Source organism: Mycobacterium sp. MMS18-G62, from assembly GCF_053877835.1.
Window position 1 is genome coordinate 1,192,904 of record NZ_CM132662.1, and the last position, 57,671, is coordinate 1,250,574.

At 64.9% G+C, this 57,671-nt stretch carries 58 protein-coding genes (2 of these 58 running past the window's edge); 35 read left to right on the forward strand and 23 right to left on the reverse strand.

The window, feature by feature from the left end; all coding sequences use genetic code 11:
• The 16 genes from ACWW36_RS05900 to ACWW36_RS05975 all read left to right on the forward strand — a co-directional run.
• A protein-coding gene (locus ACWW36_RS05900; RefSeq protein WP_456140657.1) for a hypothetical protein crosses the window boundary here: on the forward strand, window positions 1–471 show its 3' end. Its footprint begins 792 nt before the window's first position; the window shows 471 of its 1,263 coding nt (coding positions 793–1,263); the start codon falls outside the window, past its left edge; it ends in the stop codon at window positions 469–471.
• Complete coding sequence (locus ACWW36_RS05905; protein ID WP_456140658.1) at window positions 468–1,445, forward strand: glutamate ABC transporter substrate-binding protein; 978 nt, start codon at window positions 468–470, stop codon at window positions 1,443–1,445. Before ACWW36_RS05900 ends, ACWW36_RS05905 begins: the two co-directional genes overlap by 4 nt.
• Window positions 1,433–2,578, forward strand: coding sequence for a hypothetical protein (locus ACWW36_RS05910; protein ID WP_456140659.1), 1,146 nt, complete (start codon window positions 1,433–1,435; stop codon window positions 2,576–2,578). The genes ACWW36_RS05905 and ACWW36_RS05910 overlap by 13 nt, the downstream gene beginning before the upstream one ends.
• Window positions 2,575–4,773 carry a tetratricopeptide repeat protein gene (locus ACWW36_RS05915; protein ID WP_456140660.1) on the forward strand — a complete coding sequence of 733 codons (2,199 nt, stop codon included), beginning with the start codon at window positions 2,575–2,577 and terminating at the stop codon, window positions 4,771–4,773. Before ACWW36_RS05910 ends, ACWW36_RS05915 begins: the two co-directional genes overlap by 4 nt.
• Before the next feature lie 38 nt (window positions 4,774–4,811).
• Window positions 4,812–5,795: a PP2C family protein-serine/threonine phosphatase gene (locus ACWW36_RS05920; RefSeq protein WP_456140661.1), complete on the forward strand. Its 984-nt coding sequence runs from the start codon at window positions 4,812–4,814 to the stop codon at window positions 5,793–5,795.
• On the forward strand, window positions 5,782–7,071 hold the full coding sequence (locus ACWW36_RS05925) for a hypothetical protein (RefSeq protein WP_456140662.1): 1,290 nt from the start codon (window positions 5,782–5,784) through the stop codon (window positions 7,069–7,071). The genes ACWW36_RS05920 and ACWW36_RS05925 overlap by 14 nt, the downstream gene beginning before the upstream one ends.
• On the forward strand, window positions 7,071–7,694 hold the full coding sequence (locus ACWW36_RS05930) for an FHA domain-containing protein (RefSeq protein WP_456140663.1): 624 nt from the start codon (window positions 7,071–7,073) through the stop codon (window positions 7,692–7,694). The genes ACWW36_RS05925 and ACWW36_RS05930 overlap by 1 nt, the downstream gene beginning before the upstream one ends.
• Window positions 7,695–7,696: 2 nt before the next feature.
• Window positions 7,697–10,321 (forward strand): LuxR C-terminal-related transcriptional regulator, encoded by a 2,625-nt coding sequence (locus ACWW36_RS05935; RefSeq protein WP_456142375.1) that lies wholly within the window; start codon window positions 7,697–7,699, stop codon window positions 10,319–10,321.
• Between the two features lie 138 nt (window positions 10,322–10,459).
• Window positions 10,460–10,768, forward strand: coding sequence for a hypothetical protein (locus ACWW36_RS05940; RefSeq protein WP_456140664.1), 309 nt, complete (start codon window positions 10,460–10,462; stop codon window positions 10,766–10,768).
• Window positions 10,769–10,857: 89 nt separating this feature from the next.
• Entirely contained in the window at window positions 10,858–13,098 is a 2,241-nt protein-coding gene (locus tag ACWW36_RS05945) for a GAF domain-containing protein (protein ID WP_456140665.1), read from the forward strand.
• On the forward strand, window positions 13,095–13,475 hold the full coding sequence (locus ACWW36_RS05950) for a response regulator (RefSeq protein WP_456140666.1): 381 nt from the start codon (window positions 13,095–13,097) through the stop codon (window positions 13,473–13,475). Before ACWW36_RS05945 ends, ACWW36_RS05950 begins: the two co-directional genes overlap by 4 nt.
• Window positions 13,475–14,584 carry an adenylate/guanylate cyclase domain-containing protein gene (locus ACWW36_RS05955; protein ID WP_456140667.1) on the forward strand — a complete coding sequence of 370 codons (1,110 nt, stop codon included), beginning with the start codon at window positions 13,475–13,477 and terminating at the stop codon, window positions 14,582–14,584. The genes ACWW36_RS05950 and ACWW36_RS05955 overlap by 1 nt, the downstream gene beginning before the upstream one ends.
• 9 nt (window positions 14,585–14,593) lie before the next feature.
• Window positions 14,594–16,183: a peptide ligase PGM1-related protein gene (locus ACWW36_RS05960; RefSeq protein ID WP_456140668.1), complete on the forward strand. Its 1,590-nt coding sequence runs from the start codon at window positions 14,594–14,596 to the stop codon at window positions 16,181–16,183.
• Between the two features lie 8 nt (window positions 16,184–16,191).
• Window positions 16,192–16,806, forward strand: coding sequence for a histone deacetylase (locus ACWW36_RS05965; protein ID WP_456140669.1), 615 nt, complete (start codon window positions 16,192–16,194; stop codon window positions 16,804–16,806).
• Between the two features lie 83 nt (window positions 16,807–16,889).
• Window positions 16,890–17,063, forward strand: a complete 174-nt coding sequence (locus ACWW36_RS05970) for a CsbD family protein (RefSeq protein WP_456140670.1) — start codon at window positions 16,890–16,892, stop codon at window positions 17,061–17,063.
• Between the two features lie 119 nt (window positions 17,064–17,182).
• Window positions 17,183–17,551, forward strand: coding sequence for a hypothetical protein (locus ACWW36_RS05975; RefSeq protein ID WP_456140671.1), 369 nt, complete (start codon window positions 17,183–17,185; stop codon window positions 17,549–17,551).
• Between the two features lie 141 nt (window positions 17,552–17,692).
• Here the strand turns inward: ACWW36_RS05975 and ACWW36_RS05980 are convergent, their stop codons facing one another.
• Together ACWW36_RS05980 and ACWW36_RS05985 are read right to left on the reverse strand one after the other, a co-directional pair.
• On the reverse strand, window positions 17,693–18,169 hold the full coding sequence (locus ACWW36_RS05980; protein ID WP_456140672.1) for a hypothetical protein: 477 nt from the start codon (window positions 18,167–18,169) through the stop codon (window positions 17,693–17,695).
• Window positions 18,170–18,307, reverse strand: a complete 138-nt coding sequence (locus ACWW36_RS05985) for a hypothetical protein (protein WP_456140673.1) — start codon at window positions 18,305–18,307, stop codon at window positions 18,170–18,172.
• Between the two features lie 34 nt (window positions 18,308–18,341).
• On the opposite strand from ACWW36_RS05985, the gene ACWW36_RS05990 reads away from it, so the two are divergent.
• A complete protein-coding gene (locus ACWW36_RS05990) occupies window positions 18,342–19,886 on the forward strand; it encodes a DUF4185 domain-containing protein (protein ID WP_456140674.1) in 1,545 nt (514 codons plus the stop codon).
• A gap of 4 nt (window positions 19,887–19,890) precedes the next feature.
• A complete protein-coding gene (locus tag ACWW36_RS05995; RefSeq protein WP_456140675.1) occupies window positions 19,891–20,364 on the forward strand; it encodes a hypothetical protein in 474 nt (157 codons plus the stop codon).
• Between the two features lie 174 nt (window positions 20,365–20,538).
• Here the strand turns inward: ACWW36_RS05995 and ACWW36_RS06000 are convergent, their stop codons facing one another.
• Together ACWW36_RS06000 and ACWW36_RS06005 are read right to left on the reverse strand one after the other, a co-directional pair.
• Complete coding sequence (locus ACWW36_RS06000; protein WP_456140676.1) at window positions 20,539–21,378, reverse strand: DKNYY domain-containing protein; 840 nt, start codon at window positions 21,376–21,378, stop codon at window positions 20,539–20,541.
• 39 nt (window positions 21,379–21,417) lie between these two features.
• Entirely contained in the window at window positions 21,418–22,038 is a 621-nt protein-coding gene (locus tag ACWW36_RS06005; protein ID WP_456142376.1) for a M15 family metallopeptidase, read from the reverse strand.
• 128 nt (window positions 22,039–22,166) lie between these two features.
• Between ACWW36_RS06005 and ACWW36_RS06010 the strand changes: the two genes are divergently transcribed.
• The 7 genes from ACWW36_RS06010 (at window position 22,167) to ACWW36_RS06040 (ending at window position 29,196) form a co-directional block, all read left to right on the forward strand.
• A complete protein-coding gene (locus ACWW36_RS06010; RefSeq protein ID WP_456140677.1) occupies window positions 22,167–23,285 on the forward strand; it encodes an XdhC family protein in 1,119 nt (372 codons plus the stop codon).
• 80 nt (window positions 23,286–23,365) lie between these two features.
• On the forward strand, window positions 23,366–25,702 hold the full coding sequence (locus ACWW36_RS06015) for a xanthine dehydrogenase family protein molybdopterin-binding subunit (protein WP_456140678.1): 2,337 nt from the start codon (window positions 23,366–23,368) through the stop codon (window positions 25,700–25,702).
• A gap of 2 nt (window positions 25,703–25,704) precedes the next feature.
• On the forward strand, window positions 25,705–26,394 hold the full coding sequence (locus ACWW36_RS06020) for an SRPBCC family protein (protein ID WP_456140679.1): 690 nt from the start codon (window positions 25,705–25,707) through the stop codon (window positions 26,392–26,394).
• A complete protein-coding gene (locus tag ACWW36_RS06025) occupies window positions 26,391–27,266 on the forward strand; it encodes an FAD binding domain-containing protein (protein ID WP_456140680.1) in 876 nt (291 codons plus the stop codon). Before ACWW36_RS06020 ends, ACWW36_RS06025 begins: the two co-directional genes overlap by 4 nt.
• The gene (locus tag ACWW36_RS06030; protein ID WP_456140681.1) at window positions 27,259–27,735 is read left to right on the forward strand and encodes a (2Fe-2S)-binding protein; all 477 of its coding nucleotides are present in this window, start codon (window positions 27,259–27,261) and stop codon (window positions 27,733–27,735) included. Before ACWW36_RS06025 ends, ACWW36_RS06030 begins: the two co-directional genes overlap by 8 nt.
• A gap of 72 nt (window positions 27,736–27,807) precedes the next feature.
• Complete coding sequence (locus tag ACWW36_RS06035; RefSeq protein ID WP_456140682.1) at window positions 27,808–28,122, forward strand: DUF732 domain-containing protein; 315 nt, start codon at window positions 27,808–27,810, stop codon at window positions 28,120–28,122.
• A gap of 129 nt (window positions 28,123–28,251) precedes the next feature.
• On the forward strand, window positions 28,252–29,196 hold the full coding sequence (locus ACWW36_RS06040) for an NAD(P)-dependent oxidoreductase (protein WP_456140683.1): 945 nt from the start codon (window positions 28,252–28,254) through the stop codon (window positions 29,194–29,196).
• Here ACWW36_RS06040 and ACWW36_RS06045 read toward each other — a convergent pair.
• A complete protein-coding gene (locus ACWW36_RS06045) occupies window positions 29,193–30,029 on the reverse strand; it encodes an SDR family oxidoreductase (protein ID WP_456140684.1) in 837 nt (278 codons plus the stop codon). The genes ACWW36_RS06040 and ACWW36_RS06045 overlap by 4 nt on opposite strands.
• Window positions 30,030–30,073: 44 nt before the next feature.
• Window positions 30,074–31,009, reverse strand: coding sequence for an enoyl-CoA hydratase (locus ACWW36_RS06050; protein WP_456140685.1), 936 nt, complete (start codon window positions 31,007–31,009; stop codon window positions 30,074–30,076).
• Window positions 31,010–31,217: 208 nt separating this feature from the next.
• Here ACWW36_RS06050 and ACWW36_RS06055 point away from each other — a divergent pair, with 208 nt between their 5' ends.
• The 4 genes from ACWW36_RS06055 (at window position 31,218) to ACWW36_RS06070 (ending at window position 34,222) form a co-directional block, all read left to right on the forward strand.
• Window positions 31,218–31,565 carry an intersectin-EH binding protein Ibp1 gene (locus ACWW36_RS06055; RefSeq protein ID WP_456142377.1) on the forward strand — a complete coding sequence of 116 codons (348 nt, stop codon included), beginning with the start codon at window positions 31,218–31,220 and terminating at the stop codon, window positions 31,563–31,565.
• A 633-nt stretch (window positions 31,566–32,198) separates the two neighbouring features.
• On the forward strand, window positions 32,199–32,558 hold the full coding sequence (locus ACWW36_RS06060; protein WP_456140686.1) for an intersectin-EH binding protein Ibp1: 360 nt from the start codon (window positions 32,199–32,201) through the stop codon (window positions 32,556–32,558).
• Window positions 32,559–32,605: 47 nt separating this feature from the next.
• On the forward strand, window positions 32,606–32,770 hold the full coding sequence (locus tag ACWW36_RS06065) for a hypothetical protein (RefSeq protein ID WP_456140687.1): 165 nt from the start codon (window positions 32,606–32,608) through the stop codon (window positions 32,768–32,770).
• Window positions 32,771–34,222, forward strand: a complete 1,452-nt coding sequence (locus ACWW36_RS06070) for an alpha,alpha-trehalose-phosphate synthase (UDP-forming) (protein WP_456140688.1) — start codon at window positions 32,771–32,773, stop codon at window positions 34,220–34,222.
• Here ACWW36_RS06070 and ACWW36_RS06075 read toward each other — a convergent pair.
• The 12 genes from ACWW36_RS06075 to ACWW36_RS06130 form a co-directional block, all read right to left on the reverse strand.
• A complete protein-coding gene (locus ACWW36_RS06075) occupies window positions 34,219–34,707 on the reverse strand; it encodes a mammalian cell entry protein (protein ID WP_456140689.1) in 489 nt (162 codons plus the stop codon). The two genes, ACWW36_RS06070 and ACWW36_RS06075, sit on opposite strands and share 4 nt — an antisense overlap.
• Window positions 34,707–35,399, reverse strand: a complete 693-nt coding sequence (locus ACWW36_RS06080; RefSeq protein ID WP_456140690.1) for a mammalian cell entry protein — start codon at window positions 35,397–35,399, stop codon at window positions 34,707–34,709. The genes ACWW36_RS06075 and ACWW36_RS06080 overlap by 1 nt, the downstream gene beginning before the upstream one ends.
• A complete protein-coding gene (locus ACWW36_RS06085; RefSeq protein WP_456140691.1) occupies window positions 35,399–37,147 on the reverse strand; it encodes an MCE family protein in 1,749 nt (582 codons plus the stop codon). Before ACWW36_RS06085 ends, ACWW36_RS06080 begins: the two co-directional genes overlap by 1 nt.
• Window positions 37,147–38,346: an MCE family protein gene (locus ACWW36_RS06090; RefSeq protein WP_456140692.1), complete on the reverse strand. Its 1,200-nt coding sequence runs from the start codon at window positions 38,344–38,346 to the stop codon at window positions 37,147–37,149. Before ACWW36_RS06090 ends, ACWW36_RS06085 begins: the two co-directional genes overlap by 1 nt.
• Window positions 38,343–39,788 (reverse strand): virulence factor Mce family protein, encoded by a 1,446-nt coding sequence (locus tag ACWW36_RS06095; protein ID WP_456140693.1) that lies wholly within the window; start codon window positions 39,786–39,788, stop codon window positions 38,343–38,345. Before ACWW36_RS06095 ends, ACWW36_RS06090 begins: the two co-directional genes overlap by 4 nt.
• Entirely contained in the window at window positions 39,785–40,831 is a 1,047-nt protein-coding gene (locus ACWW36_RS06100; RefSeq protein ID WP_456140694.1) for an MCE family protein, read from the reverse strand. The genes ACWW36_RS06095 and ACWW36_RS06100 overlap by 4 nt, the downstream gene beginning before the upstream one ends.
• Window positions 40,824–41,858, reverse strand: coding sequence for an MCE family protein (locus tag ACWW36_RS06105; RefSeq protein WP_456140695.1), 1,035 nt, complete (start codon window positions 41,856–41,858; stop codon window positions 40,824–40,826). The genes ACWW36_RS06100 and ACWW36_RS06105 overlap by 8 nt, the downstream gene beginning before the upstream one ends.
• A gap of 31 nt (window positions 41,859–41,889) precedes the next feature.
• Window positions 41,890–43,080, reverse strand: coding sequence for an MCE family protein (locus ACWW36_RS06110; protein WP_456140696.1), 1,191 nt, complete (start codon window positions 43,078–43,080; stop codon window positions 41,890–41,892).
• Between the two features lie 11 nt (window positions 43,081–43,091).
• Window positions 43,092–43,946, reverse strand: a complete 855-nt coding sequence (locus ACWW36_RS06115; RefSeq protein WP_456140697.1) for an MlaE family ABC transporter permease — start codon at window positions 43,944–43,946, stop codon at window positions 43,092–43,094.
• Window positions 43,943–44,707, reverse strand: coding sequence for an MlaE family ABC transporter permease (locus ACWW36_RS06120; protein ID WP_456140698.1), 765 nt, complete (start codon window positions 44,705–44,707; stop codon window positions 43,943–43,945). Before ACWW36_RS06120 ends, ACWW36_RS06115 begins: the two co-directional genes overlap by 4 nt.
• 260 nt (window positions 44,708–44,967) lie before the next feature.
• Window positions 44,968–45,885: a 3-oxoacyl-ACP reductase gene (locus tag ACWW36_RS06125; RefSeq protein WP_456140699.1), complete on the reverse strand. Its 918-nt coding sequence runs from the start codon at window positions 45,883–45,885 to the stop codon at window positions 44,968–44,970.
• Between the two features lie 25 nt (window positions 45,886–45,910).
• On the reverse strand, window positions 45,911–46,102 hold the full coding sequence (locus ACWW36_RS06130; RefSeq protein WP_456140700.1) for a ferredoxin: 192 nt from the start codon (window positions 46,100–46,102) through the stop codon (window positions 45,911–45,913).
• Window positions 46,103–46,238: 136 nt separating this feature from the next.
• On the opposite strand from ACWW36_RS06130, the gene ACWW36_RS06135 reads away from it, so the two are divergent.
• Genes ACWW36_RS06135 through ACWW36_RS06150 form a run of 4 tightly spaced genes read left to right on the forward strand, consistent with a single transcriptional unit; the run spans window position 46,239 to window position 50,819 of the window.
• The gene (locus ACWW36_RS06135; protein WP_456140701.1) at window positions 46,239–47,423 is read left to right on the forward strand and encodes an acyl-CoA dehydrogenase family protein; all 1,185 of its coding nucleotides are present in this window, start codon (window positions 46,239–46,241) and stop codon (window positions 47,421–47,423) included.
• Window positions 47,424–47,431: 8 nt separating this feature from the next.
• A complete protein-coding gene (locus ACWW36_RS06140; protein ID WP_456140702.1) occupies window positions 47,432–48,523 on the forward strand; it encodes an acyl-CoA dehydrogenase family protein in 1,092 nt (363 codons plus the stop codon).
• A 3-nt stretch (window positions 48,524–48,526) separates the two neighbouring features.
• Window positions 48,527–50,044, forward strand: a complete 1,518-nt coding sequence (gene fadD17 / locus ACWW36_RS06145; protein ID WP_456140703.1) for a long-chain-fatty-acid--CoA ligase FadD17 — start codon at window positions 48,527–48,529, stop codon at window positions 50,042–50,044.
• A 55-nt stretch (window positions 50,045–50,099) separates the two neighbouring features.
• Entirely contained in the window at window positions 50,100–50,819 is a 720-nt protein-coding gene (locus ACWW36_RS06150) for a DUF6597 domain-containing transcriptional factor (RefSeq protein WP_456140704.1), read from the forward strand.
• On the opposite strand, the gene ACWW36_RS06155 is transcribed toward ACWW36_RS06150, so the two are convergent.
• Window positions 50,756–51,154: a VOC family protein gene (locus tag ACWW36_RS06155; RefSeq protein WP_456140705.1), complete on the reverse strand. Its 399-nt coding sequence runs from the start codon at window positions 51,152–51,154 to the stop codon at window positions 50,756–50,758. The two genes, ACWW36_RS06150 and ACWW36_RS06155, sit on opposite strands and share 64 nt — an antisense overlap.
• Window positions 51,155–51,381: 227 nt before the next feature.
• On the opposite strand from ACWW36_RS06155, the gene ACWW36_RS06160 reads away from it, so the two are divergent.
• The gene (locus tag ACWW36_RS06160; RefSeq protein WP_456140706.1) at window positions 51,382–52,101 is read left to right on the forward strand and encodes an LpqN/LpqT family lipoprotein; all 720 of its coding nucleotides are present in this window, start codon (window positions 51,382–51,384) and stop codon (window positions 52,099–52,101) included.
• A gap of 7 nt (window positions 52,102–52,108) precedes the next feature.
• Here ACWW36_RS06160 and ACWW36_RS06165 read toward each other — a convergent pair whose 3' ends face one another.
• Window positions 52,109–53,230 carry an NAD(P)H-dependent flavin oxidoreductase gene (locus ACWW36_RS06165; protein WP_456140707.1) on the reverse strand — a complete coding sequence of 374 codons (1,122 nt, stop codon included), beginning with the start codon at window positions 53,228–53,230 and terminating at the stop codon, window positions 52,109–52,111.
• Complete coding sequence (locus ACWW36_RS06170) at window positions 53,230–54,882, reverse strand: acyl-CoA synthetase (RefSeq protein WP_456140708.1); 1,653 nt, start codon at window positions 54,880–54,882, stop codon at window positions 53,230–53,232. The genes ACWW36_RS06165 and ACWW36_RS06170 overlap by 1 nt, the downstream gene beginning before the upstream one ends.
• Window positions 54,883–54,951: 69 nt before the next feature.
• Here ACWW36_RS06170 and ACWW36_RS06175 point away from each other — a divergent pair, with 69 nt between their 5' ends.
• The gene (locus ACWW36_RS06175; protein ID WP_456140709.1) at window positions 54,952–55,752 is read left to right on the forward strand and encodes a crotonase/enoyl-CoA hydratase family protein; all 801 of its coding nucleotides are present in this window, start codon (window positions 54,952–54,954) and stop codon (window positions 55,750–55,752) included.
• Window positions 55,753–55,827: 75 nt separating this feature from the next.
• Here ACWW36_RS06175 and ACWW36_RS06180 read toward each other — a convergent pair whose 3' ends face one another.
• Both ACWW36_RS06180 and ACWW36_RS06185 read right to left on the reverse strand, forming a co-directional pair.
• Window positions 55,828–57,612 carry a fatty acyl-AMP ligase gene (locus ACWW36_RS06180; protein WP_456140710.1) on the reverse strand — a complete coding sequence of 595 codons (1,785 nt, stop codon included), beginning with the start codon at window positions 57,610–57,612 and terminating at the stop codon, window positions 55,828–55,830.
• Window positions 57,613–57,669: 57 nt separating this feature from the next.
• Window positions 57,670–57,671 carry a 2-nt sliver of a cytochrome P450 gene (locus ACWW36_RS06185; protein WP_456140711.1) on the reverse strand. Its footprint extends 1,195 nt past the window's final position, so a 2-nt sliver of its 1,197-nt coding sequence is all that appears in the window; its start codon lies off the right edge, out of view — the gene reads right to left on this strand; its stop codon straddles the right edge of the window (only 2 of its three bases are visible, at window positions 57,670–57,671).

Genomic DNA, 57,671 nt, shown 5'->3' on the forward strand with positions numbered 1-57,671 from the left:
GCGAAATTCGAGCACCTTGCGAAGGCTCGCATCCTCGCCCAGCAGGCCCGGACCGACGAAACCCTGGAACTGATCGCGCGTAGCGACATCACAGGCCGCGAAAAATCATTCGACAGCCGCATGGACGAACTGACCGCACTGCTCGCTGGGGGCCCGCGGACCGCAGCCGACGCCGTCGCGAAATGGACTGCCAGCCACCGCAAGCAGGTAGAGGCCTACGAGGGCGGCGACTACCCCGCCGCTGTGGCGCAGGCAATCGGTCCCGAACCAGACGGATCCGCAGCGCAATTCACCGCCGTCGAAGCGAGCCTTCGTAATGAGATCCAACAAACGCGTGCCATGTTGCGCGACCGGGTTGCCTCAGCGGGCGCGCAACTGGCGTGGAGCCCCACGGGGACCCTGGCTCTGATGGTGGCCGCCGCGGTGGTCGCTGTCGTCGGTTTGTGGCCACGGCTCAAGGAGTTCTTGTGAACGCCCGGGTTGCGACGGCGCTGCTGGCCGTCGCCTTCGCCGCCGCCGGATGTGAGTCGTCGACGGCGCCGGCGCCGGTGACAGTCGCGCCGGTCGAGGCGTGGCCAGCCGGCGCGCAGCGAGTGACCACCGCACCGACCGCCGGAAATGCCGAGTGCGACCGGGAGGCCAGCCTGCGCCCCGGTCCCTTGCCCACCCCTGGTGCGATGCCACCGGGTTCGACGATGGCGGCCATCGCCGAACGCGGCCGGCTCATCGCCGGCGTCGACCAGAACACGGACCTGTTCGGTTCCCGCAACCCTGCTACCGGGCAGCTTGAAGGCTTCGATATCGACATCGCCCGCGAGATCGCCCGCGCCATCTTCGGCGACCCTGACCGCATCCAGTTTCGAGTGGTCGACGCGAACCAACGCGAATCAGCATTGCAGTCGGGGCTGGTGGACCTGGTGGTCCGGACGTACTCGATCACGTGTGCCCGCAAGCAGCTCGTCGATTTCTCCACGGTGTACTACGAAGCCAACCAAAAAATCCTGTCCGTGAAAGGTTCGGGAATCGATTCTGCCGCAGCACTTTCGGGCAAACGTGTGTGTGCGGTGGCGGGCACGACCTCGCTGTCTGCATTGTTCGCGCTGAACCCGAGTCCGATGCTGTTCAGCGCGACCACCTGGACCGACTGCCTCGTGATGTTGCAACAAGGTCAGGTCGACGCGATCAGCACCGACGACGCGGTGCTCAAAGGTCTTGCCAGGCAGGACCCGAAAGTGGACGTGGCCGGCGACAGCATCGCCGTCGAGCCCTACGGCATCGGCGTCAAGGCAGAAAACAGCGACCTGGTTCGCTTCGTCAACGGAGTCCTCGAGCAGATGCGTAACGACGGAACATGGAAGCGGCTCTACGACGCCCATCTGCGAAGCCTCGGACCGTCACCCGTTCCGCCGACAGCGAAGTACCGGGAATGCCCATGGCCCTGCTGACCACCGACGAGATCGACCGCGAACTCGCTTCGCGCGGCAAGGAAGTCGCGTCGATGTCGGCGACGATGGTGGAACTGGACAACCACGCCGGCCTGCTGCATGTGCGTCGCTATCCGCCGACCGGCGTCACCGCACAGCGGTGGAAGGTGATCGAGACGTCACTCGCGCAACTGTGGGATGACTTGGGGCGGATGACGTCGATCCTCGAGTCCGCGCAGACATTGCGAGCACGCCGCTCGAAGCCCGACGACGACGAACGCGCTGAGTTGACCCGGTTGCTGCGGGATCGTCCGATCGAGGTGTCCCGCGCCCGAATCCCGTTGGGGCAGCGCCAAATCAGTGGTCCCGGGGAAGTGGTCGAATGCGTCGGGCTGGCCGATACTGCGGAACGGATGCGCTCCACCTACCCGGTGGTGATCGAGTTCCTCGACGCCGTCGACGGGATCAACTCGCTGATCGCGGAACAACTCGGGCCGTCCCAACGACGACTCGAAGAAGCCGGGATGGCCGCCCCGAACGAGATGAAAGAGCTGCTGGCCGTGTCCGCGACCGATCCGCTCTCTTTGACGGAAAGCGATGTCGAGAAGCGCATCGGTGCTATTGCCGACAGTGTCGAACGGCAATCGCGTGACCTTGCTGAACTCGCTGGACTGCAAGCTAATTGGACCGGTGCCCTCGCACGGGCGGCGTCGCAGCTGGACGCCTTGCGCGACGCGACACGCCACGCCGCGCAGGTGCGCACACACGCCCAGGAAGTGGTGCTGGCCGGTCCGATCCCAGTGCTCACCGACTCCGAGCCGGCCCTGCGCACGGAGTTGCAGTCGATCACCGATGTAGATCCCGCGGCATTGATGGCGCTGCAGCGCCGAATCGAAGCGGCATTGCAGGTTGTGCGCGAGAACGAGGAGCTTTCGCAGGGCCTTCTTGACCGCCGAAGCGAACTCAAGGGTCGGCTGACGGCGTACCAGGCAAAGTCGGCCCGACTCGGGCTTGGCGAGGATCCAGACCTGTTGGCATCCAACAGGATCGCTACCGGACTGCTGTCACGACGGCCGTGCGACCTGCGGGCCGTGACCCGCGCGATCGCGGACTACCAGCAGCTGATCGCCAAGAAGCAGGACAAGAAGACATGAGGTGCGCCGAACCGGGATGCACGGGTAGCGTCATCGACGGCTACTGCGACGTCTGCGGCACCGCACCCGCACCCACTGCGCCGCAAGTGCCAACGGCTGCTACAGCGCCCAGCACTCCAACAGCTCGCTCGGCGCACACGGCCCGCACCGGCTCATCCAGCTCGACCAGTTCTCGCGGCCGACTCGGCGCTGGGATTGTCGCGATACCGCGGATTCCGAAGGTCGATCCACCCACCGCGATCCTGACCGACCCGCAGGTGCCCGAGAGTCATCGCTTCTGCGGCAACACCGAATGCCACAAGCCTGTCGGGCGTGGAAAAGACGGGCAACACGGGCGCCGGGAAGGCTTCTGCACCCATTGCGGAACGCCATACTCGTTCGTTCCCAAGCTTTCTCGGGGCGACCTGGTCGGCGGGCAGTACGAAGTCCAGGGCTGCATCGCCCACGGTGGCCTCGGCTGGATATACCTGGCGATCGACCGCAACGTGCGCAACCGCTGGGTGGTACTCAAGGGGCTGATCAACTCCAGCGATGCCGACGCGATGGCCGCCGCCGCAGCCGAAGTCCTGGCCCTGGCCAAGGTGGAACACCCCAACATCGTCCGCATCTACAACTTCGTCGAACATGTCGACTCCGCCGGGGTCCCGGTCGGCTACATCGTCATGGAGTATGTCGGCGGACAGTCGCTGAAGCAGATACGCAAAGCGCGAAACGGTCCGCTCCCCCCGGATCAGGCCGTCGCCTACATCATCGAGATCGCGCCGGCACTCGACTACCTCCACTCGGAGGGTCTCGCATACTGCGATTTCAAGCCGGACAACGTGATACAGGCCGATGAACAGCTCAAGCTGATCGACCTCGGAGCGGTCATCTCGATGGACGACATGGAAAGTTCGCTCTACGGCACTATGGGCTACCAGGCGCCTGAGATCGCTCACACCGGCCCGACCGTCGCCAGCGATGTGCACACAGTCGGTCGGACGCTCGCCGTCCTCGTCATGGATGTTCCGCAGGAGCACGGACGATTCGTCGAGCAACTGCCAGGACCCGAGTCCGTACCGGTGTTGGCCAAACACGAATCGCTGTACCGCGCGATCGTGCGTGCCACCGATCCCGAACCCGAGCGGCGATTCTCGTCCATGGCGGAGATGGCTGACCAGCTGACCGGCGTACTGCACGAGATCGCGGCCGCCGAGGATGGTACCGAACATCCCCGGATGTCGACATACTTCAGCCCGCAGCGCGCGGTTTATGGCACAGGGCGGGACGTGCCGACGGACCCGGCCGCGGTGATTGCGGCATTGCCTGTGCCCGTGGTCAATTCCAACGACCCCGGTGCCGCCGTGCTCGCCACCACCAGTGGCACACCGATCGCCCAGCTCGAGCACGTCCTCTACCGAGGCGGGGGCGATGAACTCAGGGGCCATAGTTCTTCCATCGAGGTCCCGCTGCGACTTGTCCGTGCGTCGCTCGAGATCGGCGCCCCCGAGAACGCCCGTAACCGGATTGCCGACCTGGATTCGGTGGTGCCCGGGGACTGGCGACTGAAATGGTACAGCGGACAATGCGCGCTACTCGAAGGCGAATTCGACAAGGCCGCAGTCGATTTCACCGCCGTGCTGGCTATGCTGCCCGGTGAGCTGCCGCCGAAGCTGGCGATCGCGGCCACGGCCGAGATGCGCGGCGAGCGCAATGACGCCGCCCGTTACTACGAAACGGTTTGGCGAACCGACCACAATTACGTCAGTGCCGCATTCGGTCTCGCGAGGCAGCGTGCGCGCGCGGGAGACCGGGCCGGAGCTGTCGCGGCACTTGACGAGGTCCCGGCCGCGTCAGCGCATTTCACCGCTGCGGCGACGACCGCAATCGAAATACTGCTCGACGGCAGGACCCCCGAGACCCTCGATGAGCAGACGCTGCTCGATGCCGGCAAGCGAGCCGCGTCACTGACACTGGAATCGACTACCAAGCGGGCGCGGATTCAGCTGATGGTGCTCAGCGCCGCATTGGGCTGGCTGCAGGCAGGGAACGAACCCAAGGCCACCCGGCTGCTCGGCACCACTTTCGACGAGCCAGGCATTCGGACCGGGATGGAACGCTGCTACCGGGATCTTGCGCATGAGACGACCGAGATGTGGGAGCGCATCACGTTGGTAGAGAAGGCAAATGCGGTTCGGCCGAGGACGCGACTATGACCAGTCAGCAGACGGCATGCCCTCAGTGCGCAGGTGTCGTGGATGGCACTGACCGGTTCTGTGAGAACTGCGGCGCAGCGTTGGCCGAGGTCCGGCGTGTCGCGGTACCGCGAGCCGGAAGGTCGGAAAAGGCGCCGTGCGCCGACTGTGGGAACGAGACGGACGCCGACGGATACTGCACGGTGTGCGGCCATCGTCGCACCGACCCAGACCGCGACGAGGCGGATATCGACGGCGTCGCGGTGATCACCGACCGCGGGCTTGAGCACTCCCGCAACGAAGACGCCGCCGCAGCGGGGATCGTGGTCGACAAAGACACCGGCCGGCCGTACGCGATAGCCGTTGCCGTGTGTGACGGTGTGTCGACATCCGATGATGCGCACATAGCGTCGGCCGCCGCCGCAAACGCCGGTGTGGCGGCGATGCTCACCACGCTCGCCGCTTCCCGCAAGGCGCGCCCGGCCGTGTTGGCCGGGCTGGCCGACGCGGCGAAGGCTGCGGCCGCCGCAAAGACCGGCAACGATCGATCCGTCGCACCGTCGTGCACCTATACCGCTGCGGCAGTGGTCCCTTCCGACGGCGGACACGTGCAGATCACAATCGGCAATGTTGGTGACGGCAGGGCATATTGGCTCCCCCGGCCTCCTGCGCAGGCGCAACAGCTCACCGTCGACGACTCCCTGGCGCAGGAGCTGATCACCGCAGGCGCCTCCGCTGACTCTGATGCCGTTCAGCGCGGCGCACACACATTGACCCGCTGGCTCGGCGCTGACAGCGATGCGAAGCCGTGGTCGGACTCGAGTGTGCAGACGATCACGCCCGAGGACGCGGGCTGGCTGTTGGTGTGCAGCGACGGCCTCTGGAACTACCTGCCCGACGCCGCCGATATCGCCCAGCTCTGCACCGGTCTCGACGCACACGCGGCCGCGCGTGCGCTGGTCGAACATGCATTGAATGCCGGCGGTCAGGACAACATCACCGTCGCAATTGTCCCGATCGGAGGACTTCATGAGTTCGGTTGAACAGCAAGCCATTTCCGTTGATGTCGACCACAATCCCTATCTTGCCGATGGCGCGGGTACCGTCGACGCGATCGTCAGCATCACCGCCGGAAACAACCTCGCCGCCTCGGCGGTACCGACGGACCGAGTCGAGGCCATCATCGTCGACTGCTCGACATCGATGCAGGCACCGATCGAGAAGTTCGATGCAGCCAAACGCGCTACCGCAGCCGCCATCGACGAACTCGTCGACGGCACCTATTTCACGATCGTCGCCGGCACCGAAAAGGCCGCGGCCGTCTACCCCGAAGACGGATGGCCAACCCCGGCGAGCCCCGCGACCAAGGCGGCGGCGAAGCGGGCGGTCGACGGGCTGCGGCCGCACGGCGGAACCGCAATGGGCACCTGGCTTGCGCACGTGCGTGGAATCGCGGTGGCACACCCGGGAGCGCTGATCCACGCAATCCTGCTCACCGACGGCAAGGACGAGCACGAAACGCCCGAGGATTTGGGCGAGGAAATCGGGCTCAGCGAAGGCGAATTCACCTGTGACTGCCGAGGAGTGGGAACCGACTGGCACGTCGAGGAGCTGCGCGCAATCGCGTCGGCGCTGCTGGGCACCGTGGACATCGTCGCCGACCCTGCAGATCTCGCAGAGGATTTCGCGGCGATGATGCGCACGTCGATGAGCAAGTCGATCGCCGGCGTGACCTTGCGGCTCTGGACCCCCGCGGGCGCGCGCGTCGTGTTCGTCAAACAGGTGGCGCCGACCGTCGAAGACCTTTCCCACCGTCGTGCCGACGCAGGGAATCAGATCGGCGAATACCCGCTGGGCGCTTGGGGCGCCGAGGACCGCGACTACCACATTCAAGTCGAGGTCGAACCCGCCGCGGTCGGACGCGAGAAGCTCGCCGCGCGAGTGAGTGTGGTTGCGGGCGAACAGGTTCTGGGTGAGGGCCTGGTGAAGGCGGTATGGACCGCCGACACGGCGTTGTCGGCCCAGATCAGCCGCCGGGTGGCGCACTACACCGGCCAGGCCGAGTTGGCGCAGGCAGTCCAGGAGGGGTTGAGCGCACGCAAGGCGGGCGACGTGAAGACCGCGACCGCCAAGTTGCAGCGCGCGATGGAACTGGCCCTGGAATCGGGCAACGCCGGAACGGCCAAACTCCTCAGAGGAGTGGTCGAGGTCGACGAGCGTACCGGGACGGTTCAACTGCGGCGCGACGTCGCAGCCGCCGACGAGATGGCCCTCGACGCGAGGTCGACCAAGACGGCGCGAGTGCGGAAGGACACCTGATGCCTACGTGCGCCGAAGGCCACGATTCAGCGGCCGCGGACTACTGCGACGTGTGTGGCGCGCCAATCGCGACATCCCCGGCGCAACCCACCGCGGTGCCTGCACTACAAGTGCAGGCGTGCCCTGTGTGCGAGGCGCCGATGAGCGGCCGTTTCTGCGAAGCGTGCGGACACGACTCGGCACTGCCCGAACCGGCGCCGCCTGCGGAAGCGGCTGCAGCACCGATTGGATGGACCGCGGTCGTCACTGCCGACCGGGAGTTCCATCAACGCATGCTCGCTCGCGGCGGCCCCGACACAGTCCAGTTCCCGCAGTACTTCCCCGAACGCCGGATCCGCTTGGACAAACCCACCACACTGATCGGAAGGCACAACCGCGACCAAGGCGTGGAACCCGAGATCGACCTCGGCATCCACCCGGTCGACCGCGGGGTGTCGACGCAACACGCAGTGCTGCGGATCCGCGAATCCGGCCTTACCGTCACCGACTTGGGATCGACCAACGGAACCAGTCTCAACGACAGCGACCAATTTCTGCCGAACGGCGAAGAAACGCCGCTCTCCGACGGAGATCGCATACACGTCGGCGCATGGACGACGATCACGATCATGTTGGGCCAGTGAGGATGCGGTTGTCGTGGCCGTTGACCGGCCGTGCGGAAGAATTGGGTGCTATCGAGTCCGCAATCGCGGCTTCCGACGCTTCCGGGATCGTCATTTGGGGCGCGGCGGGTGTTGGGAAGAGCCGGATCGCGCGCGAGGCGATGGCGGCTGCCGCGTCGCGGGGATGCGAAGGCCGTTGGGCGGTCGGAACCACGTCGGCGCGGTCAATTCCGCTTGGTGCTTTCACCGCATGGGCACCGTCGGGGGTCACCGACACGGTTCAGTTGGTCCGCGGCGTGATCGAGTCGCTGACGGCCGCGCCTGCAGACACCACCGTGGTGATCTGTGTCGATGACGTGCATCTGCTCGACGACCTGTCGACATTCGTAGTGGAGCAGATAGTGCAGCGCGACGCGGCGAAACTGGTGCTCACCGTGCGCGACCGTGAACCGGTCCCGCCAGTGGTGCAGGAGATTTGGCGGGGTGACCAGTTCGAGCGACTCGATTTGCAGCCGCTGTCGCAGGACGAGACCGCCGCGTTGCTGTCGTCCACTTTGGGCGGCGCGGTGGATCCGGAAGCCGCTCAGCGGCTTTGGACGCTGACACGTGGCAACCCCTTGTATCTCCGCAACATCGTCGAGCAGGAGGTTGCCGACGGCAGGCTTGCAACGAAGCACGGGTACTGGCGATGGACCGGTGATCCGATCGTGGCGCCCGGCCTCGTCGAGCTGGTCGAATCCCGCATCGGGGACCTGCCCGCACCGGTGGCCGATGTAATAGATGCGCTGGCTATCGGGGAGCCGATCGAGCTGGCGGCTCTGACGCGGATCACCGGTCCGGCGGCGCTCGAGGAAGCGGACACGCGCGGCCTCATTGCCGTCGAGCCTGTCGATGGCGGTGTCGAGGTACGCGTGGCGCATCCCGTTTACGGTGAGGTGCGCAGGGAACGCGCGGCACCAATCCGGCTGCGGCGGCTGCGCGGACTGGTCGCCGCCGAACTGGCTGCCTCCGATGACCGCGACGACGTTCAGGTTGTGGTCCGACGTGCCTCATTGATTCTCGATTCAGACGTCACACCCGATGCGGAGCTGCTCGTCAGGGCGGCCCACGGCGCGGTGGGGCTGGCGGATCTGCCGCTAGCCGACCGGCTCGCGGAGGCGGCAATCCGCGCCGGCGCGGGGTCAGAAGCGAACTTCGTTCGTGCACACGCACTTTCGTGGCTCAGTCGGGGCGAGGAAGCAGACGCGGTGCTCGCCGAGATCGTCGAGAGCCAGCTGACGGACGTCGACCACGCAAGGTCCGCGTTCCTACGAGCCAGCAATATGCTGTGGGTGCTTGCCGACCCCGCGCGGGCCAAACAGCTCGTCGACGACGCGTCGCGCGCCACCTCGCCGGAGGCCCGCAACTACATCGACGCCTTCCTCACGGTGTACTGGTTTGCGATGGATCAGCCGGAGTCGGCGGTGCAGGCGTCGAAAGACCTTGCGTTGGAAGACCTTCCCGCCGTCGTGGGCGCAGAGATAGCCTGGGCGCTCACCGCAATATCAGCAGATGCGGGACGCACAACGGAATCGGTGACAATCGCCGACGCGGGATACACCGTTGCGACGCGGTCTTTCGACGCTCCGCAGATGCGATTCAACATCGCGGACGCACACGTCAGCGCACTGCTTCTATCCGGCCGGATCGGCGACGCCGGTGAGGTGGCCGAGCGGATGCGACACGAGGCATCCGACCTGCCGGGGACGGCGCAATTGCTCGGCGCTGCAGTGGCCGGACGGGCCGCGCTTGGTGCGGGCAGATTGGCCACGGCATGTTTCTTACTGGAACAGGCAGCAGTTGGGCTGTCCGACTCTGGCCACGCCATTGGGTGGGGATACCGTTATCGCGTCCCCCACGCGACTGCCCTCGCTGTACGGGGTTTGATTGACGACGCAGCCGCCGCCCTTGCCGCACTCGACCAGTTGGGGCGTCCTTTCCGGTCGCTGAACTACGAGCGCAGCCTGGCCAGCGCGTGGGTGGCGGCAGGCGAGGGCGCCGTCAGTGAGGCGATCACCACTTCGTTGTCGGCGGCCCAAAGGGCCGGGGCCAAAGGGGAATTCGCAGCAGAAGTGATCTGTCTGCAGACCGCCACCCAGTTCGGGGACCGTTCTGGTGCCGCGCGGTTGCGCGAGCTCGAGGCGATCGTGGAGGGGCCACGCGTCGGCCTTGCTGTCCGGTTCGCCCAAGCACTGCACATCGGCGACGCCGACGAATTGGCCGCGGTGTCGGACGATTTCGAGCGGATGGGCGACCTCCTCGCGGCCGTGGATGCGGCAGCGCACGCGGCCATCGCGTATCGCCGCCATGACAAGCGCGGATCGGCGTTGAGTTGCTCGACACGTGCGGATGCGCTGGCTCAACAATGCGGCGGCGCCAGCACCCCAGCGCTTCGTCAGGCCAGCGAACGGTTACCACTGACTGATCGTGAACTCGAGATCGTCATGCTGCTCGCCGACGGAGCAACGAACCGCGCCATCGCCGAGCGACTGACGCTCTCGGGGCGCACCGTCGAAAGCCATATCTACCGAGCCATGCGAAAGACCGGAACCCGCACTCGCGAGGAACTCGCCGCGCTGCTCAGGCGCCGCAAGCCGGAGTCAGAGTAACTACCTGCGTCGTTTACGTACTACTGCATCCAGACCGAGCGGAATTGCAGTGGCGCGCTACTGCGCTCGTCGCGGCGAACGCGAGTGACGATTCCAGTGCGGAGCAAATCCGCACAGGAACTCACGAAAGACGGAACGATGAAGACCTTCCTCACTTCCCTAGCGGCCGGCTCGCTAGCCGCCGCGCTCGGCCTGACCGCCACCGCCAACGCCGCCCCGGCCGGCCCATCGTCCGTCGACGCCGTGATCGATCAGCTGAGTGCACGCGGCTATGACGTCGTCGTGAACCGGATCGGCACTGGTCCGTCGGCGCAGTGCACGATCAGCTCGGTTCGCCCCGGGCAGACGTTCTCGCGCAGCGACACCGGCTCCGGTCTACCCGGGTCCGCCTACGACATCGTCACCACGGTGACAAGCAACACCGTCTACGTCGACGTCGTCTGCTGATCCCACAGCGCTATCGCAGTGAATCCACAGTTTTCATGCCCCGACCAGCAACAAGGGCACAGACTGTGATGAGGCACGAAAGGGGAACTGTGGCCGATCCGAGCGAACCCTCGTCGCGCACGACACGGATCACGAGAGCCTCGGTCCGCCAGCATCGGGAGTTACGGGACGCCCGTCATCAGTCCGCGGCGAGCCGCTCGATCCTGGTGGCGCTCGGGCGTGCTGCCGCCAACCCCGAGGACGTCCTGGACACGATCGTCGAATATGCGGCTCGCCTGTGCGGCGCAGAGGCGGCGAACCTGTACCTCCCCGACGGCGACGCGTTCCGCCTCTCCCGCTTCTCAGGGGAAATCCCGGAAGTGTTTCGCAAGTACCTCGAGGATCACCCGCTTGCCAAGAACCGTTCGACGACGGTCGGGCGCGCAGCGGTGGACAAGTGCACGGTTCAGAATCCCGACGTACTCAGCGACGCCGACTACGGTCGCCCCGACCTGCAAGAGCTCGCCGGTTACCGGACCCTGCTCTCGACGCCGATGATGCTGCAGGACGAGGTCGTCGGTGTGCTGTCCATGTGGCGGACCGACGTCGCGCCTTTCGACGATCGCGAACGGGAGTTACTCGAGGAATTCGCCGCGCAAGGTGCGATCGCGTTGCGGCAGGTCGACTTGTTGCAGGCACTCGAGTCCAAGGGCGTCCAGCTCGAAAACAAGGTCGCGCAGCTGAAGGCTCTGCGGCAGCTCGACGAAGTCGTCGGATCGAGCCTCGACCTCGACGAAGTCCTGGACAGGATCGTCAGCAATGCCGTGCGGCTCACCGGAACCGACGGCGGATCGATCATGGAGTACGACGAGTCGGCCGACTCCTTCCGCGTCCGTGCCGCGTTTGGAAGCAGCCCCGAGCTACTGGAGCAGCTGCGGGCGATCACAATCCACCGGGAGTCGACCCTGGTGGGTCAGACCGCGCTCACCCAACGGCCCGTCGAAGTCCCCGACCTCGCCAAGGCCGAGCTCGACCCCCATCTCGAGATCCTGTTCCGGGACGGATGGCGTTCAGTGCTCGCGGTTCCCATGCTGCGGGGCGACAAAATCGTGGGTGTCCTTGTGATCCGGCGCAGGGCCACGGGCACGTTCGGGGCCGATATGACCGAGCTGCTGCAGACCTTCGCCAGTCAGTCGGCACTGGCCATCGTCAACGCACGCCTTTACCGGGAGTTGCAGACCAAGACCAAAGAGCTGGAGATCGCCAGCCGCCACAAGTCGGAGTTTCTGGCGAGCATGTCCCACGAACTGCGGACCCCGCTCAACGCGGTGATCGGTTTCTCCGAGGTGCTGCTGGATCGCATGTTCGGGGAGATCAACGAGCGCCAGGACGAATATCTGCGCGACATCTTGAGTTCGGGCAGGCACCTCTTGGAGCTACTCAACGACATCCTGGATTTGTCCAAAGTCGAAGCGGGTCAAGAGGTTATCGAGCCGAGCACGTTCGTGGTCAGCAGCGCCCTGCAATGGGCGACGGGATTGCAGCGTGGGCGCGCGGACACGCATGCCATCACGATCACGTGCGAGGTACCGGACGATGTAGCGACGATCGAGACGGACGAACGAAAATTCAGACAGGTGGTACTCAACCTGGTCGCGAACGCCGTGAAGTTCACTCCCGATGGCGGCAGCGTTTCGGTACGCGCCGTGCGCGATGGGTCTGAGCTCATTGTCACGGTCACCGACACCGGCATCGGAGTGCCTGCCGAGGACCAGGAGCGGATCTTCGAGTCCTTCCAACAGGGCCGCCGCGGGGCTCCGAAGGAAGAGGGCACCGGTCTCGGGCTGACGTTGTCACGCCGCCTCGTCGGACTGCTCGGCGGGCGGTTGTGGCTCGAAAGCAGTCCAGGCGACGGAAGCACGTTCGGCTTCTCGGTGCCTCTCACTACGGTTCGGGACGACGCCGCCTCTCCGGGGAGCGACGAGTTTCCGGCGATCGTCCTCGTCGACGACGATCGCGCGTCGCTCGATCTGCTCGCGGCCTATCTGGACGGGTCACCGACCCAGGTGTTGCGTGCCCGTGACGGCGCGGAGGCTCTGGATTTGGTACGCAAGGTGCAGCCGGCCGCGGTCGTGCTCGACATCAAGCTGCCGAGGGTGGACGGCTGGCAGGTCTTGACCGAGCTGAAGGCGGACCCCGCCACCACCGCGATCCCGGTGGTGATCGCCTCGGTCGTCGACGATCGACCACGCGGCCTTGCCCTCGGTGCGGATGCTTACCTCCTCAAACCAGTTCGTCGCGACGACTTCGTCGATTCGCTTCGACGCGTTGGCGCCCTGGAGTCGCCGTGACGCCGCGCAGAATCCTTGTGGTCGAGGACAATCCGTTGAACCTCAAACTGGTGCGCGACGTCCTCGAGTTCGCAGGCTACCGGGTCATCGCAGCCAATTCGGGCGAGGAAGGTATTCGCGCCGCCGACGACGATCCCCCCGATCTGGTGCTGATGGACCTCCAACTGCCCGGCATCGACGGAACCGAGACACTGCGAAAGTTGAGGCAGGGCAACCTCGGACGCGATGTGCCCGTCGTCGCTGTTACGGCGTTCGCAATGGCCGCGGATCGGGAGCGCGCAGCTCTGGCCGGTTTCGACGGATACATCGAGAAGCCGATCAGCGTGCGAGATCTACCCGGCCGGATCGAGGCGTTCCTCGACAGGAGGCCGAACTGATGGACACGCCGGTCACCGTGTTGGCCGTCGATGACGAGCCTGCCAACGTGAGGCTTCTCGACGCAGTGCTCACGCCTCGCGGATACCGGGTTCTCAGCGCGGCGACGGGGGCAGAAGCGCTCGCGTTTCTGGAGACCGAAGCTGTGGACATCGTCCTGCTCGACATCGTGATGCCGGGGATGGACGGTCACGAAGTCTGTCGAAAGATCCGGTCTGCGCCATCGACGGAATTCCTTCCCGTTGTGATGATCACCGCCAGCGGAAGTCAGCAGCGTCTGGCCGCCCTCGAGTCGGGTGCCGACGACTTCGTCACCAAGCCTTTTGACCAGAGCGAGTTGCTGGCCCGCGTGGCATCGCTGGCGCGAATCAAGCGATACCACGACACGATCCGTCGGCAGGCCGATGAGCTGGCAAAGTGGAACACCGAGCTCGAGACCCGCGTGGCCCGGCAGGTTGCCGAGTTGGAGCGCACCAATCGGCTGCGCCGCTTCCTGTCGCCGCAACTGGCCGATCTGGTCGTCGGCGACGAGACCCTGCTGGGGAGCCATCGCCGCGAAATAACCGTGGTATTCACCGATCTCAGAAATTTCACCCCGTTCGCCGAAACCAGCGAGCCCGAGGAAGTGATGGGCGTACTTGCCGATTACCACCGGGTCATCGGCACACTCGTTCATGAATACGGAGGCACGCTCGAGCGGTTCACCGGCGACGGCGTGATGGTGTTCTTCAATGACCCAATCCCGTGCGACGACTACACCGAACGCGCGGTCCGGATGGCCCTGGACATCCGCGATGCCGTGAAAGAACTTGCCGCGCAATGGCTTCGCAGCGGCCATGACCTCGCTATGGGAATCGGAATTGCCCAGAACTTTGCAACGCTCGGCAGGATCGGGTTCGAGGGCCGGTTCGACTACGCCGCGATCGGCAGCGTCACGAATCTCGCCGCCCGGCTGTGTTCGGATGCCGGTCCATGGCAAATCTTGGTGACCGACAAGGTCCTCGCACGCACCGAGCACCTGGTCGATTCGGAAATGGTTGGCGACGTGCAGCCCAAGGGATTCAGCCGCTCGGTGCGGGTCCACAACATCAACGCGCTAAACGACAAGTAGGAGACTCCTATGACACAACTACAGGTTCCCGATCAACGAGCCTCGGGCCGCCAACTATCAAGCCTCGACGAGACGGAGCGGTACCGCTGCTTCGATGATCTGCAACTGGCGATGCCGACCGTCTGGGAGTCGATGAAACTCGACCTGGAGGACGAATCCGTCGTCGTGATCCCGTCGATCAGCATCGAACGGACCACGCAGGGAAGCGGCACCGTCACTCAGGCGTTGGAAGAGCGGGCCCTGTTCTTACTGCTGCTGCTCCGCCAACCGCGGCTGCGCATGATCTACGTGACCTCACAACCGGTGTCGGAGTCGATCATCGAGTACTACCTCGGGTTGCTTCCCGGGGTGATTCCCAGTCATGCCCGTGCCCGGCTCACCCTGGTCCCGGTCGGTGATGCGTCAGAGGTGTCGCTGAGTGCGAAATTGCTTGCGAGACCGCGACTCCTGCGGGAGATCCGGTCGCTGATTCCCAACCCCGCCCGCAGTCACCTGATCCCGTACAACACCACGCCCCTCGAGCGTGATGTTGCGCTCTCCCTTGGTATCCCGATGTACGGTTCGGATCCCCGGCTCGCGGACCTCGGCAGCAAGACCGGCTGCCGCAGAATGTTCGACGAGCTTGGCGTGCCGTGCCCGGTCGGGGCCGAGGATCTCCACACGGTCGACGACATCGTGGCGGGCGTGCAGAGCATGCGCGCGCGGCGGCCGTCGCTCACTCAAGCGATCGTGAAGCTCAACGAGGGTGTTTCTGGCGCAGGCAACGCCTCGCTGGACCTACAGGGGCTGCCGGCTCCTGGCTCAGCGGACGAAGCGGCCGCAATCAAAGAACGCGTCCTGGGGGTGCAGCCGGAAAGCGAAAAGCTTTCTGTCGACGTCTATTTGGCCGCCTTCGAGAAGCACGGCGGCATCGTCGAGGAGCGGATCACCGGGGTAGCCCTGACCAGTCCGAGCGTGCAGATGCGGGCTCTGCCCGACGGCACGGTCGAACTGCTGTCGACCCACGACCAGCTCCTCGGCGGTGCGAGCGGTCAGAAATACCTCGGCTGCGTGTTCCCGGCCGATCCCGGATACGCCGCGGCGATCGCGGAGCCTGCAATGGTGATCGGCCGCCACCTCGCGAAACTCGGAGTGCTCGGCCGGTTCGCGGTGGATTTCGTTGTCGTACAGGACGAAAGCTGTAAGTGGACGCCCTATGCGATCGAACTGAATCTGCGCAAAGGTGGAACCACCCATCCCTTCCTCACCCTGCAATTCCTCACCGACGGCACCTACGACGGCGCCCGAGGAGTCTTCCTCACGCCAAGCGGCAGCAGGAAGTATCTCGTCGCGACCGACCACTTCGAAGACGAACGGCTCAAGGCATTGACCGTCAGAGAGCTGTTCGACCTCGTCGTCCGCCACGGTCTGCATTTCGACCAGGCCCGGCGCACGGGAATCGTCTTCCACATGATCAGCTGCCTGACCGAATGCGGCCGGGTCGGCCTGACCGCCGTCGGAGACACCCCCGAGGACGCATGGCAGATCTACCAGGAGGCGCAAGCCGTGGTCCTCACAGAAGCGGAACTGGCGCTAGAGGAAGGCTGCGTCGTCGGTTGAATCTGCGCTTGGCGAGCAAGGATCGCGTCTGGTATGTGGCGTACGGATCCAACCTCCACGCGGCCCGTCTGAACTGCTACATCGCGGGTGGAAGACCACCCGGCGCCCGCCGCACCTACGTGGGATGCCGCGATCAGTCGCCACCCCGACGAGACATCGGGATCCGTCTGGCCGGTCGCCTCACCTTTGCAGGTAACTCGCGGGTGTGGGGCGGGGGCATGGCCTTCTACCGCCCGCATGCCCATGGCGAGGTCGCGGCGCGGGCTTACCTGCTGACATTCGGACAGCTCAGCGATGTGGTCGCCCAGGAAGTCCGGCGCCCAGTCGGTCGCGAGCTGTCGCTGGATGGTGCAGCAGGCCCACAGTGGTCAACGAATTCGCATACATACGAGACCCTGCTGCGTCTGCAGGATCGCGACGGTTTACCGACATTCACCCTCACGTCTCTGCAGAAGACCGAGGCCACGACGCCGTCGGCGTCCTACCTTCGCGTCATGCTCGACGGGCTTGGCGAGGCGTTCGGCTGGACCGCACATATGCGGGCGCGATATCTGTTGCGCGCGTCGGGCGTCGCGCCGGCATGGAACGCCAACCGGCTCGTCGCACTCTGCGACGGCGGTTAGACGTTTGGCGATGCGCTGGCGAGGTACCCCGCTTCGGGATAGTCGGCCACCCGGACGATTCCCGCGAAGTAGGAGCAGACACAGTGAGCGCAACGGACAAGGCCAAGAACAAGGCGCAGGAGCTCGGCGGTAAGGCCAAAGAAGCGGTAGGCAGGGCCACCGGCGACCGGACCACTGAAGCCAGAGGCAAGGACGACCAGACGAAGTCTCACCTCAAAGGTGCCGGCGAGAAGATCAAGGACGCTTTCAAGAAGTAGTCACATAGCTCCTCTTGGAGTCCGACGGCGTGGGGCTACGGCCACCACTGTGTGCGCGTGCCGCGACCCGAGGACGACGCGATCATCTAGCTTCAATGCATCGACGAAGGAGGGGCTCGGTGGCTGAAGCCGGATTGTGGGTTGCCTGGGGACTGCCGACCAGCGGGCGCGAAACGAAGGCGCTCGATCTGCTCAAAGAAACGACGACCGACTACCTCAAGCGGCTCGTCGAAGACGGCCGTATCGAGCGTTTCGACACCGCGATTCTGAAACCTCAAACCATCGAGCTGGGCGGCTTCATCCTCATCCAGGGCAGCCAGCCGCAGATCGACACACTCCGTCGCGATGACGATTTCCAGGTCTGGGTCAACCAGGTACAGCTCGTCGCCGACCGGGTCGGAATGGTAGACGCGTGGGTCGACGAGGGACTTTCCGAGGCGACCGACCTCTATGAGCAAGCCCTTCGAAAAGCCGGCCTGACGCCGTAGCTCGTTTTCTGGATAGTTCGCTAAAAGCCCAACAAGATCATCACCACAGCGACGGCTGTTGTTTATGGGACTTTTCTCCGTTTTGCTGTGAGGCCCTGTAAGGTCGCTTTGACAGCTAAGTATTGACGTCGGGGGAAACGTCTAGGGGAGAACCATGCCCGCATCAGCTTTCATCGGCCGCGTCGGCAGTTTGGCCGTCGTCCTCGGCGTCGGCACCGCTGTCGCCACGGGATACGGGGTGGCCTCGGCCGACACCACCGACTCGACATCCTCGTCCAATTCGTCGACGACCGATTCGACGTCGACGGGATCGACCGGCACCTCCAACCCGGAGCCCGCGACCACCGGCTCGACGACGCAGTCCACCACCCAACCGTCCGCGACCACGACGACATCCGGTACAGCGGGCGCCACGTCCACCTCGACCGAGGTCGCGCCCGGCGTCACGGTGAGCGCACAGACCAACACCTCGACCTCAACCGGTGCGTCGACGACCGCAACACCGAGCGCGACCGCAACGGCAACCCCGTCGACACAAACCGCGACGCCCACGCCGACAGCCACCGCGACCGCCACACCCACCGCTGAGCCCGAACCGAGCACCGAACCCACGGCCACTCAAACCGCCGACGACACCTCCAAGCACTCATCGAGTTCGACGGCCACAGCGACCGCCACGAATACCGGATCCAATTCCACCGCGGCATCGAGCGCCCCGACGGCCACCAACAGCCCCTCGGCGACCGCCTCCGCCACGGCTCAGTCCAACAACACCGCGACGCCGCGCATCGTGTCGTTCTCCGCCGCCGCGATCGACTCCACGGACCTCGCCCGAATCGCATCGACTCAGCCGGTGGCACCCGTGGCCGAGGTGCCGCCGAACCCGCTGACCGCCGTGGCGAACCTGGTGTCGAGCTTCGTCAACATGGTGCTCAACCCGTTCACCGCGGGCACGAGCCCGGCCGCACCCGCCGGGGCGCCGGTGTTGTGGAGCCTGCTCGCGTTCGCCCGACGCGAATTCGAGAACTTCTTCAACGCGCTCGGCGGCGGCTCATCGCAGACGAGCACGCTGGCGGCCCCGGCAACCACAAGCCTCGCGCTGGCAGCCGCCGCGACGACGGTGGTCACCAACCCGCCGCCGGCCTTCCCGGCACCCGGTCAGCAGCTGAGTGCGTCAACACAATTCGTCAGGTGGGTCACCGGCAACTACCAATACACCGGGGACCCCAACGACCCGAAGTGGCTGCTCGCCAACACGTCCACGCGTTACTCGGTGTGGGGCACGGACGTCGGGACCATGTGGGACAACGGCATTCCCGATGATCCCAATACGCCCAACATCAATGAGCACCAAGTTCTCATCGCGGTCGGCGACACGTTCAGCGGTCCAGGTATGACAGGCCTGTGGCGCTCGAACACCCTGTTCCGCAGCTCCGACACCACCCTCGCCGACGGAATGACCATTCCGAATGGCCAGTGGTTCAACGGCAACATGTTCGGCGGAGCCCCGCTGGGTCCGAATTCGACCACCGCGAGGCAGATCATCTTCGCCGAGGGATTGCCCGCAGGCGTCACCCTCATCCCGACGGCAGGCATCTCCGTGCCCACCCCGGGCACCCAGTTCGGCGCCACCCAGTACGTCAGCTTCATGTCGGTGTCGCAGTGGGGCTCGCCCGGTCAATGGACGACGAACTACTCGGCGATCGCGTACTCGACGGACAACGGCGAGAACTGGAAGGTCGCTCCGACGTCCGTGCGCTACAACAACCCGTGGACCGGTAACCAGAATTTCCAGCAGTCCGCCTTCGTTCGTCCGGGGGACGGTTATGTCTACATGTACGGCACCCCCAATGGGCGGCAGGGCGCCGCGTATCTGTCCCGCGTCGCGGAGAAGGACATCCTCGACGTGACCAAGTACGACTACTACAGCGCCGGCCAGCAGGGCTGGTTCTCGAGCACACCGGCGGGCTGGTATCGCAACAACCCGAGCGCGGCGACCGCCGTCTTCGGAGTGGACCAAGGCGCATGTGGGGTCGCCAATCCGGGCAATCAAGTCAGCGAAATGTCGGTGCAGTACAACAAGCAGCTGAAGAAGTACGTCGTGCTCTACGGCGACCAGTTCAACAACATCGTGATGCGCACGTCCGATACGCCGCAGGGCAGCTGGGGTAGCGCAAAAGTGTTGTTACAGCAGCAGAACGGCGGAATCTACGCGCCGATGATGCATCCCTGGTCGCCGTCCACGCTGGGGCAGGGCACCGACCTGTACTGGAACCTGTCTCTGTGGTCGGAGTACAACGTGATGTTGATGAAGACCGACCTGACGAAGGTGTGAGCCCGTGCACGCAAAGGCGATCGCCATCGGTGTGCTCGCCATCGGGCTGCCCTCGGCGCCCATAGCGTCCGCAGATCCTGTTGTCCCGCAAACGGATTCACCGTGTACCGCGGATCTCTCGGGCGTCATGACGTGGCCCCAGGGGGCCAAGATGCCGTTGGTGTGCGCCGATCAGCAATGGCAGGACGTGACGACTCCGCAGCCACCCAACGACCGATGGTTGAGCTTCGGCCCGCCGATGTTGTTGCACGGTGAAGGAATGCGAAATCCCAGCGTCAAGTCGGGTGACTGGGTCGCGGCTCCGCAAGATCCCAACGCACAGTGCCGCGCCGAACAACAAGCGGTTGTCGGCCCGGGAGTCGTCGGGCCTTCGCAAGTCGCGGAAGGGAATACCGGCCAACCGCTTCAGGTTCAGGTGCTGCCCAGGTTGTTCACAATTCAACTAAGCGGTTACTGCGAGTGGACCCGACAGGATTGATTCGCGACAAATGGGGTATTTCTCGCGAATGCCAACGGCGGACCAGCCACCAGATGTCCGTGTGTGCGCCGGATGTGGATACCCGACGTTGGGACACGCCATGTGCGCCTTCTGCGCGCAGGTAACAGTGCTGACCGGCGGCAACCTCTCAGTGGGAGAACATCCGCCGGCTGCTTAGTCCGTGAACGAGATTGACGTCTCGGTGCAGCCCGTGACGTCGCGCCCCGGCGGAAACGAATGCGGATCGGCATTCGGAATGACGGACTGCCGGTAGTACGCATGCGCGGCGTCGGCCGAACACTCGAACGCGGCGTTCAACACGTGGAACGAAGAAGGGTTGGCGCCCGGGATCGCCTTGCCCATCCAGTAGGCGCGCCGGGCGTCGACCGCGTACGGCCCGTCGAGCGCGTGAAACGACGCCGCATCGACGTCGGCGACCGGATCGGTGAAGTAGTAGATGCGTTGGCGGTCTTGGGAATAGGCGCCGGCAACCATTCGGAATGTCGCCGGATCCGCGCCCGCGATCGGATTGCCGTTGACGTGAACGGTTCGACTGTCCTTGGTGAACAGGTAATGCTCGGTGTTCGAGACGATGACGAAGTGCGCAGGATCATCGGACAGCACCGTGCCGTCGGACCAGTAGATGTGGGTGGTGTCCTTGGACAAGGATCCTTCGACCACTTCGAAGTGAGCGGGATCGTCACTGATCGCCCGGTCGAGTTGATAGACGTGGCGGCGGTCCTTCGCGAATCCGGGCCGCGCCAGCACCTGGAAACTTGAAGCGTCGGCATCGGGAATCGAATGGCCATCGAAGTAGACGGTCGACTTGTCCCGTGCGTAGGTCTCATCGAACGCATGGAACGACGCCGCATCGGCGCCCTGGATTTCGAATGCCTGACCGGGAAACGCGTTCAGGTAATAGACCTTGTCTCCGCGAACGTGATAGCCGGCGGCGTCGAACAGCGAGTTGGGTGGCTTGTTCCGGCTACAGGCCGGGATCAGTGCCACAACCACCACACAGAGTGCAGCGATACATCTCCGCATCGACCGAACCTAATTCACAGGCACATTCAGGATCGGCCGTTTGGCGTAGGCGTCGTCGGTGTCGAAGTGCCACCACTCGCCTTGGTAGACCGTCAACCCGCCGGCCTTCATGGCGTCGCGCAGCCGAGCCCTGTTCGCCTGCTCGGCTGCGCTGACACCGTCGGTGGCGAAAGCAAGTGCCCGTGGCGTGAAGTCGTCGAAATCGGTGCCCATATCGACCAGTGACCCGCCGCGCGCGATCGTGACGTCCACCGATCGGCCCGCCTCGTGGCTGCGCGAATACGGTCCCGGCCGCGCCACCCAATTCGGATCGGGCACCGCCTCGAACATCCTCACCTGTACGTCGTGGGGCCGGTAGCAGTCCCAGAAGACCAGCGCCTCACCCTGGTTCCGCAACACATCGGCGGCCGTGGCCAGGCCCTGCGCCATCGATTCGTGCACCAGGCAGCGGGCGTCGGGAGGGTACAGCGGCGTGCCGACGAAGTTGTTCGGCGTCGCGTATCGCAGATCGATGATCGCGTCCGGAACGACCGTCCGGACGTCGACCAAGCCCGCTGTGCGCGCGGCATCCGACACGGGCGGCACGGCTGGAGGTGCCGCGGAGGCCATCGCACACGAAAGGCTGCACATCGCGACCAAGACCGCCATCACGACATGTCGCACGAGAGTATCTTCGCGGAGATCGTCGATGGGTGTTCGCGAACGACTCCATTACGCTTGGATGCTGAGCAGCCGCACAGCGGAAGGGATGCAGCCACGTGCGTGACGTACTCGACGAGTTGCTGACGGTCTGGCAGGCCGGCGGCACAGCGGGCGTCGCCACCGTCGTGCGCACGATCAAGTCGGCGCCCCGCCCCGCGGGCGCCACCATGGTGGTCTGCCCGGACGGAACGGTCGCCGGTTCGGTTTCCGGAGGCTGCGTCGAGGCAGCGGTTTACGAGCTCGCCAACGAGGTCGTGCAAACAGGTCGGCCCGAACTGCAGCGCTACGGGTTCAGCGACGACGATGCGTTCGCCGTCGGGCTCACGTGCGGCGGGATCATCGACATCTTCGCCGAGCCGATATCGCGGGACACGTTCCCGCAGTTGCAGGCGGTCGCCGACGACATCGCCGCGCACCGCCCCACGGCGATCGCGACAGTCATCTCTCATCCCGATTCGCGGTGGGTCGGACGCAGACTCGTCATCGGGCCGCAATCCGTCGCGGGGTCGCTCGGATCGGATCGGGCCGACGACGCCGTCGCCGACGACGCCCGCGGCCTGCTCGGCGCCGGTCGGACCGCCGTGCTGACCTACGGGCCCGACGGGCAGCGGCAGGAAGCCGGCATGGAGGTCTTTGTGGCCAGCCACGCGCCACGGCCGCGGATGCTCATCTTCGGCGCGATCGACTTCGCTGCGGCCCTGGTCCGGCAGGGCGCGTTCCTCGGATACCGCGTGACAGTGTGCGATGCGCGGCCCGTCTTCGCGACCGGCGCCCGCTTCCCCGGCGCCGACGAGGTCGTCGTCGAATGGCCCGACCGCTACCTCACGGCGCAGGCCGAACAGGGTGCGATCGACTCTCGCACCGCGATCTGCGTGCTGACCCACGACCCCAAGTTCGACGTGCCGGTCCTTCAGGTCGCACTGCAACTCCCCCAGGTCGACTACATCGGCGTGATGGGTTCACGCCGCACGCACGACGACCGGATGAAACGCCTGCAGGAGGCGGGGCTGACCGACGCCGAGTTGAGCCGGCTCGCTAGCCCGATCGGCCTCGACCTCGGCGCCCGCACCCCGGAGGAGACCGCGGTGTCGATCGCCGCGGAGATCATCGCCCGCCGCTGGGGCGGTGGCGGTCGGCCGTTGACCGAGGTAAACGGCCGAATCCACCATGATTAGTTATATGAGACAAATAGGGTGGAAATGTCGCTCTCATATACGATAACGTCACTCTTCAATCGTTCGATGGGGGTGATTGCGTGACGGAGACCGTTGCAACGCGCTACGCAGGCGCCCGGGTCCCTCGCATCGAGGACAACCGCCTGCTCACCGGCCGTGGCACCTTCGTCGACGACATCACCCGGCCCGGCATGCTGCACGCCTGCTTCGTGCGCAGCCCATTCGCCCGCGCGAAGATCAACGGCATCGACTCCGCCGCCGCCCTCGCGCTGCCCGGGGTGCGCGCGGTGTTCACGGCCTCCGACCTCAACCCGGACGTCAAGGAGGCGTGGCACGCGGTCGCAGGGAAGGACATCCCGGACACGCCGCGTCCCCCGTTGGCCGAGGGCGAGGTGAAGTTCGTCGGCGACCCGGTCGCCCTCGTCGTCGCCGAGAGTCGTTACATCGCCGAGGATGCGATCGAGCTGGTGGACGTCGACTACGAGCCGCTGCCCGCGATCGCCGACTTCACCCAGGCTATTCGGCTGGCCGCCGACTCCGACGTGGTCGTGCACGATGCCTACCCCGACAACGTCGCGGGCGGCATGGGCGGCGCGCCGCCGGACGAGGAGACGTTCTCGTCGGCCGCGCATGTCGCGGAAGCGCATGTCTACCAACAGATCTACGCGCCGGTGCCGATGGAAACGCGCGGCATGGTCGTCGAGTGGGACGCGTCGTCGGAGGAACTGACGGTGTGGGCGTCCACCCAGACCCCGCACGAGCTGCGGGCGTTCGCCGCGCGACTGCTCGGCATCCCGGCGCAGGGCGTGCGGGTCATCATGCGCGATACCGGCGGCGGCTTCGGCCAGAAGGTCGTCCCGATGCGCGAGGACATGTGCATCCTGCTCGCCGCACGCAAGGTGCCCTTCGCGTTGAAGTGGATCGAGGACCGTCGCGAAAACCTGATGTCGGCGGGGCAGGCGCGCCACGTCGACGGCAAAGCCAGGATGGCATTCGACGACGAAGGAAACATCCTCGCCGCAGACGTCGACTTCACGTACGACATCGGTGCGTATCCGACCCCCTACCCGGTGCTCACCACCGCCGCGGTCGGCATGTTCTTCCCGGGCCCGTATCGCGTGCCGAAGGCCAGCTTCAACTACAAGACGGTGTTCTCCAACACCGCGGGCCTGGCGGCGTACCGCGGCCCGTGGCAGTACGAAACGCTGGCGCGCGAAATACTTCTCGACATCGCCGCTCGCGAGATGGGCATGGACCCTGTCGAGCTGCGGCGGCGCAACATCCTGCGCGGCGACGAGATGCCGTACTTCAACGCGAACGGCATGCCCTACGAGCACGTCGCCCCGGCGGACACCTTCGACCAGGCCGTGAAGATCCTCGACCACGAAGGTTTCCGTCGCGAACAACGAGAAGCCTTGGAGCAGGGGCGCTACCTCGGTCTTGGCTTCTCTGCCTACATCGAGCCGACGGGCGCCGCGACCGGTCACCTGGCCACTGAAGGCGCGACCATCCGCATGGAGCCGACGGGCAAGATCAACGTATATGTGAACGGCGGATCGTCCGGCAACAGCATCGAGACCACGGTCGTGCAACTGACCGCCGACGTGCTCGGCGCCGACATCGACGACGTGTCGACCATCCAGGGCGACACCGCGGTGACACCGTACGGTGCCGGCACCCAGGGCAGCCGTTCTGGTCCGATGACGGCGGGCGCGGTCAGCGAGGCGGGGACGATTCTGCGCAAACAGATCGTGGCGATGGCCGCTGCCCGCCTCGGCGTCGGTGAAGACGAGATCGAATTGGGCGGCTCGAAAGCCGTTGTGCGCGACGATCCTTCGAAGAGTGTGACGTTCGCCGACCTCGCGTACCGCTCGTACTACGAGCCGCAGCAGCTGCCGCCAGGAATGGCTGCCACCCTGGAGGCGACGGCACGCTTCACGTCGCAGGCGATGATCCACTGGGCCAACGCAACGCACGCATGCACGTGCGAGGTCGACGTGGAGACCGGACACGTCACGCTGACGCGCTACATCGTCAGCGAGGACGTCGGCGCGATGATCAACCCCAACGTGGTCGAGGGCCAGATCGCGGGCGGCACCGTCCAGGGTATCGGCGGCGCGCTGCTGGAGAAGATGGTCTACGACGACGACGGAAACCCTTTGTCCTCAACGTTTGTCGACTATCTACTGCCGACGGCGACCGAGGTTCCGCCCATCGAGTACGGGCACGTCGAGATCCCCGGTCCCGGCATCGGCGGCTACAAGGGTGTCGGCGAGGGCGGCGCGATCGGCTCGACGCCCGCGGTGATCAACGCGATCAACGACGCGCTGGCCCCTCTGGGGGTGACGCTCACACGATTGCCCGCAAGCCCTGCCGCGATCGTCGAACTGATCGAGCAAGCACGAAAGGACCACTAGCCGTGGAACTGAACAACGAATTTCGTGTCGCGGTGCCGGCGGCCAAGACGTGGGAGGTGCTCACCGACGTCGAGCGTGTCGCCCCGTGCCTGCCCGGCGCCACGCTGCTGTCCGTCGACGGTGATGAGTTCACCGGCGCCGTCAAGGTCAAGGTCGGCCCGATCACCGTGTCCTATAACGGGAACGCGGCTTTTGTGGAAAAGGACGCCGCAGCACAACGCGTCGTTCTGAAGGCGACCGGCAAGGAGACCCGCGGCAGCGGCAACGCGTCCGCCGTCGTCACCGCCCAGCTCAAGGACGAAGGCGACGCCACGAGCGTGGTGATCACCACCGATCTGACCATCTCCGGCAAGGCGGCCCAGTTCGGCCGCGGTGTGCTCGCCGACGTCGCAGGCAATCTGATCGGGCAGTTCGCCAGGGCGCTTGAAGCCGACCTTCTCGGTGCCTCGTCGGCTGCGACGACTGCACCGACCGCCGAAACCATCGCTGCGGCAAGCCAACCCGCGGCTGGCGATTCCGTCGACCTGCTCAAGGTCGTCGCGGTGCCGATGGCCAAGCGTGCCGCGCCGGCGATCGCCGCGCTGGCTGCCGGCGCCCTGATCGGATTCCTGTTGGGCCGTCGCAGCCGCCGGTCGCGGACACAGCAGCTGCCCGAGGAGCTGCTGGCCGCCCTGTCGCGGCTCGTGTCATGAAAGCCGCGCCGTTCGCCTACCACCGTCCTGACTCGGTCAAGGAGGCCGTCGACCTGCTCGCCGAGTTCGGTGAGGACGCGAAGATCCTCGCCGGTGGTCAGAGCCTGGTGCCGATGCTCGCGATGCGGCTCACGCATTTCGACAATCTCATCGATATCTCGCGGATCGACGAACTCATCGGCATCGACCCGTGCGACGGCGAAGTCCGCATCGCGGCGGCGACCCCGCACGTGTTCGTCGGGATGGACGACGAGGTGGCCGATTCGGTGCCGCTGTTGACCCTGGCGACTCCCTACATCGGCCACTTCCAGATCCGCACTCGCGGCACGCTCGGAGGCGCGATCGCCCACGCCGATCCTGCCGCCGAATACGCCGCCGTGGCACTGGCTCTCGACGCGCAGATGGAAGCCGTATCGCCCCGCGGTGCCCGGGATATCCCAGCGAGCGACTTCTTCACCGGGCTGTGGGAGAACTCCATGGCGTCAGACGAGATCCTGACCGCCGTGCGCTTCCCGCGGTGGGGCACTCGTTCGGGGTTCGCCATCGAGGAGTTCGCCCGCCGGCACGGGGACTTCGCCATCGCAGGCGCCGCCGTCGCGGTCGAACTCGACGAGCAGGCACGCGTAAACCGCTGCGGCATTGGGCTTTTGGGTCTGGGATCCACACCGCTGCGCGGATCGGCCGCCGAGGAGGCCGTTCTCGGCCGTCCGGTGGATGACATCATGGGCGAGGAAATCGGCCACCTTGCCGTCAATGCGCTCGACGACATACCGGCCGACCTGCAGGGGTCTTCCGCCTACCGAGCCAAGGTCGGCGCCACCATGGTGGCCCGTGCGTGGGAAGCTGCGACAGCGGAGGCAAGCAATGCATGAGTGGCCTGTCCAGGTGTCCGTGAACGGACAGCACACCGAGGCAACCGTGGAACCCCGGCTGACTCTGGCCGACTACCTGCGCGAGAGGTGCGGCCTCACCGGCACGCATCTCGGTTGCGAGCATGGCGCGTGCGGAGCGTGCACGGTGCTGCTGGACGGTCAGGCGGTGCGGTCCTGCTTGATCTTCGCTGTGCAGGCCGACGGCACGGAGGTCACGACGGTCGAGGGCATCGCCACCGCGGACGGTGAGCTGTCGCCGGTGCAGGCGGCATTGAAGGAGTGCCACGGGCTGCAATGCGGGTTCTGTACACCTGGCTTCGTCACATCGATCACGGCCCTGCTGCGCGCTAACCCGGATCCGACCGACGAGGAGATCCGCGAGGGGTTGTCGGGGAACTTCTGCCGGTGCACGGGCTATCAGGGAATCGTCAACGCGGTGCACCGCGCCGCCGAGATCAGCCGCACCTGACGACCTCTCTAGGCAGAACTTCGTTTGCTGACGTACGCTTCCTGGTGGCCGGGGACGTTACTGGGGAGACAGATGAGAACAAGGCACCTGCTGGCGGCGATGGTGGTCGCCGTCGGCGCAGCGACCGCAGTGGCGGCGCCGGCCTCTGCCGACGATCAGCTTGACCAGGCGTTCTTGCAGGCCCTCAAGGACAAGGGCATCGCCGTGAAGTCCGACGCCTTCGCGCTTGACCTGGCACATTCGACGTGCGATCTGCTCAACGGCGGCGGAACCGTCGAGCAGGCGCTGTATCAGATCAAGAGCAAGACCAAGTGGTCAGACGAGAAGTCGGTCAACTTCGGCGGCCTGGCGCTGTACGCCTATTGCCGGGACAAGCTGCCCCAGTAGCGGAGTTAGCCCTCGAGCTTGGCGACGACCGCGGCGATGCGCCGCGCGGGTATCGGCCTTCTTGGCGTCAAGTAACGCGCTCACGTGTTCTTTGCGGTACCCACAGGAATACCGGGCATCGTGGACGCCATGAAGATTGGGTTCATCGGACTAGGGAACATGGGCGCCGGCATGGCGGCGAACCTGCTGAAGGCCGGTCACGAGGTCACGGCGTACAACCGGTCGCAGGAGAAGGTCGCAGCGCTTGCCGAGCAGGGCGCGACGGCGGCGAAGACCGTCGCGGAGGCGTGCGGCGGTGACGTCGTGGTCTCAATGCTGGCCAACGACGAGGCGGTCGAGGCGGTCACGTTCGGCGACGACGGCATCCTGGCGTCGCTGCGGCCAGGTGCGACGCATGTGTCGTCGAGCACAATCAGCGTTGCGCTTTCAGGGCGGTTGACCGCAGCGCACTTCGACGCGGGCCAATCCTTCGTGGCGGCACCGGTTTTCGGCCGACCGGAAGCAGCGCAGGTGGCGAAGCTTTTCGTCGTCGCGGCCGGGCAGTCGGAGACGGTGCAGGCCATCTCACCGATATTCGACGCGATCGGGCAGCGGACGTTTGTCGTATCGGACGATCCGAAGGCCGCAAGTCTGGTGAAGCTGAGTGGCAACTTCCTCATCGCCTCGGTGATCGAATCACTGGGCGAGGCAATGGCATTGGTCGCCAAGGCCGGAGTCGACAAACAGGAGTATCTGGAGATACTGACGTCGACCCTGTTCGGCGCTGCGGTCTACAAGACGTACGGCGGGCTGATCGCCGGAGGCGATTTCGAACCGGCCGGCTTCGCCGCGGGGCTTGGCCTCAAGGACGTCAGGCTCGTGCTGGCCGCTGGCGAAAGTCTGGCCGTGCCATTGCCGATCGCCAGCCTGCTGCGTGATCGCTTCCTGACACTGCTGGCGCTCGGCGGCGCCGAGTTGGATTGGGCCGCTGTCGGCGCTCTGTCGTCGTGGGAGGCAGGTGGGCCGAGCCCGATAGCGCACCGCGACCCGTCAACAAATGCTGACGGGTCGCAAAAGGGTACGGCCGCAGGCTAGCTCGATACCACGCCGCGCAGCCCGTCGGCACCGAAGAGCGGCTCGAGCATCCCCGAGAAGTCGGGACCGCGACGCAGCATCTGGCCGCCATCGACATTGATCACCTGACCGGTGATGTAACTGGAAGCATCGCTGAGCAGGAACACGGCGGCGTTCGCGATGTCCTCTACCTCACCGGGCCGCGGCAGCGGGGTGCAGGCCGAGTAGTCACCGCTTACTTCGGGCGACTCGAAGACCGCCGCCACCAGATCGGTGCGTATCAAGCCGGGACGAATGCAGTTCACCCGCACCCACGACGCGCCCAATTCGTCGGCCGCCAACTGCATCATGTGATCGATCGCCGACTTGCTCACCCCGTACGCGCCGAACCACCGGTGCGTGTTGCTCGCCGCGATCGACGAGATGCCGATGAACGATCCGCCGCCGCCGCGCACCATCTCGCGCGCCGAATGCTTGAGCACGTACATGGTTCCGTTGACGTTCAGATCGACGGTGCGCCGCCATGCGTCGGAGTCGATCTGGGTGATCGGGCCGATCGTCTCGCTGCCGCCTGCGCAATGCACCACGCCGTGCAGCCGGCCGGTCCACGCCGTCGCGGCCTCGACCACGCGAGCGACCTCGTCCTCGTTGGTGACGTCCGCGGGCTCGTACAGCACAGACCCCGGCCCGCCGCCCGCCTTGATCTCGTCAACCGCCGCGGCCAGCCGGTCGGCGTTGCGGCCGACGATCATCGCGTTGCCGCCCGCGGCGACCACCGCCGCCGCCACACCTTTGCCGATTCCGCTGCCACCGCCAGTGACCAGAAATGTTCGCTCCGCCAATGACAGCTGCACCGCGACCCCTTCGTCGTATAACTAGAACAGGTTCTAGTTATACGTCACGGCTCGTCGCGGCGTGCAGGCTTCGGCGCTCCCAGCGTCCGCCAGTCCGGAACGTCGGGCGGCAGCCCCACGGGGTAGCGGTTCTCGTTGTGCGCCGCCCAGTGCGCATGGCCGAGCTCGTGGATGTGGAAGCCGTGTCGCAGCGCCTCGGTGAAGCCCATCGCATCGCTGGCCGCGTTGACCGAATCCTTGATCAACAGCGCGGCCATCGTCGGCCGCTCGGCGATGCGGCGGGCGAACTCCAGCGTCTTGTCCTCGAGTTCGGCGCGCGGGAAGATCTTCGACACCATGCCGAGCTGATACGCTTCGTCGGCGTCGATCGAATCACCAGTCAGCAGAAGCTCTTTGGCTTTGCGTGGGCCGAATTCCCATGGGTGGGCGTAGTATTCAACACCCGGCATGCCCATCCGCACACCGACAACGTCGCTGAACCTTGCGTCGTCGGCGGCCACGATCAGATCACACGCCCAGATCAGCATCAGCGCCGCGGAAATCGCGTTGCCCTGTACCGAAGCGATGGTGATCTTTCGCAGATCCCGCCAGCGACGGGTGTTCTCGAAGAAGAAGTGCCACTCCTGCAGATAGGTCCTCTCCGCGATCGCCGGGACTGTGCCGCCGTGCGAACGAAAGGTCGGATGCTGCGCGGGGCCTGGTTTGCGCTCGAGCAGCGCTTCCTCGGAGCCCAGATCGTGTCCGGCCGAGAAGTTCTTGCCGCGGGCCGCGAGGATGACCACCCGCACCTGATCATCTGCCTCGGCGCGGCCGAACGCCTCATCCAACTGCACCAGAAGCGTTCTCGATTGGGCGTTCTGCGCTTGCGGGCGATTCAGCCAGATCCTTGCGATCCGCCCTTCGTCGAGCGTCTCGTACGTCACCTGCCGAGGCGCATCGCCGTCAGCCTGTTCGGCCCTTGTCAGATCAGGGATCGCCACAGCGGACCACCTCGTTCGCTTGGAAAACTATCTACGCCATGCACATTACGGTGCCACGGCAAGCCGTAACGGGCGGGTGTCACAGCTAGCTGACAGCGTGTTCCCAGAAATGGGACAGCCGCACCACTTTTATTGACGTTGACACGGCGGTATTCGTGTGCTGGGCGTAATGTCTGCGCTACCAGCAATAACTACAGAAAGCGTGATGATGGCGACCTTGAAGCTTCCAGCACGACGACTACTCCTTGCGGGTGGATTTGCGGTCGCAGTGGCCGCAGCGCCGGCGGTCGCCGTCTTCGCGGTTCCGACGGCTGGAACGTCGACCCCTTCAATCACCGCATGCCCCAGTGGGGAATCCGAAGACACGTTCACGGGGATGTGCACCCCTGAGCTAGTGCCGAATTCGCCCGCAGTCACGTCACCGGGCGGGCTGCCGGAGGTCGACAACATCCCGTGCACCGGCGCCAATTCCGGACAGTGCATCGGCCTGTCCGAGGAGCAGCAGTCGGAAGGTCCGATCGCGGTACCGCACTCGTCGGTCAGCTCCAGCCCGTAACCCGAGCACTAGATCAAAAGCCGGGGCGCACGAATGTGCTCCGGCTTTTTGTCGTGCGTTGAATCGACACGGTTTTCATGAACCCGCCGAATGCGCACAGACTCCTTTCAGCCTTCATACAATTGCGCGAACAAACAAACAATCAGAAGGCGGCGCAATGGCGATATATCCGATATCCGCACGATTCGTTCTCGCGGGCGGGTTTGCTCTGGCGGTCGCAGCCGCGCCAGCCGTAGTTCTCGTGGCGCAACCCAATCATGTCGTTGCTGTGGCGGCCTGCGATACCGGCGAGGAAGAAGACGTCTTCACGACGACCTGTACCCCGATTCTGGTGCCGAATTCGCCGCAGGGGTTCACCACGACAGCGGCCAATCCTGACATTCCGGAAATTCAAGGTGTCCCCTGCACCGGTCACGATTCGGGAGCGTGCATCGGCCTATCCGAAGATGAGGCGGCCGCAGGTCCACAGCCGGTGCCACGTTCGACCATCAGCAGCAGCCCGTAATCGGCCACGCTGACGCACGGAAGTCGTCGACGCGAATTCACAGGGAACTCGCGGAAGTTGTGCAGATTTCTGCCAGCTTCCATACAATCCGTTCGACGACCTAGTCAATAACTAGAGAAAGCGTGACGATGGCGACTTTTGAGCTTTCAGCACGACGAGTGATCATTGCCGGGGGGTTTGCGCTCGCAGTTGCCACCGCTCCCGCGATCGCCGTCTTCACCATGCCCACCGCTTCCGTTCCGCTGGCCTGCCCGGCGGGTGAAGAAGAAGACCTCTACACAGGCGAGTGCCTGCCGCACACCGTCCCCAATTCGCCGCTGAGCAGCACCCCCGGGAATCCGAGCCTGCCCTCCGTCAGCGTGCCGGGTGGTGGCGGCTCCATTCCGTGCACGGGCGCGAACTCGGGCCAGTGCATCGGTCTGGCCGAGGAAGCCGAGGCCGCAGGGCCTCAAGCCGTGCCGCATTCGAGCGTCAGTTCGAGCCCGTAGAGCGACCAGCGAGTCCGGGCGGCCGCGTCGTCGCCTAGAGTTGTCGTATGCCCGCGAAATCTGACCCCGCCGAGATCGGCGACGTCGAGCCGCTAGCCGACAGCACCGCACGCCAGGCGCGTCGCGTCGTCGCCGCGTATGCCACCGACGCCGACGAGTGCCGGGTGTTCCTGTCGATGCTCGGCATTGGACCGGCGAAGCTCGAGGCGTAAGTGACTCCGGAGGGCGGCCAGCCGGTCGGCTCCGGGGAATCCGACTTCGTCGTGGTGGCCAATCGGCTGCCCATCGACATGGAACGCCTGCAGGACGGCAGCCTGGAGTGGAAACGCAGCCCAGGCGGGCTCGTTACTGCCCTTGAGCCGTTGCTGCGGCGGCGCCGCGGCGCGTGGATTGGGTGGCCGGGCATTCCTGATGTCGATGAGGAACCGATCGACCAAGACGACATGCGCCTGTGCCCGGTGCGGTTGTCCGCCGACGACATAGCCGAATACTACGAGGGCTTCTCGAACGCCACGCTGTGGCCGCTGTACCACGACGTCATCGTCAAGCCGATCTACCACCGCGAGTGGTGGGACCGCTACGTCGAGGTCAACCGTCGCTTCGCGGAAGCCACCGCCAAGACGGCGGCACAGGACGCCACGGTGTGGGTACAGGACTACCAGCTGCAGCTTGTTCCGAAGATGCTGCGGATGCTCCGGCCCGACCTCACAATCGGTTTCTTCCTTCACATCCCGTTTCCGCCGGTGGAGCTGTTCATGCAGATGCCTTGGCGGACAGAGATAATCGAGGGCCTGCTCGGCGCCGATCTCGTCGGCTTCCACCTCCCAGGAGGTGCGCAGAATTTCCTGATCCTGGCGCGGCGACTCGTCGGTGCGAACACCTCACGCGCCACGATCGGTGTGCGGTCGCGCTTCGGCGAGGTGAACGTCGGCTTCCGGACCGTCAAAGTCGGCGCATTCCCGATCTCCATCGATTCGACGGCTCTTGACCAGCAGGCGCGCTCACGAAGCATCCGGCAGCGGGCACGCGAGATCCGCAGCGAGCTCGGCAACCCGCGCAAGATCCTCCTCGGGGTCGACCGGCTTGACTACACCAAGGGCATTGACGTTCGGCTGCGGGCGTTTTCGGAGCTGTTGGCCGAACACCGCGCCAAGCGTGACGACACTGTGCTGGTGCAACTGGCGACGCCGAGCCGCGAACGCGTCGAGAGCTACATCGAGATGCGCGAGGACATCGAACGCCAGGTCGGCCACATCAACGGTGAATACGGTGAAGTGGGCCATCCGATTGTCCACTACATTCACCGGCCGGTGCCGCGCGACGAGCTGATCGCATTCTTCGTCGCGGCCGACGTCATGCTCGTCACCCCGCTGCGCGACGGTATGAATTTGGTGGCCAAGGAGTACGTGGCCTGTCGCAGCGATCTCGGCGGCGCGTTGGTGCTCAGCGAATTCACCGGCGCCGCAGCCGAACTCCGTCAGGCCTATCTGACCAACCCGCATCACCTCGAGGGCGTCAAGGACGCGATCGAGGCCGCGCTGAATCAGACACCCGAAGAAGGCCGACGGCGGATGCGCGCCCTGCGCAGGCAGGTGCTCGCCCACGACGTCGACCGCTGGGCGCGTTCGTTCCTAGATGCACTGGCCGCCACGAGAAGCGACTAAATCGGAGCGATGTAGTTGATCAGCCACTTGCCGTCTATGCGCTTGTATTCCACGCGCAGTCGCGCGCCGTCGTAGATCGGCCGGTCGCGACTGGACTTGTCGGACACGGTCCGGTTGATGTACACCATCACCGCTGCGGAGTTGCGCTGCGCGTCCATCACTCCGACTCCGACGACGTTGGCCTGGCTCACCACTTCCCGCTGCCGCGCCTGCGGGATGATGTCTGAATTCGCTTTACTCTCGAACTCTTTGCGGTAGTCCGGCGTCAGCAATTTGTAGGCGTCGGTGAGGCTTCGCTCCACGGTCTTGTAGTCGTAATTGAACACGGCAGGGATTTCCTTCTGCGCAAGCGGCGCCAGCTCATCCCGGGCGGCTTGCTCACCGCGCATCTCCACTCGTTGCCAGTACATCCAACCGCCCACCGCGGCCAACCCCACGAACGCAGCGGTCAGTAGGCCGGCAATGCCACTCACGAGCCAGCGCATCAGTTCCCCCCGTTGGGGTACTTGAGGTCGTAGGCCGTCATCCGTCCGTCGTCGCCCTCATGCACGACGATCCGCAGTCGGTACGGTTGCGACGGCCTGTTGTTCCCGTTCATGTCGCTCGCCGTGACCCGCGCGGATACGAGCACCGACGCGTTATCACTAATGCCGTCAATGCCTTCCAGCGCGGCCCCGAGTATCACAGCTTCGGAACTGCCACCGGTGTCCCGGAAAATCGCCTTGAGGTTCTCGACGTTGTTGTTCTGGCCGAGCATGTCGCGCAACGGTCCACTGGTGTTGTTGTACAGCCTGTTGACGCTGTCATCGATGTTGTCCTGCTTGAAGCTGAACATATTCATCACCGTCTGCGTGGCGGTGTCGACGAACCGCTGGTTGCGCGCCTGCACAGCTTCGGTGTGATTTTTCTGCACGACCATCAGCGACACCGCAGCGCCGAGCAGGGCCGTCGCGACAAACCCGAAAGCCAGCGCAATGATCGCCACCAGCCGACGGTTCGCCGGCCGGCGTGCGGGTGCCGCAGGTTTAAGGGACGTCCGAGCAGGAGTTGCACTGCCCGAGGCCGGCGTTTCAATACGCACGGCCATGGTCTCGGCGGACTTGCCGTTCGCGGGACCGGCCGCCCTGGACGCGCGGCGGCGCGCGGCCTGTTGCGGGCGAGTGGGAGTGGATGTCATCAGGTCTGCCTCGGATAAAGCATGAGATCTACCCAATTCTCTTGTGGCCGCAAGTCAGCGTCACCTGGTGCGAACACGCCTGTACCGCCGGCCGGGTCGACGAACACACCGGTGTGCTGATCGTACGTGCCGTATGCGGCTCCGCTTGCCAGGGGCGGGCTCACCGCCGCCGGCGGCAGGTCCGCAGGCGCCGGCGGCGGCGGCGGTGCCGGAGCCGGGCCCGGTGGCGGTGCGACCGGGTTATAAGGCCCCGGAAACATAAACGGCGGTTGAGGATTGGCCGGCGGCGGCCATGCATCCGGGTACGGCGCCGGTGGTATCCACGCAGTCGCCGGAGGCGGCGGCCCGTTGTCATTCGGCGGCGGGATATATGGCCACGGTTGATGCGGCGCAGGTCCCGGGCCAGGTTGAATCCCCGGTGGCACCAAGCCCGGTGGCACCGGATACCCCGGGTCGGGATCGGCTTCCGGCGGAATGTATGGGAACTTGTTCGGCGGCAAGGTGTTTCGTGGATCGGTCACCGGTGTGCCGGTCGGTATTGGCGGCCCCCGCCACGGATTGTTGCCAAGCGGCACGTATCCCTTTGGATCCCGGCAGAGCTGAATCGTTGGCGCGCGCTTACCGGGAAACTCCTGGCACGGGTAATTCCTCGCGCCTCGCACCACGCTCGGATCGTTCTGGGGCACCTTGCAATAAAGGTCCGTCGGCAACTCGCGCAAGGTCGTGTCGCCTGGTGTCCGAATATCCATCGGCGAGAGAAAGCCGACATTGCACGGGGGCGGGTCGTTGATGGAGATCTTGAAGTCCTGCTTGCCACCTTCATCTGCGGGCAACTGGCCGCCGATGGTGAGGAGGGCCGCCTGAAGCGCCGGAAAAATGACCAGCGCCTGTTCGATCGACCTGTTGTAGATGACGCCGATGCGGCCGAAGTTCGCCAAGTTGGCCGCGAGCACCGGGAACGACGGCCGAATGCCCTGGAACGTCTGACTGGCTTCATCGGCCGCCGATGGTGCGTTCGACAGCACTGACCGCACCTGTGGATCGGCGTTGGCCACTTCGGTCGTGAAGCGCGCGAGTCCGTCCGCGAAGGACCGGATGTCGTCGCCGCTACGGATCTGCGCCTCCAGGAACGGCCCCGCCTGGTCGATCAGCGCCGAGGTCTGCGGCCAGCTCGAGTTGGCCTCATCGATGAACAACCGCGCAGATCGGATCAGCCGCGCCAATTCCGGCCCGGAGCCGTTGAACGCCTTGAAACTCTCGCGCAGCAGGTCCTGAAGGCGGGTGTTGTTGAGACTGCTCACCAACTGGTCGGCCTGGTGCAAAAGCTCGGCAACGTCCTGCGGGATCGCGGTCCGTTCCTTCGGAATGACTGCACCGTCGCCCAACACCGCCTGCGACGGGTGCTCGGGCGGTACGAAGTCCACGTACTGTTCGCCGATGGCAGACACGCTCTTGACCGTCGCCGTCGAGTTCGCCGGGATCTTGATGTCGCTGTTGAGGCGCAACTGCGCGGCGACGCCGTCGTCGGTCAGCTTCACGGACTCAACGCGTCCGGCTTGCACACCGCGGAAGCTGACGTTGGCGTTCTGATACAAGCCGCCGCCGGCGACGAAGTTCGCCGTGACCTGATAGGCGCCGATTCCCAGCCGAGCCGGTACCCGCAAGTAGAACAGCGAGATCGCCGCGACGGTGAGCACAGTCACGACGGCGAAGACGACGAGTTGGATTCGCGCAGTTCGGTTCAGCATTACTGAGGTGGCACCTCCTGACCCGACGCGGTACCGGGCGGGATCTTGAATGGATCTGCGGCCTGCCCTGAGAGGTTCGCCATCTCCCCGACCAGGAAGTCCGGCGGATTGACGACCTCGTCTATGTGCTTCATGTTGGGATCCAGCCCCAACGACGTCGTGAAGATCGTCTCGCCGAGCCGGCGAAGGGTCAGGTCGAACACTTCGAAGATGTTGAAGTAGTCGCCCCTGGCCACCCGCTTCAAGTTCTTGCCGGGGAACGGGAAGGTCGCCAGGAAGTCCAAGGAGTCCACCAGGGCCGAACGGTTGTCGTTGATCGGCTTGATGACTGAGTACAGGTCCTTCGTCTCCGCGGCGAAATCATTCTTCGTCTCCGCGAGGATCCGAGCCCCCACCGTGGCCAACCTCCGCAGCGCGGCAAACGCGTCGACGATGGTCGCCCGGTTGTCGTTGAGCACCCGCAGCGCTCCCGGAAGCGTGTCCAGTGTGCGGTTCAGGCTGTCCTCTTGGTGCGCCAGTATTCCGGCGAAACGGTTAAGCCCTTCGGCGGCGCTGATGATGTCGTCGGTTTGCCTATTCAACGAGGCGGCCAGGTCGGCGAGCCGTGGAATCAGGTCAGCGAACTGCCCGTTACGCCCGGCAACCGCGGCCGAGAGTTCTTGCGTAATGTCTTGCAGCGCACCAAGATTGCCCTTGTTGACGACGACACCCAACGCGGAAAGCACTTCCTCGGTGGTCGGGTAGCGGCCACCCTGGCTCTCGGGGATGCGCGACCCATCACGCAACTCGCCAACCGGCGGCTGACCTACTGGAGCCGACAGCTCGATGTGCTGCGAGCCCAATAACGACGTCTGTCCGACTTTTGCGACCGCGTTGGCCGGCAATCTGACGCTGCGTTCCAGAGAGAGTTTCACCGCCGCGTAGAAGGTGCCGTCCGCTCGCTGTACGGCCTCGACGCCCGACACGCTGCCGACAGTGACATCGTCGACCATCACCGGCGAATTCTGCGGCAGCGTGGCTACATCCGGCAGCTCCGCGGTGACGGAGTAAGCGCCAGCGCCATGGCCGACGGTGCCCGGCATGTTCAGCGAGTTCAACCCGCCGAACTGGCAGCCGGCCAGCAGTACCACGCCCGAACCGATGACAGTCGTGCGGCGAGTTGCGCGACCGACGTTGAGGCCCATCAACTTTCGTGTCATCCGCCGCCTCCAGACTGTTGAGGAGTGACCGGCTGCATCGGTGGTACCGCGTCCGCCGGAACCGGCGCTTCGGCGGGGAGCGCGCCGGCCGCGGCAGGCGGCGGCGCACCGGGCGCTGGTCCTTCCGGGGGCACCACTGGGCCGAGCGTGTACGGCTGCGCCGGTGGCGGAGGGCCCGGAACGGGGTTCGGTGGCAGGAGCAATGAACTGACATCGCCGCCCTCGCCGGATCGCGGCGGGAGCCGTCCCTCGGAGGGTACCCATTGCAGATACGGGATGTAGGTCTGTGCCTTGGCCTGCGTCGCCGGGGTGTCATAGATGACCTGGCCCTTGTACGCAGTGATCGTGTTGATTCCATGCGACATGATGGGCGGGTAGTTCATCGTCAAGCGCCGCAGCACAGGGGCCATCCGCTGGCGGCAGATCTCGGTGCGTTTGAAATTGTCGGTTGTCCCTGCGCCGTCGAAGTCGGCGCAGATGAACTGCACCGGGTTTGTGAACTCCGGCAAGCTCAACAGACCATTCGCGGTGCCCTGCGCCGGGTTGTAAATGTTGTAGAAATTCGCCATCGCGTTCGGCAGGACATGCAGTAATTGCTCTAGGTCGTCGCTCTGGTTCGACAGCAGGCTGGTGAAGTCAGTCAGCTTGTTGACGCTGCTGATCAGGGTCGCGTTGTTCTCGCTGAGGAAACCGCGGATGTCCGACAAGGCCTGGTTGAGGGTGCCCAGCGTGTTATCAAGACCCGCCGAGCTGTCGGCCAGAACCTGGGACACCGAAGCCAAATGCCCACTGAATTGGACGATTTGATCGTTGCTCCTCGACAGTGCGTCGATCAGGATCTGCAGATTCTTGACCGTGCCGAACAGGTCGGTGCGCGAGTCACCCAGCCGCCCTGCGGTCTGCGACAACTCGCGCAGAGCTCGGCGGAACGAGTCGCCGTTTCCGTCGAAGGTATCTGCGGCCTGGTCTATGAAGGCGCCCAACGGGCCTTGAACCTGACCGGCCTGCGGCCCGAGCTGCTGGCTGAGTTGCGTCAATTCGGATTTGACGTCGTCCCACTCGACCGGCACTGCGGTGCGCTCCAACCCGATACTGCCGCCGTCCTTCATCGCTGGACCGCTCTTGTACGCCGGCGCGAGTTGAATAAACCGCGCCGCAACGATATTCGGCGAAATGACCACCGCACGGGCATCGGCGGGCAGTTTGACGCCGTCCTGCACCCTCATCGTGATCTTGACGGCATTGGCTTCCGGCGAGATCGATTCGATCGAGCCGACCGGCACGCCGACCACACGGACATCGTCGCCCGGATAAAGGCCGGTTGCCGACGTGAAATAGCCGACTACGCGGTATGTTCCGACTCGCGGCCACACCATGTAGATGCCGCCGATGAGTGCCACCACCAGGGCACTGATGACTCCGAAACGCAGCCAGCGGCTCATGGCGACTTCGGCCTTACGATCATCCGCTCGTCGATGAATCCGCGGATGAAATCGGCGAGGCTGTCCGGAACCTTGCCCGGCTGGAAGTAGAGGTCCAGTAATAGCTCCTGCTGCGGAATGTTTGGTACGGCATTGGGGAGGTTGACGTTGAAGCCCGAACCGGATCCGACCGATTCGCCGAGGGCTGTGGCATACGGCGGCAACCGCCGCAGCGCCTGGCTGATGTGCTCGCGGCGCTCGAGGAGATTGTCCAGTACGAGATTCAACTTCTTCAAAGCCGGACCGAACTCGCGACGATTGTCCGCGACAAATCCCGAAATCTGGTGTGACACATCGTCGATGCCGGCAATCAAGGTACTCAGTGCGGCACGGCGCTCGTCGAGCGCGGCGAACAGTTGATTACCGTCGTTGACGAGCTGGTTCACCTGACCGGCCCGGTCGGCGAGCACCTTGGTCACCGACTGCGCGCGGGTCAACAGCTGGCCCAACGCCTCATCGTTGGCGTTGATGCTGCGAGACAGCGAGGCCACCCCGTCGAGGGTTCGACGCAGCTCGGGGGTTGCGTCGCGTAGGGAATCGGTCAACACACCCAAAGCTTGAGTCAACTGTTCCTTGTTGAGTTCACCGGCGTTCTGACCAAGATCCTGCAACGCCATATTCAGTGTGTAGGGAACTGTGGTGCGCCCCAGAGGAATTGACGTCACCGACCCGCCGCCTCGTGGGGTCACCGCCAGCGACCTCTCGCCCAGTACGGTGTCGGTCTTGATCGATGCGAGCGTTTGATCACCCAACCGGACCTTGCGGTTGACGGTGAACGTCACCTTCGCCACGTCGCCCGCGAGCGCGACGCCGGTCACCTTACCCACCGCAATGCCGGAGACGTTGACGTCATTACCCGGCGAAATGCCTCCCGCGTCCGCGAAGTAGGCCTCGTATGACTTCCCTTGCGGATAGAACGGCAGCTTCGAGTAGCCGAACGCGACCATCAAGACACATATGACGATCACGAGTCCGAAGATGCCCGAGCGCAGCGTCTTATCCATTTTCCGAGCACCTGCCCTTCGACAGATCCGGGACGCCGCCGATCGGCATGATGATGTCGCTTCCCGCTGGCCCGTTGAACTTGAGCGCCACCGAGCAGATGTAGTAGTTGAAGTAGGACCCGTATGCCCCAAGGGAGTTGAGCCGCAAGTAGTTCTCGGCGAGCGGTTCGAGGACCCGGTTCACGTCACCCTTGCGGTTGTCGAGTTCGGTAGCCAACGGACGAAGGTTCTCAAGGACGCCCTGCAGCGGCCGCCGTGATTTCACCAGCATGTCGGTCAGATCCGTTTCGGCGGACGCCAGCGGGGGAAGCGCCCCGGCAATCGGGTCGCGCCCCTGCGCCAGTCCACTGACCAGCTTTTGGAGCTGGTCCACACTGGCATCAAACTGTGCGCTCTTCTCGTCAAGGGTCCCGAGCACCGTGTTGAGATTGTGGATCACCTCGGAGATCACCTGATAGCGGTCGGCCAAGGATTGGCTGAATGTTCCAGTGTCGGAGAGCAATTGGGTCAAGGCACCGCCCTGACCCTGGAGCAGCTCGAGGATGGCATTGCTGATCTGGTCGACCTGCGCACCGTTGAGGCCCTTGACCACGGGACGCAAGCCACCGAGCAAGGCATCGAGATCCAACGCGGGCTGGGTGTGGTCGATGTCGAGTGTGCCGCCCGGCTGCAACTTTCGAAGCTCACCAGGCCCCGCCGTGACTTCCATGTAGCGGTCGCCAACCAGGTTCTCGTATCGGATCAGTGCACGTGTTGACGTGTACATCTGATACTTCTTGTTGACGGTGAACGCCACGTCGACGGTGTTGTCGGGGTTTAGCTTCACATCTCGGACACTGCCCACCGGAACGCCGGCGATCCGCACGTCGTTGCCGCTCTTCAGCCGTGCCGCATCAGTGAAGGTGGCGTGGTAGGTGCTGGTGGAGGCGAATCGGAACTCGCCGAAGATCACTACCAAAGCAGCGGACACCAACAGCATGACCGCCGCAAAGATGCTGACCTTGATCACGAGCCCTCTGTGGGACATCAGTGCCCCCGCTTCTTCGCGCCGGCGCTCATCAGAAATCGTCCCGTTCTGCGAATGCGCCGTTGAAGAGGAACTGGAGCGTATTCGGCGCGTCGACCTGGACCTCCGTGAACGGCTCGTACGGGATATAGGCGTTGTCGGTGACAAGGAATGGCGCCCTGTACCAGGAGCCGCCCCACTGCTTGGTCGGGATGTCGGGTAGCCCACGGCAGTTGGGTCCGCCGGAGGCGTTCACGATGGGCAGGCTCTCTGGGTAGGTGTACGACGGCACGCCCAGCACGAAGCTGGAGCTCACCATTGCACCCGGCTTCATTCCGCCGACCACCCGTTCCCCGCGCTGAGCAGCAATCCTCGTGCCCTGCAATAGACAGCCGAATTCCGGCGAATAGTCGCCCAGCACTTTCAGCGGCGCCCGCAACCGCTGGATCGCGGCGATGTAATCGTCCGCCCCTGGTTCGAGCGTGGCCGATCCCTCATTGGCCAGACCGACGGTCGCGAGCAGCGTCGCGTTCAGGTTGTCCCGCTCATCGATGATCGTCTGATTGATCGTCGGCACATTGTTGATCACGGTGACCAGATCCGGGCCCGCATCACCGTAGATGTTGGCGACCTTCGCCGTCTGCGCGATATCCGACTCAACCGTCGGCAGTTTCGGATTCAGCTGCGCCAGAAACTGATTCAACCCAGCCAGACTGGCACCTAAGTCGTCGCCATGACCACGTAAGCCCTCTGCGATCGCTGTCAGACTTGCGTTCAGGTGTATCGGGTCGACCTTGTGCAGCACGTCGAGCAGGGTCTGGAATAGCGTGTTGGCTTCCAGTTGCACGGCCTGAGCCTGGACGATGGCGCCTGGGCGTAGTGGCGTGTGGTTTGGCTGAGGCGGCGCAATGAATTCCACCGACTTCGCGCCGAACACTGTGGTACTGCCGATGTGCACCAACGCGTTTGACGGTACGTAACGAAGCTGGTCGCGGTTGATCGCCAGCGTCAACTTCGCCTGATCACCGGAATACGCGATGTCTTCGACCTTGCCGATCTGGACACCCCGGTACTTGACCTTGGCTTCCTTGTCCATCACCAAGCCGGCCCGCGACGACGTCACCGTCACGGTGTCGGTGGGAGTGAACGCGGCGGTGTAAGACAAATAAGTAAATATCGTGAACGCCACGATGATCGTCGCCAGCACAGCGGCGGCGATCCTGATCGCGGCAGTCCTCGACACGACGTCTCCCCTTACCCCGACAGGTTGAAATTACCGGACGCGCCGTAGACGGCTAGGGCGATGAACAAGGTAATGACGACCACGACGATCAGTGACGTCCGCACCGCCTGACCCACAGCGACGCCCACACCGACAGGTCCGCCGGAAGCGTTGTAGCCGTAATAGGTGTGGACCAGCATCACCGCGATCGACATCAAGATGGCTTGGGCGAACGACCACAGCAGGTCCGTCGGTATCAGGAACGTATTGAAGTAGTGGTCGTAAAGGCCGGCGGATTGTCCGTTCACATAGACGGTGATGACGCGGGCAGAAAAGAATGCCGCCAGCGTAGCCAGCGAATACAGCGGAATGATCGCCACCAGCCCAGCCATGATCCGTGTGGAAACCAGGTAAGCCACAGAGTGCACAGCCATCGATTCGACCGCGTCGATCTCCTCGGCGATGCGCATCGCGCCGAGTTGGGCTGTGGTGCCGGCGCCGATGGTGGCGGCGAGCGCAATACCCGCGATGATCGGTGCGACGATGCGCACGTTGAGAAAGGCCGAGAGGAAACCGGTCAGTGCCTCGATCCCGATATTGCCTAGCGACTGGTAGCCCTGAACGGCGATGACGCCACCGGATGCCAGGGTGAGGAATGCCGCCACCCCGACGGTGCCGCCGATGAGGATCAGCGCACCGGTGCCCAGCGTCATCTCTGCTATCAAGCGCACCGTTTCCGTCCGGTACCGCCGCAATGCGTGAGGGATGTATCGAAGCGACACCGCATAGAACAGGGCCTGCTCGCCGAAGCTGTCGACGCCCCTTGGCAGCCATTGGAGCGCTCGCCGCAACCGCAGCGTGATGTCGTAACTCCCCAACTCGCTCATCTGCCCAGGACCCGAATGCCGATTGCCGTCATGAGGACATTGATTACGAATAGGCAGATAAAGGCATAGATGACCGTCTCGTTGACGGCTTCTCCAACCCCCTTGGGTCCGCCTTTGACGGTGAGGCCGCGGTAGCAACCGACGAGCCCCGCCATGATGCCAAACAGCAAGGCCTTGAATTCCGAAATCACCAACTCGCCCAACCCGGTCAGGATGGTCAGGCCGTTGATGAAAGCGCCCGGGTTTACGCCCTGCAATAGCACAGAGAATATGTAGCCGCCGCTCAGACCGATTGCGATCACAAGACCGTTGAGCAGCAGGGCCACCAGCGTCGATGCCAGCACACGCGGGACGACTAGACGCTGTATCGGGTCGATACCAAGCACCCGCATCGCGTCGATTTCCTCACGGATGGTGCGCGCTCCCAGATCCGCGCAGATCGCGGTGGCACCGGCGCCGGCGACGACGAGCACGGTCGAAACCGGACCCAGCTGAGTCACGGTGCCAAACGCGGTGCCGGACCCGGACAGGTCAGCGGCGCCGATCTCGCGCAACAGAATATTGAGCGTGAACGCGACCAGGACCGTGAACGGAATGGAGATCAGCAACGTCGGAACAAGTGAAACCCTGGCGATCATCCAGGTCTGTTCCAGGAACTCGCCGAATTGGAAAGGCCGCCGGAAGATGGCTCGGAAAGTCTCGAAGGACATTTCCATGAACCCGCCGACGGCCCGTGCCGGAACGGCGAGTTGCTCCCTCAACTTCGGCTCCGTTCTCGCGGCGGGTGACCCGAAGGTACGTCACGGCGAAGAGTTCGAGCCTGCTCGCCGCGGCGGTTCTCCCACCCCTTGTTTAAGCGTTGCTCTTAGTGAGCCGGATCATACTAACTAGAACAAGTTCGCAGTGTCAAAGAACAACAAAACTGCTCCAAATTGTGACCTTTACGCAGGTCAAAGCCACTGTGACCCAGGTCATTCTGGAACGTGTTCTAGTCCTCCCAAAAGTTAGACAGCTACCACCGTCAGTCTTGCGAACCCATCAATGCGGTAGCCGAGAAATTCCGCTCAGGATCGCGGCCAGCAAAGTATTCGCGCAACGTTGCGCTCAACTCTGCGGGCTCCCACGCGTCGGTATCCGCACTGAACCGCTTCTCGGCCGTTGGCGCCGCAACGAGCGTCACTGTAGGACCGTAGACGATGAACAGCTGTCCGTTCACCCCTTCCGACGCCGGTGAGGCAAGAAAGCGCACCAGTGTGACCACGTGCTCTGGGGACAGTTCGTCGATCTGGCCTTCGGTGAGCTCGGGCGCATCGCCGAAGACGTCCGCCGTCATGGCCGTGCGCGCGCGCGGGGCGATGGCGTTGGCGCGCACCCCGTAGCGCTCGAGGGCCCGCGCCGCCGACAGGGTCAACGCGGTGATGCCGGCCTTGGCTGCGCCGTAATTCGCCTGGCCGACCGGGCCGGCCAGGCCTGCCTCTGAAGAGGTGTTGATGATGCGGCCGTAAACGGTGCCGCCGGCCTCTTTGGCTTTCGCCCGCCAGTACGTCGCGGCGTTGCGGGTCAACAGGAAATGGCCGCGCAGGTGCACCGCGATAACCGCGTCCCAGTCCTCGTCGCTCATGTTGAACAACATGCGGTCGCGGGTGATCCCGGCGTTGTTGACGACGATGCCCAGGCCGCCGAGTCCGTCCGCGGTCTCGATGAGCTCATCGGCGGTGGACCGCAGGCTGATATCACCGGCGACCGCGACCGCCTTGGAGCCGGCTGCGGTGATCTCGTCGATGACGTCCGACTTATCCAGCGCACCCGCGATGTCGTTGACGACGATCGTCGCGCCCGCCCGGGCAAGTCCGATGGCCTCTGCGCGGCCAAGTCCGGCGGCCGCGCCGGTCACGACCGCGACACGACCCGAGAGGTCAGCCGCGGCTGACTCCTCCATATGAGTTGTCAATTTATGAATACCTCTAGTCTCTGCGGATCAGGGCAGCTCGCGGGCATTCGGCGATCGCCTGCTCCGCCAGGTCCTCCTGGTCGGCCGGCACCGGATCGGTCTTGACCACGGCATAGTCCTCGTCGTCAAGCTCGAACAGGTCGGGGGCAATTCCCACGCAAACCGCGTTGCCCTCACAGCGGTCACGGTCCACTTCCACACGCATGACAACCTCCTTGCAGTCAGAGCCGCGCTGAGCACCAGTGCGGCACCGCCCTGGACCCCAAGACTAGAACGTGTTACAACCGGGTGTGAATCAGGGTCAGACGACGGGCTCTCACAGAAGAAGTTAGGACACCGCCATGCGGATCGGCTACACCCCGGAGCAAGAGGAGTTGCGCCGCGAGCTGCGCGCGTACTTCACCAAGCTCATGACGCCAGAGCGTGCCGAGGCGCTATCCGCGGGCGATGGCGGCGAGATGGGGCGCGGCAACGTTTATCGCGAGACGGTCCAGCAGATGGGCAAGGACGGCTGGCTCACGCTGAACTGGCCGAAGGAGTACGGCGGCCAGGAGCGCACGCCGATGGAGAGCCTGATCTTCAACGACGAGGCCGCCATCGCGAACGTGCCGGTGCCGTTCCTGACCATCAACAGCGTCGCCCCGACGATCATGCATTTCGGCAGCGAGGAGCAGAAGAAGTTCTTCCTGCCCAAGATCGCCGCGGGTGAACTGCACTTCTCGATCGGATACTCCGAGCCGGGCGCGGGCACCGACCTCGCCGCGCTGCGCACCACCGCGGTGCGTGACGGCGACGACTACGTGATCAACGGCCAGAAGATGTGGACCAGCCTCATCGCCTACGCGGACTACGTGTGGCTCGCGGCGCGCACCAACCCGGAAGCGAAGAAGCACCGCGGCATCTCGATGCTGATCGTGCCTACGACCGCCGAGGGGTTCTCCTGGACGCCCGTGCACACGATGGCGGGTGTCGACACAAGCGCCACCTACTACCAGGATGTGCGGGTGCCGGTCGCCAATCTGGTCGGCGAGGAGAACGCCGGCTGGAAGCTGGTGACCAACCAGCTCAACCACGAGCGTGTCGCGCTCGTTTCGGCGCAGCCGATCTTCGTAGCGCTCAACGGTGTTCGCGAATGGGCGCAGAACACCAAGGACATCCACGGCAACCGGCTGATCGACTCCGAATGGGTGCAGCTGAATTTGGCCAGGGTGCATGCCAAGGCCGAGGTGCTCAAGCTCATCAACTGGGAGCTCGCGTCCTCCGCCGAGGACGCCCCGTCACCGGCGGACGCGTCGGCCGCCAAGGTGTACGGCACCGAGCTGGCCACCGAGGCCTACCGGCTGCTGATGGAGGTGCTTGGCACGGCGGGCACGCTTCGCACGAACTCCCCCGGTGCGCTGCTGCGTGGGCGTGTCGAGCGCATGCATCGTAGCTGCCTGATCCTCACGTTCGGCGGCGGCACAAACGAGATTCAGCGCGACATCATCGGAATGGTCGCGCTCGGACTGCCCCGGGTCAATCGGTAAGGAAGATCATGGATTTCAAGACGACGGAAGCCGCGGACGATCTGGGCGGCCTGGCCCGTACCATCACCGACTCGGTGTGCACCAATGAGCATCAGCGCGAGCTCGACAAGCTCGAGCAACGCTTCGACCGTGACCTGTGGGGCAAGCTGATCGAGGCCGACATCCTGTCCACCGCCGCGCCGGAAGCGTTGGGCGGCGGCGGGTTCGGAGTGCTCGAACAGGTTGCCGTTCTGGTTGCGCTCGGCCGTCAGCTCGCAGCGGTGCCGTATCTGGAATCGGTGGTGCTCGGCGCGGGAGTGCTGGCGAAGTTCGGTTCGCAAGCGCTGCAACAGGACTGGGCGGTGCCCGCCATCAACGGCTCTAAGATCATCGCGATTGCGCTCGACGGCGAGATGGGAGAGGGGCCTGTGCAAGCCACCGCGAGCGGTGGCGGGTACAAGTTGACGGGCTCACGCACCCAGGTCACGTACGGGCCCGTCGCCGACGTGTTCCTCGTTCCAGCCGAAACCGATTCGGGAACCAAGGTGTTTCTTGTGGCCGCCGATGACCCAGGTGTCACGGTCAGCGCGCTCGACACCACCGGTCACGGCAGCGTCGGGCAGCTGGAGCTGCGGGGTGTCGAGGCCTCTCTGATCGTCGGTGGCGAAGATGTGGTCGCCTGGCTGACGACACATGGCCTGTTGGGCCGCAGCGCTTTTCAGCTGGGTGTGCTCGAGCGGGCCTTGGAGATGACGTCGCAGTACGCGCGGGAACGCGAGCAGTTCGACCGGCCGATCGGCAGCTTCCAGGCCGTGTCGTCGCGGCTCGCAGACGGCTACATCGACGTCAAGGGGCTGCGGCTGACGCTCACCCAGGCGGCGTGGCGGCTCTCGGAGGACTTGCCTGCCGACCTCGAGGTCGGCACCGCGGCGTTCTGGGCCGCCGACGCCGGACATCGCGTTGCCCACACCACGGTGCATGTGCACGGCGGCGTCGGGATCGACCTCGACCATCCCGTGCACAGGTATTTCCTTGCCGCCAAGCAGACCGAGTTCGCGGTCGGCAGCGCGACGGGACAGCTGCTGCGCATCGGCCGCGAATTGGCCGACACACCCGCCTGATTCGTGACTGGAGATCGTTCGGGGCTACCCACCGTCACCGACCTGTTGGGGCCGCTGGTCGACATCGACGACCGCGGTGTGTACTTCGAAGACACCTTCACCAGCTGGCGTGATCACCTCAAGCACGGCGCGGCGGTGGCTGCTGCGCTGCGGGCGCGTCTGGATCCGGCTCGGCCGCCGCATGTCGGGGTGCTGCTGCAGAACACTCCGTTCTTCTCCGCGGTGCTGGTCGCGGCCGGGCTGTCGGGCATCGTGCCGGTCGGCCTGAACCCTGTGCGGCGGGGGGCGGCGCTGGCCCGCGACGTCGCCCACGCGGATTGCCAAGTGGTGCTGGCTGATTCGGCATCGGCGCCGGCGCTCGGCGACGTGGACTACATCGACGTGGACTCCCGCCGGTGGGCCGACGAGGTCGCCGCGTTTCGAGACGTGCCGGTCGACGCGCGTGCGGCCGACCCGAGCGACCTGTTCATGCTGATCTACACGTCGGGAACCAGCGGCGACCCCAAGGCGGTGAAGTGCAGCCATGGCAAGGTCGCGATCGCGGGTGTGACGATGACACAGCGGTTCGAGCTGGGGCCGAGCGATGTCTGCTACGTCGCGATGCCTCTGTTTCATTCCAACGCGGTGCTGGTGGGTTGGGCCGTCGCAGTTGCCTCGCAGAGTTCGCTCGCCTTGCGGCGCAAGTTCTCTGCGTCCCAATTCCTGCCCGACGTCCGCCGCTACGGCGCGACCTACGCGAACTATGTGGGCAAGCCGCTGTCGTACGTCTTGGCGACCCCGGAGCGAGAAGACGACGCGGACAACCCGCTGCGGGCGGTGTACGGCAACGAGGGTGCGCCGGCAGATCTCGAGCGATTCGCCCGCCGGTTCGGCACAGCGGTCGTGGACGGCTTCGGTTCGACAGAGGGCGGGATCGCGATCGCCCGCACCCCCGACACCCCGCAGGGTGCCCTTGGCCCGCTGCCGGAGGGCACCGAAATCGTCGACGTCGAGACGGGTGAGCCGTGTCCGCCGGGTGTAACCGGCGAGTTGGTAAACGTTTCGGACGCAGGCCGTTTCGAGGGTTATTACAACGATCCCGAGGCCGAGGCCGAACGAATGCGCAACGGGATGTACCACAGCGGCGACCTGGCCTACCGCGACGACAACGGATTCGCCTACTTCGCCGGCCGTATCGGCGACTGGATGCGGGTCGACGGCGAGAACCTGGGCACCGCACCGATCGAGCGGGTGCTGCTGCGCCACCCCGACATTGCGGAGGCCGCGGTCTACGCCATTCCCGACCCAGCCGTTGGTGACCGGGTGATGGCGGCGGTGGTGATGGCGGCCGGTGCCGAATTCGACGCCGAGAAGTTCCGTGCGTTTCTGGCCGAACAGCCCGATCTCGGGCCGAAGCAGTGGCCGTCGTTCGTCCGTGTCAGCGCCGAACTGCCGCGCACCGAGACGTTCAAGGTGATCAAACGCCAACTCTCGGCGGAGGGCACCGAATGCGCCGACACGGTGTGGCCGATCCCGCGCTGAACGCCCGCAGTCTCGCCGCAGGTAGTTGTCATGGGGCAGCGCTAGCCTGGCGTCCGTGGGCTATCGCGAGTTCCCGCCGCCCACCGCGCTGCGCGACCTTGTCGAATGCGCATGGGTGGTGGACGGCCCGCCGGAGCCGGTCGGTGTTCTTCCGGACGGCTGCATGGATCTCATCCGCATGGAGTGCCGCATCGTCGTCGCAGGCCCGGACACGACTGCGTCAGTCACCCCGCGCGAAGGAGAACCCTTCGCCGGCATACGGTTTCGCCCCGGCGTGCTTCCACGCCTGCTCGGGGTACCTGCGGCGGAGCTGCGAAACGAACGCGTGCCGTTGCCCGAATTGCGAAGCGGGCTACCCCAGCGCCGTTCCTTGACCGAGCTCGCGGTCGCACTTGCCGCCGAAGAACCGCGCGCCGAAACCGCGCCGTGGCCCCTTCCGCTGCTGAGCGATGTCACCGATCGCCTGGCGGCGGGTTCGGCCGTCGCCGACGTGGCACGGCAAGCCGGGTGGTCAGCCCGCAACCTGCAGCGTCAGTGCACGGCGGTGTATGGCTACGGGCCTGCGACACTGCGCCGCATTCTGCGGTTCCGGCGGGCGGCCCGCCTGCTCGGCGAGGGACTGTCGTTTGGTGAGGTGGCTGCCGTCGCGGGCTACGCCGACCAGCCGCATTTGCACCGCGAGGTAAGGGAGTTCGCCGGCGTGTCCCTGGCTCAGCTCGCCAGCGGCGCGAACAGATCGACCCAATTGCCGTCGGGGTCGGCGACGGTCGCGTAGCGCTGGCCCCACGGCGCGTCGTACGGCTTCAACGGGCCGGCATGCCCGGCCCCAGTCACCTTGTCGAACAGCGCGTCGACGTTCGCGGGTGTTTCCACCCCGACCGCGAGCGCCACGCGGCTTGCCGAAGACGCGGGCGGCGCCCATCCGGGATGCATGCCGGCGATGGTCTCCTCAGTATCGAACGACAAGGTGTTACCGCCCGGCAGTTCCACCGCCACATGGGATTCGCCCGACTCGGGAACGGCCAGGCCGAGCAGCCGGTAGAACTGCAGGGATCGCTGCAGGTCATGCGCGAAGATCTGAAAGACGGTCGACGTGAGGCGAATATCCATGGCCGCCACCGTATGGCGGCCCGGCCGGTGCTGTCGTGAACAAATCGGACAGGCCGCGAAGCAAATGAGTATCGACATCCCCGAAGAATTGCGGTAAACGCATCAGCCGCAGATTAGGTATATCTACTCACCCTGCTTAAGCCCACTTTTGCACTACGCTTCGCTACGGCAATGAAGACTCACCAAGTTTGCCCACACCTGAACATCGGACCGACAGGAGTTAATTCGTGAAACGCACAGCCCTCACCGGGACCGCCGCAATAGCCGCGGCGTTGGCGATTGTGCTGTCGGGCTGCGGCTCGGACAGCAAGACCGCACCCAGCACGTCCAGCTCGTCGTCGAAGACGACGTCTTCTTCCGCGAGTACTAAGGCGGCCCCATCGACGAAGCCAAGAGTGGCGCCGCGTGACGAGAACGCCGCAGGGCCAAACCCGACGATCGCCAGTTACATCGCAGAGAACAAGATTCAGGAAACGCCGGTCAAGCGCGGCGATCCCGGTTCTCCCACAATCGATCTGCCGGTGCCCGACGGCTGGGAGCCGGCCGGTGAGGACACTCCTGACTGGGCTTACGGCGCCATCATTTACACCGGGCCGGAGGCCGGCGAGTACACGCCGAGCATCGTCGCGCTGATGTCCAAGCTGACCGGCAACGTCGACCCGCAGAAGATCATCGACCTGGCGCCCGGCGAGCTGAACAACCTGCCCGGCTGGAAAGCGATGAACGAGGGATCCACCAGCACGCTCGGCGAATACCCGGCGTATCAGCTGGGCGGTACCTGGGTGCAGGACGGACAGACCAAGGTCGTTGCGCAGAAGACGGTCGTGATCCCCGGCAACGACGGTTTGTACGTGCTACAGCTCAACGCCGACGGTCTCGAGAGTCAGATCGACCTCATCGGCGCGGCAACGGATGTGATCGACGCGCAGACGAAAATCACTCCCTGACGCAGGGTCAGCTGTCGCGGATGCCATCCAGACGCCGGGTGGCATCCGCGAACCCGGCCACCAGTTCGGCGATGATGTCGGCGACAGGCCGGATCTCGTTCATGCGCCCGACGATCTGACCGACGGGCATCGCGACCGTGTCGGGATTGTCCGACTCGTTCATCCGCTGATGGGCTTCGCTGACCAAGATGTTCTGCAGCGGCATCGGCAAAGGCTCGGGCGCGTCGGGCTCGTCCCACGCGTCGGTCCACTTCGTTTTCAGCAGCCGTGCCGGTTTGCCCGTATAGATGCGGCGGCGCACGGTGTCACTGGAACTCGCGCGCAGCAGGGCTTCTTGAATCGTGGAGACTCCGCTTGGCTTGCGGTGGCCGAGGTCGTATTCGGCTGACGTCAAGAACGCCGAGCCCATCCAGACCCCTTGCGCGCCAAGGGCCAATGCGGCTGCCACCTGCCGGCCCGTGCCGATGCCGCCGGCCGCAAGCACCGGTGCCTTGCCAGCAAGCGCATCGACGATTTCGGGCCAGAGCACCATCGACCCGATTTCGCCGGTGTGCCCACCGGCCTCATGGCCTTGTGCAACGACGATGTCGACACCGTTGTCGACGTGGCGCTGAGCATGTTTGGCGCTACCGGCCAACGCCGCGACGGGCACACCGGCCTGGTGGGCTTGATCGATGACGTCCTTCGGCGGTGAGCCAAGCGCGTTGGCGATCAGCTTGATCGGGTGCTTGAGCGCCACCTCGACATGCGAGCGAGCCACGGAATGCAGCCAGCCCAGCACGCCCTCGTTGCGATCCCCATCCTCGGGCAGCGGCGGGACACCAAGGTCAGCAAGGGTTTTCGCGACGAAGTCGCGATGGCTCTGCGGGATCAGCTTGTCGATGTCGACCGCTGTGCCCTCTTGCGGAACCTTGGCGGGCATGACGATGTCAACGCCGTACGGCTTACCGTCGGTGTTCTCGTCCATCCAACACAGGACACGCTCGAGATCGTCGGCGTCGTTGAACCGCACGCAGCCGAGCACGCCGAGCCCGCCGGCCTTGCTGACCGCCGCAGCGACCTTCTCCGATGGCGTGAACACGAAGATCGGATAGTCGATGCCGAAGCGGTCACACAGCTCGGTTCGCATCAGGATGCTGTACCTACGTGGTTGGCGTGAGCATCATCGGCGGGGCGCTCCTCGGTAACGTCCTTCGCCCACCGATAGTCGGGTTTACCAGCTGGGGTGCGGTGGATGTCATCGACCCACCAAACCTTGCGCGGCACTTTGTATCCCGCGATCTCGTTGCGCACGAATGTGTCGAGTTCGGCCAGCGACGGGTTGGTGCCTGGGCGACGGTGGATTACGGCGGCGACACAGTTGCCGTACCGCTCGTCGGGAACACCGACCACCAGAGCGTCGAACACGTCTGGGTGACCCTTGAGCGCAGCCTCTACTTCTTCGGGGTAGATCTTCTCGCCGCCGCTGTTGATGGACTGCGAGCCGCGGCCGAGCATCGTCACGGAGCCGTCCTCATCGACTTCGGCGTAGTCACCCGGAATCGCATAGCGGACACCGTTGAACGTCTTGAACGTCTCGGCCGTCTTCTTCTCATCCTTGTAGTAGCCGACCGGGATATTGCCCTTCTTGGCGATCATCCCGCGTACCCCGGAGCCCGGCTTGACCTCGTTGCCGTCCTCGTCGAGGACGACGGTGCGGTGGTCGATGGTCACGCGCGGTCCACCGGTGTGCGACTGGCCCTTTGCCACGATGCTGGTGCCTCCGAAGCCAGTTTCGGACGAGCCGATCGAGTCGGTGATCACTCGGTTGGGCAGCAGTTCAAGGAATTTCTCCTTGATGCTGGTGGAGAACAATGCGGCCGTGCTGGCCAGCAGGAACAGGCTCGACAGGTCCGGCTCGTGGCCGCCGTCGTGCAGCTTGGTCAGTGCGTCGAGCAGCGGGCGTGCCATGGCGTCGCCGGTGAAGAACAGCAGGTTCACCTTGTACTTCTCGATCGTCCGCCACACCTCGTCGGCGTCGAATTCCGGTGCCAGCACAGTAGTTTGACCGGAGAACAGCGACATCCAAGTCGCCGATTGGGTGGCGCCGTGGATCATCGGCGGGATCGGGTAGCGGATCATCGGCGGGTTCTCCGCGGCAGCCTTCGCCAGGTCGTACTCGTCCTTGACGAACTCACCTGTCGCAAAGTCGGTGCCGCCGAACAACACTCGGTAGATGTCCTCGTGGCGCCACATCACGCCCTTCGGGAAGCCTGTAGTGCCGCCGGTGTAGAGCAGGTAGATGTCGTCGGCGCTGCGCTCACCGAAGTCGCGCTCCGGTGAGCCCTGCGCGATCGCCGAATAGAACTCCACGCCGCCGTAACGGCCGAAATCGTCGTCGCTGCCGTCCTCGACCACAAGCACGGTCTTGACGTTCGGCGTCTCGGGCAGCACGTTGGCGACGCGGTCGGCGTACCGGCGCTCATGCACCAGCGCGACCATGTCGGAGTTCTCGAACAGATACTTCAGCTCGCCCTCGACGTAGCGGAAGTTCACGTTGACCAGGATGGCGCCGGCCTTCACGATGCCGAGCATCGCGATCACGATCTCGATGCGGTTTCGGCAGTACAGACCGACCTTGTCGTCCTTCTTCACGCCCTGGTCGGTCAGGTAGTGAGCGAGGCGGTTGGCCTTCTCCTCCAACTCGGCGTAGGTGATCTGCTCGTCACCGCAGATCAGGGCGACACGGTCAGGCACAGCGTCGATGGCGTGCTCGGCGAGATCGGCAATGTTCAGGGCCACGAGACCTAAACTAGAACGTGTTACATTTTCATTCAAGTCTGTGGCATCGACGCTGGAAGGCGGACCCCCGTGAGCGACCCACAAAAAGGCCCCGACGCCCTCATTGAGCAGCGCGGACACACCTTGATCTTGACGCTGAACCGGCCGGAGGCGCGCAACGCACTTTCCACCGAGATGCTCTCGATCATGGTCGAGGCCTGGGATCGCGTCGACAACGATCCGGAGATCCGCAGCTGCATCCTCACCGGCGCCGGCGGCTACTTCTGCGCGGGCATGGACCTCAAGGCCGCGACGGCCAAACCGCCGGGCGACTCGTTCAAAGACGGCAGCTACGACCCGTCACGCATCGACGCGCTGCTCAAGGGCCGCAGGCTGACCAAGCCATTGATCGCCGCCGTCGAGGGTCCAGCCATCGCGGGCGGCACCGAGATCCTGCAGGGCACCGACATCCGGATCGCGGGCGAAAGCGCCAAGTTCGGCATCTCCGAGGCCAAGTGGAGCCTGTATCCGATGGGCGGCTCGGCGGTGCGGTTGGTACGCCAGATCCCCTACACGGTGGCGTGCGACCTGCTGCTCACCGGACGGCACATCACGGCCGCCGAAGCCAAGGAGATGGGCCTGATCGGTTACCTGGTTCCCGATGGGTCAGCGCTGGAGAAGGCTCTCGAGATCGCTGAGGTGATCAACAACAACGGTCCGCTTGCGGTGCAGGCGATCCTCAAGACGATCCACGAAACCGAGGGCATGCACGAGAACGATGCGTTCAAGATCGACACGAAGATCGGCATCGAGGTGTTCTTGAGCGACGACGCCAAGGAAGGCCCTCTGGCCTTCAAGGAGAAGCGGGCGCCGAACTTCAAGATGCGCTGAGGTTTCTTCGCGGAGCAGTCGCAAAGTGACCCGACACGCCGGGATTTTGGAGCAGTTTGCGTCTGCTCGCGCCGGCTATTCACCGCTGAGGTAGCGGGCGCGGCACGCTCGCCGAGCGAGCTTGCCGCTTGTGGTGCGCGGGATGGCTCCCGCGGGCAGGAAGCGCACGTCGAACACCGCTAGCCCATGTTTCTGCGAAACCATCGTGCGAATGGCCTCGATCGCAGGTTGCGGATCGTCGCGGCCCCGGCCCGCAGCGCGTTCGGCCACAATCACCAGGCGTTGGCCGTCGTCGGTGAACGCCGCCGCGTAACCCCGCCGCACCATCGGCGACGCTTCCGCTGTGGTGGCCTCGATGTCTTGCGGATAGTGGCTCGCACCGTCGACGACGATGAGGTCTACGACCCTGCCGGTGACGTAGAGCTCACCGTCCACATACACCCCAAGGTCCCGTGTGCGCAGCCACTCCCCTTCGGGGGGCACACCATCCGCGTGACTGGATGCGGGCAGCCGGGACCGCAGCCGCGCGCCGAACGTTCGGCGGCTTTCGTCGGGCCGGCCCCAGTAACCACGACAAATGTTGTTGCCGTGTAGCCAGATCTCACCGACCCTGCCGTCGGCCAGCTCCTCGCCGGTGTCGGCGTCGACGATCACGGCCCACTGGCTACGCGCGACCCGACCACACGACACGTGCGCCACCGCGTTGGGGTTATCGGCCGTAGTCACCACGGCTCTATTGACAGCCAGCTGTCCGCGGTCGAAGTAGCTCACGGTTGGCTCTGCGGTCGGCTCGATTGTCGAGACGAACAGTGTCGCCTCGGCGATTCCGTACGACGGCTTGAACGCCGATCGCGGTAAACCGAACGGCGCGAACGTCTCATCGAAGGTCCGGATCGCGTCCATGCTCACGGGTTCGGAACCGATGATCAACACGACATTGCTCAAATCGATACCGTCACCCAGATCCGACACTGCACGCTGCGCGGTCCATTCGTAGGCGAAGTTCGGCGCCGCGGTGATGACGCGGCCGTTGCGGGACCCGTCCGACAACGCGCGAATCCACCGCTGAGGCCTGCGGATGAATGCGGTGGGCGCCATCAGTGTCGAGTGGCCGCCGTACACCGCGGGAAAGCCGATCATGGACAAGCCCATATCGTGGTAGAGCGGTAACCAGCTGACGCCGTGGGTGTTTCGGTCCAGCAGATCGATCGAGAGGATCATCTGCAACAGGTTGGTGCCGACGGCCCGGTGCGTGACCTCCACCCCGACGGGAGGCCGAGTCGCGCCGCCGGTGTACTGCAGATGCGAAACGTCTGCGACGTCGAGTGCTACCGGGGTGAAACCCTCCGCCGCCGTGTCGGGTATCTCATCGATGACGATGACACGTGGCCTTCGTGCGGCCGGCATCGTGGCGAGAAAGCCCTCCACTACGTCCTTCACAGCCGTGGTCGTCAGCACGACGGCCGGCTTGGCGTCGTTTAACGCCGTTTCGAGACGCTCGACATGGCCGGGCAATTCGGGCGCAAACAGCGGCACCGCAATGGTTCCCGCCTTCACGGCGGCATGAAACCCCGCGACGTACTCGAGGCCCTGCGGCGCCAGCACCGCCACCCGGTCGCCCCGATCGGTGACCTGCTGCAGACGGGCGCCGATCGCTTCCAAGCGTGTTCCGAGTTGCGCCCAGGTGATTTCGGCGGCGTGCCCCGTTTCCGAACGGGTGAAGTCAAGGTAGCGGTAGGCCACCGTGTCGCCGACATTCGCGATATTGCGGTCGATGAGCGAGATCAGCGTGACGCCGGGCGGCAATACGACGCCGCCATCCGCGTCTAGGCACTCCTCGATCTGAAGCAGCCCGGCCATGAGCGCAGTGTAGGCAACGGCGGCGACGCAACGCCGCGACCTGTGACGGACGTCGGGCT

Coding starts and splice junctions, on each gene's coding strand:
- ACWW36_RS06115 (WP_456140697.1), bottom strand. CDS start 43,946: ATGAGCGAGTTGGGGAGTTACGACATCACGCTGCGGTTGCGGCGAGCG.
- ACWW36_RS06030 (WP_456140681.1), top strand. CDS start 27,259: ATGCATGAGTGGCCTGTCCAGGTGTCCGTGAACGGACAGCACACCGAG.
- ACWW36_RS06035 (WP_456140682.1), top strand. CDS start 27,808: ATGAGAACAAGGCACCTGCTGGCGGCGATGGTGGTCGCCGTCGGCGCA.
- ACWW36_RS05955 (WP_456140667.1), top strand. CDS start 13,475: ATGGACACGCCGGTCACCGTGTTGGCCGTCGATGACGAGCCTGCCAAC.
- ACWW36_RS06025 (WP_456140680.1), top strand. CDS start 26,391: ATGAAAGCCGCGCCGTTCGCCTACCACCGTCCTGACTCGGTCAAGGAG.
- ACWW36_RS06130 (WP_456140700.1), bottom strand. CDS start 46,102: ATGCGTGTGGAAGTGGACCGTGACCGCTGTGAGGGCAACGCGGTTTGC.
- ACWW36_RS06125 (WP_456140699.1), bottom strand. CDS start 45,885: ATGGAGGAGTCAGCCGCGGCTGACCTCTCGGGTCGTGTCGCGGTCGTG.
- ACWW36_RS06095 (WP_456140693.1), bottom strand. CDS start 39,788: ATGAGCCGCTGGCTGCGTTTCGGAGTCATCAGTGCCCTGGTGGTGGCA.
- ACWW36_RS06060 (WP_456140686.1), top strand. CDS start 32,199: ATGGCGACTTTTGAGCTTTCAGCACGACGAGTGATCATTGCCGGGGGG.
- ACWW36_RS06040 (WP_456140683.1), top strand. CDS start 28,252: ATGAAGATTGGGTTCATCGGACTAGGGAACATGGGCGCCGGCATGGCG.
- ACWW36_RS05960 (WP_456140668.1), top strand. CDS start 14,594: ATGACACAACTACAGGTTCCCGATCAACGAGCCTCGGGCCGCCAACTA.
- ACWW36_RS05910 (WP_456140659.1), top strand. CDS start 1,433: ATGGCCCTGCTGACCACCGACGAGATCGACCGCGAACTCGCTTCGCGC.
- ACWW36_RS05930 (WP_456140663.1), top strand. CDS start 7,071: ATGCCTACGTGCGCCGAAGGCCACGATTCAGCGGCCGCGGACTACTGC.
- ACWW36_RS06165 (WP_456140707.1), bottom strand. CDS start 53,230: ATGCGAACCGAGCTGTGTGACCGCTTCGGCATCGACTATCCGATCTTC.
- ACWW36_RS06090 (WP_456140692.1), bottom strand. CDS start 38,346: ATGACACGAAAGTTGATGGGCCTCAACGTCGGTCGCGCAACTCGCCGC.
- ACWW36_RS06155 (WP_456140705.1), bottom strand. CDS start 51,154: ATGGATATTCGCCTCACGTCGACCGTCTTTCAGATCTTCGCGCATGAC.
- ACWW36_RS06005 (WP_456142376.1), bottom strand. CDS start 22,038: ATGTGCAGCCTTTCGTGTGCGATGGCCTCCGCGGCACCTCCAGCCGTG.
- ACWW36_RS05940 (WP_456140664.1), top strand. CDS start 10,460: ATGAAGACCTTCCTCACTTCCCTAGCGGCCGGCTCGCTAGCCGCCGCG.
- ACWW36_RS06075 (WP_456140689.1), bottom strand. CDS start 34,707: ATGCGCTGGCTCGTGAGTGGCATTGCCGGCCTACTGACCGCTGCGTTC.
- ACWW36_RS05935 (WP_456142375.1), top strand. CDS start 7,697: ATGCGGTTGTCGTGGCCGTTGACCGGCCGTGCGGAAGAATTGGGTGCT.
- ACWW36_RS05915 (WP_456140660.1), top strand. CDS start 2,575: ATGAGGTGCGCCGAACCGGGATGCACGGGTAGCGTCATCGACGGCTAC.
- ACWW36_RS06140 (WP_456140702.1), top strand. CDS start 47,432: ATGGATTTCAAGACGACGGAAGCCGCGGACGATCTGGGCGGCCTGGCC.
- ACWW36_RS06080 (WP_456140690.1), bottom strand. CDS start 35,399: ATGACATCCACTCCCACTCGCCCGCAACAGGCCGCGCGCCGCCGCGCG.
- ACWW36_RS06180 (WP_456140710.1), bottom strand. CDS start 57,612: ATGGCCGGGCTGCTTCAGATCGAGGAGTGCCTAGACGCGGATGGCGGC.
- ACWW36_RS06135 (WP_456140701.1), top strand. CDS start 46,239: ATGCGGATCGGCTACACCCCGGAGCAAGAGGAGTTGCGCCGCGAGCTG.
- ACWW36_RS06100 (WP_456140694.1), bottom strand. CDS start 40,831: ATGGATAAGACGCTGCGCTCGGGCATCTTCGGACTCGTGATCGTCATA.
- ACWW36_RS05925 (WP_456140662.1), top strand. CDS start 5,782: ATGAGTTCGGTTGAACAGCAAGCCATTTCCGTTGATGTCGACCACAAT.
- ACWW36_RS06055 (WP_456142377.1), top strand. CDS start 31,218: ATGGCGACCTTGAAGCTTCCAGCACGACGACTACTCCTTGCGGGTGGA.
- ACWW36_RS06105 (WP_456140695.1), bottom strand. CDS start 41,858: ATGTCCCACAGAGGGCTCGTGATCAAGGTCAGCATCTTTGCGGCGGTC.
- ACWW36_RS06065 (WP_456140687.1), top strand. CDS start 32,606: ATGCCCGCGAAATCTGACCCCGCCGAGATCGGCGACGTCGAGCCGCTA.
- ACWW36_RS06085 (WP_456140691.1), bottom strand. CDS start 37,147: ATGCTGAACCGAACTGCGCGAATCCAACTCGTCGTCTTCGCCGTCGTG.